The 57,671-nt window shown below is 52.1% G+C and carries 52 protein-coding genes, 2 tRNA genes and 2 pseudogenes (1 of these 56 cut by a window edge); 14 read left to right on the top strand and 42 right to left on the bottom strand.

The genetic code is table 11. From position 1 onward, the window contains the following. The 4 genes from pyrG to rlmD all read right to left on the bottom strand — a co-directional run. A protein-coding gene (gene pyrG, locus BM191_RS05220) for a glutamine hydrolyzing CTP synthase (RefSeq protein ID WP_092875838.1) crosses the window boundary here: on the bottom strand, positions 1-338 show its start. 1,300 nt of this gene lie to the left of the window's left edge; the window shows 338 of its 1,638 coding nt (coding positions 1-338); the start codon lies at positions 336-338; its stop codon lies off the left edge, out of view. 187 nt (positions 339-525) lie between these two features. Beyond that, positions 526-1,323: a nucleoside triphosphate pyrophosphohydrolase gene (gene mazG, locus BM191_RS05215; RefSeq protein ID WP_092875837.1), complete on the bottom strand. Its 798-nt coding sequence runs from the start codon at positions 1,321-1,323 to the stop codon at positions 526-528. A 183-nt stretch (positions 1,324-1,506) separates the two neighbouring features. Continuing rightward, positions 1,507-3,744: a GTP diphosphokinase gene (gene relA, locus BM191_RS05210; RefSeq protein ID WP_092875835.1), complete on the bottom strand. Its 2,238-nt coding sequence runs from the start codon at positions 3,742-3,744 to the stop codon at positions 1,507-1,509. A 33-nt stretch (positions 3,745-3,777) separates the two neighbouring features. Then, positions 3,778-5,094 (bottom strand): 23S rRNA (uracil(1939)-C(5))-methyltransferase RlmD, encoded by a 1,317-nt coding sequence (rlmD, locus tag BM191_RS05205; RefSeq protein ID WP_092876171.1) that lies wholly within the window; start codon positions 5,092-5,094, stop codon positions 3,778-3,780. Positions 5,095-5,206: 112 nt separating this feature from the next. Between rlmD and barA the strand changes: the two genes are divergently transcribed. Continuing rightward, the gene (gene barA, locus BM191_RS05200; protein ID WP_092875833.1) at positions 5,207-7,924 is read left to right on the top strand and encodes a two-component sensor histidine kinase BarA; all 2,718 of its coding nucleotides are present in this window, start codon (positions 5,207-5,209) and stop codon (positions 7,922-7,924) included. Here barA and BM191_RS05195 read toward each other — a convergent pair whose 3' ends face one another. The 10 genes from BM191_RS05195 to syd form a co-directional block, all read right to left on the bottom strand. Beyond that, positions 7,925-9,064: a glycerate kinase gene (locus BM191_RS05195; RefSeq protein WP_092875831.1), complete on the bottom strand. Its 1,140-nt coding sequence runs from the start codon at positions 9,062-9,064 to the stop codon at positions 7,925-7,927. It lies immediately after the preceding gene. A gap of 72 nt (positions 9,065-9,136) precedes the next feature. Beyond that, entirely contained in the window at positions 9,137-10,021 is an 885-nt protein-coding gene (gene garR, locus BM191_RS05190; protein ID WP_092875829.1) for a 2-hydroxy-3-oxopropionate reductase, read from the bottom strand. An 18-nt stretch (positions 10,022-10,039) separates the two neighbouring features. Then, positions 10,040-10,810, bottom strand: a complete 771-nt coding sequence (garL, locus tag BM191_RS05185) for a 2-dehydro-3-deoxyglucarate aldolase (RefSeq protein WP_092875827.1) — start codon at positions 10,808-10,810, stop codon at positions 10,040-10,042. A gap of 14 nt (positions 10,811-10,824) precedes the next feature. Next, entirely contained in the window at positions 10,825-12,165 is a 1,341-nt protein-coding gene (gene gudD, locus BM191_RS05180; protein ID WP_092875825.1) for a glucarate dehydratase, read from the bottom strand. Between the two features lie 3 nt (positions 12,166-12,168). Then, complete coding sequence (locus BM191_RS05175; RefSeq protein ID WP_092875823.1) at positions 12,169-13,530, bottom strand: enolase C-terminal domain-like protein; 1,362 nt, start codon at positions 13,528-13,530, stop codon at positions 12,169-12,171. Positions 13,531-13,539: 9 nt separating this feature from the next. Continuing rightward, a complete protein-coding gene (locus BM191_RS05170; protein ID WP_092875821.1) occupies positions 13,540-14,892 on the bottom strand; it encodes an MFS transporter in 1,353 nt (450 codons plus the stop codon). A gap of 426 nt (positions 14,893-15,318) precedes the next feature. Beyond that, a complete protein-coding gene (locus tag BM191_RS05165) occupies positions 15,319-15,765 on the bottom strand; it encodes a flavodoxin (RefSeq protein ID WP_092875819.1) in 447 nt (148 codons plus the stop codon). Positions 15,766-15,792: 27 nt separating this feature from the next. Then, positions 15,793-16,569 (bottom strand): tRNA pseudouridine(65) synthase TruC, encoded by a 777-nt coding sequence (gene truC / locus BM191_RS05160; protein WP_092875817.1) that lies wholly within the window; start codon positions 16,567-16,569, stop codon positions 15,793-15,795. Continuing rightward, positions 16,566-16,886, bottom strand: coding sequence for a YqcC family protein (locus BM191_RS05155; RefSeq protein WP_092875815.1), 321 nt, complete (start codon positions 16,884-16,886; stop codon positions 16,566-16,568). Before BM191_RS05155 ends, truC begins: the two co-directional genes overlap by 4 nt. 611 nt (positions 16,887-17,497) lie before the next feature. Beyond that, positions 17,498-18,046 (bottom strand): SecY-interacting protein, encoded by a 549-nt coding sequence (gene syd / locus BM191_RS05145; RefSeq protein ID WP_092875811.1) that lies wholly within the window; start codon positions 18,044-18,046, stop codon positions 17,498-17,500. An 82-nt stretch (positions 18,047-18,128) separates the two neighbouring features. Between syd and queF the strand changes: the two genes are divergently transcribed. The 3 genes from queF to xni all read left to right on the top strand — a co-directional run bounded on the left by queF (position 18,129) and on the right by xni (position 21,311). Continuing rightward, a complete protein-coding gene (queF, locus tag BM191_RS05140; RefSeq protein ID WP_092875809.1) occupies positions 18,129-18,974 on the top strand; it encodes an NADPH-dependent 7-cyano-7-deazaguanine reductase QueF in 846 nt (281 codons plus the stop codon). A 173-nt stretch (positions 18,975-19,147) separates the two neighbouring features. Beyond that, entirely contained in the window at positions 19,148-20,512 is a 1,365-nt protein-coding gene (gene ppnN, locus BM191_RS05135) for a nucleotide 5'-monophosphate nucleosidase PpnN (protein ID WP_092875807.1), read from the top strand. 37 nt (positions 20,513-20,549) lie between these two features. Beyond that, positions 20,550-21,311: a flap endonuclease Xni gene (gene xni / locus BM191_RS05130; protein ID WP_092875805.1), complete on the top strand. Its 762-nt coding sequence runs from the start codon at positions 20,550-20,552 to the stop codon at positions 21,309-21,311. Here xni and rlmM read toward each other — a convergent pair. From rlmM to BM191_RS05110, 4 genes are all read right to left on the bottom strand, one after another. Beyond that, positions 21,308-22,408, bottom strand: coding sequence for a 23S rRNA (cytidine(2498)-2'-O)-methyltransferase RlmM (rlmM, locus tag BM191_RS05125; protein ID WP_092875803.1), 1,101 nt, complete (start codon positions 22,406-22,408; stop codon positions 21,308-21,310). The genes xni and rlmM overlap by 4 nt on opposite strands. Next, on the bottom strand, positions 22,405-22,797 hold the full coding sequence (locus BM191_RS05120; RefSeq protein ID WP_092875801.1) for a DUF423 domain-containing protein: 393 nt from the start codon (positions 22,795-22,797) through the stop codon (positions 22,405-22,407). Before BM191_RS05120 ends, rlmM begins: the two co-directional genes overlap by 4 nt. A gap of 52 nt (positions 22,798-22,849) precedes the next feature. Then, positions 22,850-23,767, bottom strand: a complete 918-nt coding sequence (locus tag BM191_RS05115; protein WP_092875799.1) for a transcriptional regulator GcvA — start codon at positions 23,765-23,767, stop codon at positions 22,850-22,852. 327 nt (positions 23,768-24,094) lie between these two features. Further along, positions 24,095-24,319: a YgdI/YgdR family lipoprotein gene (locus BM191_RS05110; RefSeq protein ID WP_092875797.1), complete on the bottom strand. Its 225-nt coding sequence runs from the start codon at positions 24,317-24,319 to the stop codon at positions 24,095-24,097. Positions 24,320-24,535: 216 nt separating this feature from the next. Between BM191_RS05110 and csdA the strand changes: the two genes are divergently transcribed. Continuing rightward, positions 24,536-25,744, top strand: coding sequence for a cysteine desulfurase CsdA (csdA, locus tag BM191_RS05105; protein WP_092875795.1), 1,209 nt, complete (start codon positions 24,536-24,538; stop codon positions 25,742-25,744). Then, on the top strand, positions 25,744-26,187 hold the full coding sequence (gene csdE, locus BM191_RS05100) for a cysteine desulfurase sulfur acceptor subunit CsdE (RefSeq protein WP_092875793.1): 444 nt from the start codon (positions 25,744-25,746) through the stop codon (positions 26,185-26,187). Before csdA ends, csdE begins: the two co-directional genes overlap by 1 nt. A 20-nt stretch (positions 26,188-26,207) precedes the next feature. On the opposite strand, the gene tcdA is transcribed toward csdE, so the two are convergent. Further along, positions 26,208-27,008 (bottom strand): tRNA cyclic N6-threonylcarbamoyladenosine(37) synthase TcdA, encoded by an 801-nt coding sequence (gene tcdA, locus BM191_RS05095; protein WP_092875791.1) that lies wholly within the window; start codon positions 27,006-27,008, stop codon positions 26,208-26,210. 67 nt (positions 27,009-27,075) lie between these two features. Further along, positions 27,076-28,182 (bottom strand): murein transglycosylase A, encoded by a 1,107-nt coding sequence (mltA, locus tag BM191_RS05090; RefSeq protein ID WP_092875789.1) that lies wholly within the window; start codon positions 28,180-28,182, stop codon positions 27,076-27,078. A 193-nt stretch (positions 28,183-28,375) separates the two neighbouring features. On the opposite strand from mltA, the gene BM191_RS05085 reads away from it, so the two are divergent. Further along, positions 28,376-28,452: transfer RNA gene (locus BM191_RS05085), tRNA-Met, on the top strand. Between the two features lie 98 nt (positions 28,453-28,550). Then, a tRNA-Met gene (locus BM191_RS05080) sits at positions 28,551-28,627 on the top strand. A gap of 78 nt (positions 28,628-28,705) precedes the next feature. Here the strand turns inward: BM191_RS05080 and amiC are convergent. Next, entirely contained in the window at positions 28,706-29,950 is a 1,245-nt protein-coding gene (amiC, locus tag BM191_RS05075) for an N-acetylmuramoyl-L-alanine amidase AmiC (protein WP_092875787.1), read from the bottom strand. Positions 29,951-30,177: 227 nt separating this feature from the next. Between amiC and argA the strand changes: the two genes are divergently transcribed. After that, positions 30,178-31,506 carry an amino-acid N-acetyltransferase gene (gene argA, locus BM191_RS05070; RefSeq protein WP_092875785.1) on the top strand — a complete coding sequence of 443 codons (1,329 nt, stop codon included), beginning with the start codon at positions 30,178-30,180 and terminating at the stop codon, positions 31,504-31,506. A 42-nt stretch (positions 31,507-31,548) separates the two neighbouring features. Here argA and recD read toward each other — a convergent pair whose 3' ends face one another. From recD to BM191_RS05020, 10 genes are all read right to left on the bottom strand, one after another. Beyond that, positions 31,549-33,381 carry an exodeoxyribonuclease V subunit alpha gene (gene recD, locus BM191_RS05065; RefSeq protein WP_177203297.1) on the bottom strand — a complete coding sequence of 611 codons (1,833 nt, stop codon included), beginning with the start codon at positions 33,379-33,381 and terminating at the stop codon, positions 31,549-31,551. After that, on the bottom strand, positions 33,378-36,923 hold the full coding sequence (gene recB / locus BM191_RS05060) for an exodeoxyribonuclease V subunit beta (RefSeq protein WP_092875783.1): 3,546 nt from the start codon (positions 36,921-36,923) through the stop codon (positions 33,378-33,380). The genes recD and recB overlap by 4 nt, the downstream gene beginning before the upstream one ends. After that, a complete protein-coding gene (locus BM191_RS05055; RefSeq protein WP_092875780.1) occupies positions 36,920-37,270 on the bottom strand; it encodes a hypothetical protein in 351 nt (116 codons plus the stop codon). The genes recB and BM191_RS05055 overlap by 4 nt, the downstream gene beginning before the upstream one ends. A gap of 299 nt (positions 37,271-37,569) precedes the next feature. Next, entirely contained in the window at positions 37,570-40,953 is a 3,384-nt protein-coding gene (gene recC / locus BM191_RS05050; protein ID WP_092875778.1) for an exodeoxyribonuclease V subunit gamma, read from the bottom strand. 22 nt (positions 40,954-40,975) lie between these two features. Beyond that, positions 40,976-41,917: an SPFH domain-containing protein gene (locus BM191_RS05045; RefSeq protein WP_092875776.1), complete on the bottom strand. Its 942-nt coding sequence runs from the start codon at positions 41,915-41,917 to the stop codon at positions 40,976-40,978. Further along, positions 41,917-42,390, bottom strand: coding sequence for an NfeD family protein (locus tag BM191_RS05040; RefSeq protein WP_092875774.1), 474 nt, complete (start codon positions 42,388-42,390; stop codon positions 41,917-41,919). Before BM191_RS05040 ends, BM191_RS05045 begins: the two co-directional genes overlap by 1 nt. A 25-nt stretch (positions 42,391-42,415) precedes the next feature. Beyond that, positions 42,416-42,781 (bottom strand): prepilin-type N-terminal cleavage/methylation domain-containing protein, encoded by a 366-nt coding sequence (locus BM191_RS05035; protein WP_092875772.1) that lies wholly within the window; start codon positions 42,779-42,781, stop codon positions 42,416-42,418. Further along, positions 42,778-43,185 (bottom strand): DUF2509 family protein, encoded by a 408-nt coding sequence (locus tag BM191_RS05030; RefSeq protein WP_092875770.1) that lies wholly within the window; start codon positions 43,183-43,185, stop codon positions 42,778-42,780. Before BM191_RS05030 ends, BM191_RS05035 begins: the two co-directional genes overlap by 4 nt. Further along, on the bottom strand, positions 43,166-43,732 hold the full coding sequence (locus tag BM191_RS05025; RefSeq protein ID WP_092875768.1) for a prepilin peptidase-dependent protein: 567 nt from the start codon (positions 43,730-43,732) through the stop codon (positions 43,166-43,168). Before BM191_RS05025 ends, BM191_RS05030 begins: the two co-directional genes overlap by 20 nt. Further along, positions 43,723-44,193 (bottom strand): prepilin-type N-terminal cleavage/methylation domain-containing protein, encoded by a 471-nt coding sequence (locus BM191_RS05020; protein ID WP_092875766.1) that lies wholly within the window; start codon positions 44,191-44,193, stop codon positions 43,723-43,725. The genes BM191_RS05025 and BM191_RS05020 overlap by 10 nt, the downstream gene beginning before the upstream one ends. A gap of 285 nt (positions 44,194-44,478) precedes the next feature. Here BM191_RS05020 and ddpX point away from each other — a divergent pair. Next, positions 44,479-45,029, top strand: a pseudogene (gene ddpX, locus BM191_RS05015) (D-alanyl-D-alanine dipeptidase); the annotation flags it as partial. 19 nt (positions 45,030-45,048) lie between these two features. Here the strand turns inward: ddpX and BM191_RS05010 are convergent. After that, complete coding sequence (locus tag BM191_RS05010) at positions 45,049-45,495, bottom strand: YaiI/YqxD family protein (RefSeq protein WP_092875764.1); 447 nt, start codon at positions 45,493-45,495, stop codon at positions 45,049-45,051. A 280-nt stretch (positions 45,496-45,775) separates the two neighbouring features. On the opposite strand from BM191_RS05010, the gene proC reads away from it, so the two are divergent. Beyond that, entirely contained in the window at positions 45,776-46,585 is an 810-nt protein-coding gene (gene proC / locus BM191_RS05005; RefSeq protein WP_092875762.1) for a pyrroline-5-carboxylate reductase, read from the top strand. A 143-nt stretch (positions 46,586-46,728) separates the two neighbouring features. On the opposite strand, the gene lpxO is transcribed toward proC, so the two are convergent. Next, on the bottom strand, positions 46,729-47,640 hold the full coding sequence (gene lpxO, locus BM191_RS05000) for a lipid A hydroxylase LpxO (protein WP_092875760.1): 912 nt from the start codon (positions 47,638-47,640) through the stop codon (positions 46,729-46,731). Between the two features lie 201 nt (positions 47,641-47,841). Then, complete coding sequence (locus BM191_RS04995) at positions 47,842-48,147, bottom strand: PsiF family protein (RefSeq protein ID WP_092875758.1); 306 nt, start codon at positions 48,145-48,147, stop codon at positions 47,842-47,844. 154 nt (positions 48,148-48,301) lie between these two features. Here BM191_RS04995 and BM191_RS17495 point away from each other — a divergent pair, with 154 nt between their 5' ends. Both BM191_RS17495 and BM191_RS17060 read left to right on the top strand, forming a co-directional pair. Beyond that, positions 48,302-48,616 (top strand): beta-galactosidase domain 4-containing protein, encoded by a 315-nt coding sequence (locus tag BM191_RS17495; RefSeq protein ID WP_407927858.1) that lies wholly within the window; start codon positions 48,302-48,304, stop codon positions 48,614-48,616. After that, a pseudogene (locus tag BM191_RS17060) lies at positions 48,585-49,276 on the top strand (beta-galactosidase small subunit-related protein). Before BM191_RS17495 ends, BM191_RS17060 begins: the two are co-directional and overlap by 32 nt. On the opposite strand, the gene BM191_RS04980 reads toward BM191_RS17060, so the two are convergent. The 4 genes from BM191_RS04980 to aroL all read right to left on the bottom strand — a co-directional run bounded on the left by BM191_RS04980 (position 49,242) and on the right by aroL (position 51,615). Then, positions 49,242-50,441, bottom strand: coding sequence for a multidrug efflux MFS transporter (locus BM191_RS04980; protein ID WP_092875752.1), 1,200 nt, complete (start codon positions 50,439-50,441; stop codon positions 49,242-49,244). The pseudogene BM191_RS17060 and the gene BM191_RS04980 sit on opposite strands and share 35 nt — an antisense overlap. Positions 50,442-50,637: 196 nt before the next feature. Then, a complete protein-coding gene (locus BM191_RS17375) occupies positions 50,638-50,760 on the bottom strand; it encodes a hypothetical protein (RefSeq protein WP_269017620.1) in 123 nt (40 codons plus the stop codon). After that, positions 50,760-50,951, bottom strand: coding sequence for a YaiA family protein (locus BM191_RS04975; RefSeq protein WP_092875750.1), 192 nt, complete (start codon positions 50,949-50,951; stop codon positions 50,760-50,762). The genes BM191_RS17375 and BM191_RS04975 overlap by 1 nt, the downstream gene beginning before the upstream one ends. Positions 50,952-51,093: 142 nt before the next feature. Beyond that, positions 51,094-51,615 carry a shikimate kinase AroL gene (gene aroL / locus BM191_RS04970; RefSeq protein ID WP_092875748.1) on the bottom strand — a complete coding sequence of 174 codons (522 nt, stop codon included), beginning with the start codon at positions 51,613-51,615 and terminating at the stop codon, positions 51,094-51,096. A gap of 286 nt (positions 51,616-51,901) precedes the next feature. Between aroL and BM191_RS04965 the strand changes: the two genes are divergently transcribed. Continuing rightward, positions 51,902-52,588, top strand: a complete 687-nt coding sequence (locus BM191_RS04965; RefSeq protein ID WP_092875746.1) for a DUF2076 domain-containing protein — start codon at positions 51,902-51,904, stop codon at positions 52,586-52,588. A 101-nt stretch (positions 52,589-52,689) separates the two neighbouring features. On the opposite strand, the gene thyA is transcribed toward BM191_RS04965, so the two are convergent. The 4 genes from thyA to rppH all read right to left on the bottom strand — a co-directional run bounded on the left by thyA (position 52,690) and on the right by rppH (position 57,296). Continuing rightward, entirely contained in the window at positions 52,690-53,484 is a 795-nt protein-coding gene (thyA, locus tag BM191_RS04960; protein ID WP_092875744.1) for a thymidylate synthase, read from the bottom strand. Further along, positions 53,481-54,371 (bottom strand): prolipoprotein diacylglyceryl transferase, encoded by an 891-nt coding sequence (gene lgt, locus BM191_RS04955; RefSeq protein ID WP_092875742.1) that lies wholly within the window; start codon positions 54,369-54,371, stop codon positions 53,481-53,483. The genes thyA and lgt overlap by 4 nt, the downstream gene beginning before the upstream one ends. A 141-nt stretch (positions 54,372-54,512) precedes the next feature. Further along, complete coding sequence (gene ptsP / locus BM191_RS04950; protein WP_092875740.1) at positions 54,513-56,759, bottom strand: phosphoenolpyruvate--protein phosphotransferase; 2,247 nt, start codon at positions 56,757-56,759, stop codon at positions 54,513-54,515. A 12-nt stretch (positions 56,760-56,771) separates the two neighbouring features. Then, entirely contained in the window at positions 56,772-57,296 is a 525-nt protein-coding gene (rppH, locus tag BM191_RS04945; protein WP_092875738.1) for an RNA pyrophosphohydrolase, read from the bottom strand. Between the last annotated feature and the right edge of the window lie 375 nt (positions 57,297-57,671).

Raw genomic sequence — 57,671 nt, 5'->3', positions numbered from 1 at the left:
ATTGTCGCGCCAAGATAGTCGCCGCGTCGCTCTTTACGCAACACCTCTGAATAGATACGGCCGGTAGTAAAATTATTACGACGGCTCATTTTGGTACGAATAAAGCGTTCGTAGTGGCCCAGGTCCAGATCGGTTTCTGCGCCGTCATCAGTGACGAAAACTTCACCATGCTGAGTCGGACTCATGGTGCCGGGATCAACGTTGATATAGGGATCAAGCTTCATGATGGTCACATTAAGACCACGCGCTTCAAGAATAGCTGCGAGAGAGGCAGCGGCAATGCCTTTGCCCAAAGAGGAAACGACCCCGCCGGTCACAAAAATATAATTCGTTGTCATGCTGAACCTGAGAGTTTAGGTTTAAAGACGGTGGAATAACAAGGACGGGAAAGCAGTATACCCGAATCCCCTAACGGCCACAATTGATCGTTTCCACCGCAGCGCACCTCTGGTGCTCTTATCGTAAAACGTAAAACAGTTGCGCACTTATCAAATTGCTTTGCATCATTCCATAAGCTGAATCGTATCAGCTTTGTCGAATTTTTTCAGCGTTTTTCACTTGCTGCCAGGCCGCTTCCATCTCCTCCAGGCTAGCATCAGGCATTATTTTTCCCTGAGAACGGATAATCGCTTCGACCTGACGAAAACGCGCCTCAAACTTTTTGTTGGCTTTTTGCAGCGCCATTTCCGCTCTAACGCCCAGATGGCGCGACAAATTCACACTGGCAAACAGTAAATCGCCCATCTCTTCTTCCAGCTTTTGCTGATCGACGACCACCTGCCTGGCTTCGAACATCACTTCGTCGAACTCTTCATGTACCTTGTCCAGTACTGGTCCGAGGGTTTTCCAGTCAAAGCCAACGTGACTGCAACGCTTTTGAATCTTCTGCGCTCGCATCAGCGCCGGCAGCGTGTACGGAATGTCATCCAGTGCCGAATGTTGTGCTTTCTCAGCGCGTTCGGAAATTTTAATCTGCTCCCAGTTATGCAGCACCTGGCCCGCCTCATCGGCTTTGGCGTCGGCGAAAATATGCGGATGACGCCGTTCCATTTTATCGCTGATGCCATTGCAGATGTCGTCAAAATTAAACTCTCCTTCCTCCTCGGCTATCCGGGCATAAAATACCACCTGAAACAGCAAGTCGCCGAGCTCATCGCGCAGCGCCTGATAGTCTGCACGCTCAATAGCGTCCAGCACCTCATAGGTTTCTTCCAACGTATAGGGTGCGATTGAGGCGAAGGTCTGCTGGCGATCCCACGGACAACCGCGTTGCGGATCGCGCAGGGTTTTCATAATAGAGAGGAGACGTTTAACAGCTAACATAGCAACTTCCGCAGTAAGAACAGTTACGTCAGTCACGTTAACACAAATCACCGTGCGGCGTTACCTCAGTGCAAAGGAAGTAAATCAGATCGTTAAAATCTGGTGAACCTGAATGCCTTGAGTATCATTTTTGTTTTGTGGCCAGAAGCCGCCATCGCGCTGGCGACTTCCGGGCGCAAAGATTCAATGTAGTCGTTTAGCGTCGATGATATCCGGAACCTGGTTCAGGCGTGCCAGTACGCGTCCCAACGCCTGATGGTTATAAATTTCGATATCCATATCGATAGTCGCCAGCTGCTTTTTAGTATCACTCCGGCTGGATACACCCAGTACATTGACCTTTTCGTTAGCCAGAATGGTGGTGATATCACGCAGCAGTCCGCTGCGATCGTTGGCCATGACCCGCACCACCAGCGAATAACCGCTGGAGTAGTTTTCGCCCCATACGGCGTCAACGATGCGCTCCGGCGCATGAGACATCAATTCGGCTAACTGATCGCAGTCAGTGCGATGGATAGAGATCCCGCGTCCCTGAGTAATGAAGCCGACAATGTTATCGCCGGGGATCGGTTGACAACAGCGGGCGATGTGATGCATAAGGTTGCCGACCCCCTCAACCACCACCCTGCCACTTTCTTTCTTGCTGGAAGTCGATGAATGATAGCTTTTTTGCGTCAACTGGCGCAGCGCTTCACGATCTTCTTCTTCAGCGCTCGGCTTATTCAGCTTTGACTGCAAAAAGTTGGTCATCTGATTGAGGCGGACATCACCGCCACCAATCGCCGCCAGCAGCTCGTCGAGTGAATTCACGTTATAGCGCGGCAGCAGCAGTTTTTCCGCTTCACGCAGACTGATATCCAGCTGCTCCAGCTCAGCGTCGAGGATCTGCCTGCCTGCAGCGATATTCTTATCGCGATCCTGCTTGCGGAACCATGCGTGAATTTTCGAGCGTCCGCGGCTGGTCGCAATGTAGCCCAGATTAGGGTTCAGCCAGTCGCGGCTGGGATTCGGCTGCTTTTGAGTAATAACCTCTACCTGATCGCCCATCTGTAGTTGGTAGGTAAAGGGGACGATACGCCCGCCGACTTTGGCTCCGATGCAACGATGACCGATATCGCTGTGAATATGATAAGCAAAATCCAGCGGCGTTGAACCGGCAGGTAAATCCACCACATCACCCTTAGGCGTAAAGACGTAAACCCGATCGTCAAATACCTGACTACGCACTTCATCGAGCATTTCGCCGCTGTCGGCCATCTCTTCCTGCCAGGCGATCAGCTTACGCAGCCAGGCAATGCGCTCTTCATGGCCTGAAGCACCCCGCTGACTGCCACTGCTCCCCCCTTCTTTATATTTCCAGTGTGCGGCGACGCCAAGTTCAGCGTCTTCATGCATATGGCGGGTGCGTATTTGGATCTCGACGGTTTTACCGTGTGGCCCCAGCACCACGGTATGGATTGACTGATAGCCGTTAGGTTTCGGATTCGCTACGTAGTCGTCGAACTCGCTCGGAAGATGGCGATAAAGCGTATGCACAATTCCCAACGCCGCATAGCAATCTTGCAGTCGCTCGGCGACTATGCGCACCGCTCGCACGTCAAAGAGTTCATCAAACGCCAGCGTTTTTTTCTGCATTTTGCGCCAGATGCTGTAGATATGCTTTGGACGACCATAAACCTCAGCCTTAACGCCTTCGCGTTTAATTTCATCGCGCAGACTTTCAACAAAAACGTCAATGTACTGCTCGCGGTCAATGCGGCGCTCATGCAGCAGTCTGGCAATACGCTTATATTCATCGGGATGCAAATAGCGAAAGCAGTAATCTTCCAGTTCCCATTTCAACTGACCGATACCGAGTCGGTTTGCCAGCGGCGCGTAAATATTGGTGCATTCCTTCGCCGCCAGCACGCGTTCATCTTCCGGCGCATCCTTCACTTCGCGCAGATGGGCAATTCTCTCGGCAAGCTTGATGACTACGCAGCGGAAGTCTTCTACCATTGCCAGCAGCATGCGGCGCACGTTGTCCACCTGCTCAGAGCCAACCGCATCGGCATGAATAGCTTTCAGCTGGCGAATGGCATCCATATCGCGCACACCGTGAACCAGCGAGACAATTTCTTTGCCGAAGGTTTCCTCCAGCGCCTGTTCGCTAACCACCTCAGCATTGGCTAAAGGAAACAACAGCGCGGCGCGCAGCGTGTCGATGTCCATGCTGAGCATAATCAGGATTTCAACCATCTCAATGCCACGCCATAACAGCTGCGCCACATCGGCATGGCCTATGGTAGCGGCCTCACAATAGCGCCAGGTTGCGGTCAGTCGCTCACACGATTGCTCATTAGCAATTCCCAGGCTGGCGATCCATTTTTCGGGGGCAAACTCACCAGCGTTGTTCATATGTGCACTTCTTACCGCAACCATATCCTCTCCTGACAGCGCTCCCGTCCGGGGGAGCTATTTTCGCCGGAACAGCACCATTGATTCGAGATGAGTGGTATGTGGAAACATATCCAGCATCGCGACTTTTTCCAGTTGATAGCCGGAAGTCAACAGCGTCTGACTATCCCGGGCAAGCGTATTTGGATTACAGGAAACATAGACCACGTGGGACGGATGAAGTTGCGCAACGTGTGCCATAACCCCTGCGGCACCGGCACGCGCCGGGTCCAACAACACCTTATCAAAGCCTTGTGCACCCCAGGGCTGGTTTACTACCGGCAGCGCCAGATTATGGGCAAAAAAACCGGTATTACTCAGATTGTTCTGAGCAGCATTATACTCGGCCTTTTCCACTAATGCTGTAACACCTTCCACGCCAGAGACACTTTGTGCCCGTTTTGCGAGCGGCAAGGAAAAATTCCCCATGCCACAAAACAGATCCAGCACCCGATCCTCACGCTGTACATCCAGCCAGCGGATTGCCAGATCAACCATTTGCCGGTTAAGCGTAGCGTTTACCTGAATAAAATCACGCGGGCTGAAGGTTAACTTAAGGCCATCAAGTTGATACCAGGGCAAATCGCCGCTCAGCGCCTCAAGTGATTCACTGTCCGCCGCAAGCCATACAGCAACCTGATATTCTTGCGAAAATCGATCCAGTTTATCGCGATCGTCCTGCGCCAGCTTATCGAGATGGCGCAGCACCAGTAACGGTCCGTTATCCGCCAGAACCAGCTCAACGTGTCCCAGCCGGGGCGCAGCACGCAACATGTTTAAACATTGGCGCAACGGCACCAGCAGCGCATCAAGTTCGTGCATCAACACCGGGCAACTATCGATTGCCACCAAGTGATTACTGTTTGCCTTGCGAAACCCCATAATCAGGCTGCGTTTACGATTATCGAATTGTAATCCGAATCTGGCGCGACGCCGGTACTGCCAGCTGCCTCCTGCCAGGATCGTCGGTTGAGGTGGAGTGAGGCCGGTTTCCCGCCTTAGTAAATAGCTAAGCGCTTCGGTTTTACTTTGCTGCTGTAACGCCGTCGATACATGCTGCTGCTGACAGCCACCGCAGGTGGTGAAGTGGGGACAGCGTGGCGTCTGCCGCTCAGCAGAGGCCATTCTGATATGTTTAAGTTTGCCACGCGCGAACTGCTTTTTTTCATCGGTAAGCATGATTTCCACTTCCTCACCCGGAAGTGCAAGCGGAATAAAAATAGCCTTTCCCTGGTGACGGGCAATGCCCTGACCAAAGGCGTCGAGATCGTCGACGGTCACGATCAGACTATCACGGGTCGTCACGCGCCGTTTTGCGGAGTAGAATTGCGCCATCTTGCTGCTCTTTCTCTTACTGTTTTCGTACTCTGTTGCCGGTTCCGGCAACGCGTTTTGGGTCAGGTAGACCGCACCGATAAGTGATGCGGCAGTCCGCGAATGGAAAATTATGACCAAATATAGCCTGCGGGCACGAATGATGATTCTGATACTGGCACCGACATTGCTTATTGGCCTGCTACTCAGCACTTTTTTCGTCGTTCATCGCTACAACGAACTTCGCCATCAGCTGATCGATGCCGGGGCGAATATCATTGAGCCACTGGCGGTTTCCAGCGAGTACGGCATGACGTTCCACAGTAAGGAATCTGTCCGACAGCTGGTCAGTCTGCTACACCGTCGCCACTCCGATATTGTACGCGCCATTACGGTTTATGATGATAAGAACCATCTGTTCGTTACGTCAAATTATCAGCTCTCGCCTAATTTACTCCGCCTTCCTGCTAACCATGCGCTGCCGCTCAAGCTCACCTATGAGCGCCAGGGTGATTTTATAATATTACGCACGCCAATTGTTTCTGAAAGTTACTATCCGGATGAATCACCCGGCCAGGATGCAAAGCCCACCGGTAACCCATTAGGCTATGTGGCCATCGAGCTGGATCTACAATCGATTCGCCTGCAGCAATACAAAGAAGTATTCATCTCGACGCTACTGCTGCTTTTCTGTCTGTCAATCGCTATCCTTTTCGCCTATCGGTTGATGCGCGATGTGACCGGCCCCATCCGACGAATGGTCAACGCGGTAGATCGTATCCGCCGTGGTCAGCTCGACAGTCGGGTTGAAGGGCATATGCTCGGTGAGCTTGACGTACTTAAAAACGGCATTAATTCGATGGCAATGTCACTTACCGCTTATCATGAAGAGATGCAGCAAAACATCGACCAGGCAACGCTGGAGCTGCGTGAAACACTTGAGCAGATGGAAATTCAGAACGTCGAACTGGATTTGGCGAAAAAGCGGGCCCAGGAAGCCGCACGCATCAAATCGGAATTTCTCGCCAATATGTCTCATGAGCTACGCACGCCGCTCAACGGCGTAATAGGTTTCACTCGCCAGACGCTAAAGACGCCACTCAATACCACCCAGCGCGATTATTTGCACACCATCGAACGTTCAGCAAATAATCTGTTAAGCATCATCAGTGACGTGCTGGATTTTTCAAAGCTGGAAGCCGGTAAACTGATGCTGGAAAACATCCCCTTTTCGCTGCGTATCATGCTCGATGAGGTCATGATCCTGTTGGCGCAGTCCGCGCACGATAAGGGACTGGAACTGACCCTCGATATTCATCACAACGTGCCGGATAACATCATCGGCGATCCACTGCGTATGCAACAGATCATCGTCAATCTGATAGGCAACGCGATTAAATTTACTGAGCGCGGCAATATTGACGTAAGAATATCAAGGCGAAAGCAGGATAGTGAGCGCGTGGAGCTGGAAGTACAGGTTATCGACAGCGGTATCGGCATTGCGGAAAAGCAACAGTCTCAGCTGTTTCAGGCCTTTCGGCAGGCCGACGCCAGCATCTCACGCCGTCACGGTGGCACCGGTCTGGGGCTGGTTATTACCCAGCATCTGATTAAAGACATGGGCGGTGAAATTGGCTTTCACAGCCGTCTGAATCAGGGGTCAATCTTCTGGTTTCATATTAATCTGTCTTTAAATCCTAACGCGCAGGTTGATCCACAGCCGCTGGCCTGCATCAGTGGTAAAACCCTGGCCTATGTTGAAGCTAATGGCAATGCGGCTGATGCCCTTCTTGATATGCTGCGCGACACGCCGCTATCAATCAGCTACAGCACGTCACTGAGTACCCTGAAAAAAGCAGCCTACGATACGCTGCTACTCAGTCTGCCTCCTGGACGTGATTTCAGCCTGCGACAACTCTACGAATTGCTCTCCTCAGCCATGGCTCATGCCGCCAGCGTGATCCTGGCCCTGCCCTGTCCACTGCAAATCTACGCCGAAGAGTTAAAAAGCGCGGGCGCTTCCGCCTGCCTGATTAAACCGGTTACGCTCACCCGGCTTATCCCGGTTCTGATTGAAAATCATAGCCGGCAAAGCGAGGTACAACATCCCTGCGCACGTTTGCCGCTGACCGTGATGGCCGTCGACGATAATCCGGCAAATCTGAAGTTGATCGGCGCGTTACTGGAGGAGCAAGTGGAGCATATCGTGCTGTGTGAAAGTGGTCGGGAAGCGGTCCATCAGGCAAAGTTGCATAAACCAGACATCATTCTGATGGATATCCAGATGCCAGACATCGATGGGATCCGTGCCAGCGAGATGATCCGCGCACTCTCTGGCTATCAGAACACGCCGATCGTCGCGGTGACGGCCCATGCTCTCGACGGTGAACGCGAAGAGCTGATCGCCGCAGGCATGAATGATTATCTCGCCAAACCTATCGATGAACGAAAACTTCGCCAGTTACTGGCGCAATACGCGCCGGGGACATCCCCGCCAGAAGCGGAAAACTTCAGCTCACTTGACTGGCAGATGGCGTTACAGCAGGCAGCCAATAAACCTGATCTGGCGCGCGATCTCCTACAGATGCTACTGGAGTTTATACCCCAGGTGCGCCGCCAGGTTGAGGATTTCATGGCACAGGATAACCCTGGCGGGCTACGCGATATCATTCATAAACTGCACGGAAGCGCGAGTTACAGCGGCGTTCCGCGATTGAAAAGTTTATGCCAGCAGATTGAGCAAAGCTTACGTACTCAGGGTGCGATCGCCGCAGTTGAGCCTGAATTATTCGAGCTGCTTGATGAGATGGAAAACGTCGCACGCCTTGCCGAAACGCGCCTGAAACGTTAATTACAGGCTCCGACCTATCGCAACCGCCGCAGCGACGTTGCGTGCTGCCATTCGGACGTTCTGCGCGGCGTTTTTCAGCGCGTCATCCAATGTACAGATGGTATAAATAATGCTGAACACTGCATCCATTCCGTGCTGATGCACAATACCAACGTCCGTCGTCAGACTGCCGGCAATCGCGATTACCGGCTTGTTGTAACGCTTCGCTATCCGGGCAACACCAACTGGAACCTTGCCATGAATTGTTTGACTATCGATGCGCCCTTCGCCGGTGATCACCAGACTGGCATCTTTGACCAGTGCATCCAACCCCAATGCTTCCGTGACGATCTCAATGCCGCGCCGCAGTTCAGCATGGCAAAAAACGTGTAACGCTACGCCCATGCCACCCGCAGCGCCGCCACCGGGTAATGATACGACGTCCTGGTTCAGATCGCGCCGAATAATCTGCGCATAATGCCCCAACGCGGCATCAAGCTGCTTTACCAGCGCGGGCGTGGCCCCCTTCTGTGGGCCGAATACCGCCGAAGCGCCCTCCGGTCCCAATAGCAAATTGCTGACATCACAGGCTACCTCAAAACGGCAGCGGGCCACACGCGGATCGAATTCGCGCAAATCGATACGCGTCAGTTCGGATAATGCCGCACCGCCAGGGGCAATTTGCTGCTGCCGTTTATCAAGTAGCTTTGCTCCCAGCGCCTGTACCATTCCAGCACCGCCATCGTTCGTCGCGCTGCCACCGATGCCGATAATAACGTGTTCTACACCACGATCTAACGCGTGACGGATCAGTTCGCCGGTTCCATAGGACGTGGTGACCAGCGGATCGCGTTCAGCACTGGGCACTAATTCCAGGCCGCTGGCCGCCGCCATTTCGATAAAAGCACAGTTTCCATCACCAGAAAGGCCGTAAAAAGCGTCTACCGGTTTGCCCAAGGGTCCGGTGACCCGCAGCCGGATCCGCGTACCGTTCGTGGCTGCCACCATAGCCTCCACCGTTCCTTCCCCGCCATCGGCAACCGGTATTTTAATGTAGTCAGCGTCGGGGAAAATCTCACGAAACCCATTTTCAATCTCGGTAGCGACCTGTAGTGCAGATAAACTCTCTTTGTATGAATCCGGGGCGATAACGATTTTCATAAACACCTCCGGCACGTTACAACAGACGGTGAAAGCGAAGCCGGAAAGCGACATTCCGGCTCGGTCAGGGTCTTAACGCGCCACTTCAACGTTCGTCAGTTTCTCATAATAGCAAGCCAACGCGCTGTGGTCGGCCTTGCCTAACCCATCACTCCGAAGCGCCTGCATCATCTCCATGACTGCGGCGGTTAACGGCAGCTGCGCGCCTATTTCGTGTGATGTATCCAGCGCATTCATTAAGTCTTTAATATGTAAATCAATCCGGAAACCAGGCTTGAAGTTTCGATCCAACACCATTGGCGCTTTAGCGTCCAGCACCGTACTGCCGGCCAGTCCACCCCGGATTGCCTGGTAAACCAGCTCAGGACTGACGCCTGCTTTAGTAGCCAGCGTCAACGCTTCCGACATCGCAGCAATATTCAGCGCCACAATGACCTGATTGGCAAGCTTAGTCACGTTGCCCGCGCCGATTTCACCGGTATGTACCACCGAACTCGCCATTGATTTCATGATGTCGTAGCATTTATCAAATAGCGCTTTGTCACCGCCAACCATGACGGAAAGCGTGCCATCAATTGCTTTTGGTTCACCGCCGCTTACCGGCGCATCCAGCAGAGCGATATTTTTTTTTGCCAGTTCCGCGTGCATTTCACGGCTGGCCAGTGGCGCAATCGAGCTCATATCAATGACGATTGCGCCATGCCTGGCGCCGTGGATCACGCCGTTCTCCCCCAATAACGCTTCCTGTACGTTAGGCGAGTTTGGCAGCATGGTGATGATCACATCGCTCTGCCCGGCGAGCGCCTTTGGCGTTTCTGCCGTTGTAGCACCCAGCGCGTTCAGTTCGGCTTCGTTTTCCGCATGGTGATCGAGTACCACCAGTGAGTAACCTGCTTTGATCAGGTTTTTACTCATTGGTTTACCCATAATACCCAGACCAATAAAACCAATTTTCATCATATTCTCCTGATTAGACTACCTTTTAAATTTATCGCACAGCGACTGAGTTCCGTGACGAAATACACCGAGATCGCTGCCTACGGCGACGAAACCTGCCCCCCATTCCAGATAGCGTCGAGCATCCGCCTCAATCGGAGCCAGGATACCGCTCGGCTTACCAGCGGCTTTTGCCCGCTCAAACAGGTGCTGAATCACCTTCAACACGCCAGGATGAGAAGGCTGGCCGAGATAACCCAGCGCGGCAGAAAGATCGCCAGGCCCGACAAAAATGCCATCCACGCCATCAACAGAGGCGATAGCATCGATGTTATTCACCCCTTTCCGGGTTTCTATTTGCACCAGTACCGTGATGTTGTCATTCACCGTGGCGTTATAATCCGGCACAGTGCCAAACATATTGCTGCGATGAGAGACCGAAACGCCACGAATACCAGCGGGTGGATAGCGGGTAGAGGCAACCGCACGTCTTGCCTCCTCCGCCGTTTCTACGAAGGGAATAAGAAAGTTGTAGAACCCGATGTCCAGCAAACGTTTAATGATGACCGGCTCATTGCAGGGTGGCCTTACCACCGGCGCACTGGGCGATCCCTTCAACGCCATCAGCTGCGGTACGAAGGTCGTGACGTCGTTCGGTGCATGCTCACCATCTAATACCAGCCAGTCAAAGCCAGCCAGACCGAGAATCTCGGTGGTTATCGGGTTAGCCAGCGCGCACCAACTGCCGATCAGCGTTTCTCCCGCCAGCAGACGCTGGCGGAAACGATTAGGATAATTTGTACTACTCATCGCGACTCCTTAATTCAACGAACTAAGCACGGACGTTTATTATCGAAAGCCCAATTTGGGATCAGATACTGCATGGCAACGGCATCGTTCCGCGCCCCTAGCCCGTGCTGCTGATAAAGTGCGTTGGCTTGCATTAGCCGGTCCATGTCAAGCTCAATGCCTAATCCAGGCACGTCAGGCACCCGTACCATGCCACCTTCAATTTGCAGCGGGTTTTTGGTCAGGCGCTGGTTGCCCTCCTGCCAAATCCAGTGAGTATCAATAGCGGTTATATGGCCCGGTGCAGCGGCGGCGACGTGAGTGAACATTGCCAGCGATATATCAAAATGGTTATTAGAATGGGAGCCCCAGGTGAGACCCATATCATGGCACATCTGAGCCACGCGTACCGATCCCTGCAGGGTCCAGAAGTGGGGATCTGCCAACGGAATATCGACCGATTGTAACGAAAGGGTGTGCCCCAGTTGCCGCCAGTCAGTGGCGATCATATTGGTGGCTGTCGGTAGCCCTGTCGCCCGGCGAAACTCAGCCATCACCTCACGCCCCGAGTAGCCCTGTTCGGCACCACAGGGATCTTCCGCATAGGCCAGTACATTTTTGAGTTGTTTACCCAATGAGATAGCCTCGTTCAGCGACCAGGCTCCGTTGGGATCCAGTGTGATACGCGCTTCAGGGAAACGCTGTGCCAGCGCGGTCACCGCTTCGGCTTCGCTGGCACCGGCCAGCACCCCCCCCTTGAGCTTGAAATCGTTAAATCCATATTTATCCCGTGCCGCTTCAGCCAGCCGCACAATGCTTTCCGGCGTTAACGCTTCCTCATGGCGCAGACGATACCATTCGCATGCGTCGTTGTTCTGTTCCTGATAAGGCAGCGACGTTTTATGCCTATCGCCAAGATAAAACAGATAGCCAAGCATTTCGACGCGATCTCGCTGCTGGCCCTCACCCAGCAGGCTTGCAACGTTGACCTGCAGATGCTGACCCAGTAGGTCAAGCATCGCGGCCTCAATGCCGGTAACAACGTGTATGGTCGTGCGTAAATCAAAAGTCTGATTGCCGCGTCCGGCGCTGTCACGATCGCTGAATGTCTGACGCACCAGCCTCAGCAGATTTTTATACTGGCCGATATTTTTACCCAGCACCAGCGGAATGGCATCTTCCAGCGTCTGACGAATTCTTTCGCCACCCGGCACCTCACCAACGCCAGTGTGACCGGCATTGTCTTCAATAATAACGATGTTACGGGTGAAGAACGGCGCGTGAGCACCGCTGAGATTAAGAAGCATGCTGTCATGCCCGGCCACGGGGATCACCCGCATGCTTTTTATCAGAGGTGTTGCACTCGGTTGACTCATTTTTTACATTCCTTCTGTAAACGGCGCGTAGCGGCCAAAAGCCGGGCGCTTGCGATCAAACTGCCAATTAGGGAGCAGATACTGCATCGCCGCCGCATCATTGCGAGCACCTGCGGGTAGCGATGTATACAGCGCATTCGCCTGCTCGATCCGCGACCAATCAAGCTCTATGCCAAAACCGGGCGCATCGCCAATATTGATTTTGCCATTCACTATCCGCAGCGGATTTTTGGTCAGACGTTGATCGCCTTGTTGCCAGATCCAGTGAGTATCCAGAGCGGTTGGTGAGCCGGGCGCCGCTGCGCCAACGTGACTAAACATTGCCAGCGAAATATCGAAGTGATTATTTGAATGACAGCCCCATGTCAGGCCCCATTCATTGCATAGCTGCGCGACCCGCACCGCACCACTCAGGGTCCAGAAGTGGGGATCGGCCAGTGGAATGTCGATTGCGTTAAGCTGCATCGCATGCCCCAACTCACGCCAGTTGGTGGCTATCATATTGGTTGCCACTGGCAGACCGGTAGCACGGCGAAATTCAGCCATCACCTCCCGCCCGGAGTAGCCCTGCTCAGCACCACAGGGATCTTCCGCGTAGGCCAGTACGTCGCCCAGGCCTTTACAAAGTGCAATCGCCTCCTCAAGATGCCATGCACCATTTGGATCGACCGTGATACGCGCTTCCGGAAAACGTTTTTTCAGTGCGCAGACCGTGTCAATCTCCTGTTCTCCCGGTAGCACGCCGCCTTTAAGCTTAAAATCTTTGAAACCATAAAGGTCCTGTGCCGCCTCCGCCAGCCGCACGATGGCAATGGTGTCCAATGCCTGCTGATGCCGCAGATGATACCAATCGTGACCGCCGGTCATACCTTGCTGATAGGGCAAGTCTGTTTTTTGCCGATCGCCAATGTAAAACAGATAGCCAAGCACCGTGATTTCATCGCGCTGCTTGCCCGGCCCCAGTAGTTCTGCAACAGGCACGCCCAGATACTGACCCAGCAGATCCAGCAAGGCGGCCTCCAGTGCGGCAACCGCATTAACCTTCAGTTCAAAGGTCCAGGCCCCCTTGCCAAATGACGAAAAATCCGCGGCCTGATTGCCCAGATGAACCTGCTGAACAATTCGATTCAGGCGTGCGACCTGCTGACCAACGACCTGGCCGATGCTGTCGTTTAATGTATGGAGAATGGTTTCGCCACCCGGAGCCTCTCCAACGCCGGTATGCCCGGCGCTGTCCGTCAGTACGACGATATTGCGGGTAAAGCAGGCTCCGTGGGCGCCAGCAATATTGAGTAGCATGCTATCGTAGCCGGCAACCGGGATAACGCGCATTTCGGTAATGACCGGCGTACTTTGCGTCGTCATGATCACTCCTTAACTTAGGTGTTTCAGTTCAATACGTCGGATATCTTTCACTATCACCAGGAAGCTGATCACTGCGACCAGTGCATGGATACCCACGTAAACCAATGCGCCGTCGTAAGACCCGGTTGTGGCGATGATATAACCAATCGCAATGGGCGTCACGATGCCGGAGAAGTTGCCAAACATATTGAACAAGCCGCCGCTCAAACCGCTGATCTCTTTTGGCGCTGTATCCGCCATCACCGCCCAACCCAATGCACCAATGCCCTTACCGAAAAAAGCCGTTGCCATAAAGAACACCACCATCCATTCGGTATTGACGTAATTACAAACCACCATCGATACCGATAGCAGCATTCCTACAACAATTGGCGTTTTACGGGCTATATTCAGCGAGCCGGTCCGACGCATCAGATAATCGGAAATGACACCGCCCAGCACGCCACCGAGAAAACCACAAATCGCCGGAACAGAGGCAACAAACCCGGCTTTGAGGATCGACATGCCGCGTGCCTGTACCAGATAAACCGGAAACCAGGTGATAAAAAAATAGGTCATCGCATTAATGCAATACTGTCCGAGATAGATACCGAGCATCATGCGTGAGGAGAGGAGCTGTTTGATCTGGTACCACTTTTCACCAGCGCTGACTTTGCGCCCGACCTTTTTCACATCCATATTGATCAGCGCGCCACCCTGCTCCATATATTCCAGTTCAGCGCTATTGACGCCGGGGTGATCATGCGGATCATGGATGACCCTCTGCCAGATCAGGCTGAGAATAATCCCCAACGCGCCCATGAACCAGAATACATGCGCCCAACCGACGCTGGCCGTGAGCCAGCCCATAATGGGCGCAAAAATCACCGTGGCGAAGTACTGCGCAGAATTAAAGATAGCTACCGCCGTGCCACGCTCCTGCGCCGGAAACCAGGCAGCAACGATACGACTGTTACCGGGAAATGACGGTGCTTCCGCCAGGCCAACGCAAAAGCGCAGGAAAAAAAGCGCAGCGATAATGCCAAATCCGCTTAACAGATCGACAAATCCCTGTAGCAAGGTAAACAATGACCAGATAAAAATGCTCCAGAAGTAGACTTTTTTCGAACCAAAGCGATCAAGAAGCCATCCACCGGGTATCTGTCCAATAACGTAAGCCCAGGAGAACGCTGAGAAGATATAGCCCATACCTACCGGGTCCAGGCCTATCTCTTTCGCCATAGATGAACCAGCGATCGATAACGTTGCCCGATCGCCATAGTTAAAAGAGGTCACGATAAACAGCATCACCACAATCCAGTAGCGGGCATGGGTTTTTTTTTGCCCCCCAACGGGGACCCGACTCTCACTGAATGTATTCATGATGCACTCCTGAAATATAGCGGTTAGCTACTTTCACTCTGAACTGCATATAGACCGCGTTGGGTATCAGAATGATGTTAACTATAACAAAGAGATAACTCGTTAATTATTGGCCGTTAATCAGGTCGTGTTTGCGCATCGCTCAAGGTTTGTGCCAGCACTGCCTGTTCGTACACCGATCAAGTATAAAAATGCGTGCAGCAGTTAACATTGGACAAACGCACAGGTAACACAACTGATAATCAATAATGTTCAGGTATTTGCACAATGTACTGGGGGCGAAGTCACGGATTGAGCGCAAATCAGCCGGTGTAATATCCTGAGACGGTGCGAAGATGTGTTGACGAATGATAATTTCTGGCGGTATGGCACCGGGGCAGTCTGGCCACATCGGGACGTGCAGCCGTGAAAAGCCCCGTGAAGGACTTAAAGAAGGGCACTCCAGCGTTCAACCCAGGGTTGCGAAATCACTTCCGGCTCCGGATATTCTGAGGCATCAATTGTCAAAACCTCTTCAAGCCGTTTTGCACCCTGCTCCTGCAACAGCATATCGAACTGCTTGCCGGCACCGCAAAAACAATCGTAACTACTGTCACCCAGCGCTATAATCCCGTAGCGCAACTGCGGCAGATGTCCCAGCTTATCTTTAATCCCCTGAAACAGCGGCACAATACTGTCAGGTAGATCTCCCTGACCAGTCGTCGAGGTGACGATAAGCACAATCTTATCCAGATATCTATGCCAGTCAGAAAGTCCGGGAGCTTCAAACAGCGTTGCCTGGTGTCCCGCCTCCTGTAGTTGTGTTTGCGCCTCTTCAGCAACCAGCAGCGCATTGCCGTAAACGGTTCCCACAAAAATGCCAATTTCGGCCATCGTTACTTCTCCTGTTTTAGCAACAACTTAATTTGATCCACTATCCTGATGGTGAGTATTAAAGGCAACCCTGTTGTTTGCAGGGAAAAAATGCTGCCAGCTGAAACGTTGCAGAACCGCCTGCCAGCAAGGATCCAGTGCAGCCTCAAGCGTCAGCATGTCACCGGTCTTCGGATGCCGGAGCCTCAGCTTACTGGCGTGGAGCATCAAACGGTTCATCGCCAGATACTCGGCTGCCGCACGATTCTGTCGCAGATCGCCATGTTTGCTGTCGCCAATAATCGGATGACGCAAATGTGCAAGATGACGACGCAGCTGATGTTTACGACCCGTCTGCGGCCTCAATTCTACCAGGCTATAGCGCGCTGTAGGGTAACGTCCGACAGCAATCGCCGCCTCAGCCTGCGCCAAGGCTCGCCAGTCGGTGACAGCCGCCTGCGCAGACTTTTCAGTCTGGCTGTATTTATCGGCGATTTTGTCGCGCTCTTCAACCAGCGAATAATCCAGTCTATCCTCCCCGTGCAACCATCCGCGCGCGACAGCATGGTAGGTTTTTTCAATCTGGTGTGCGGCGAACTGCTCCGCCAGCAAACGTGCTGTTTCACTGGAAAGCCCCATCAGCAAAACGCCAGAGGTGGGTCTGTCAATACGATGGACTGTAAAAACATGTTGACCAATCTGGTCACGTACCGTCTGCATCACGAAACGTGTTTCATTTGTATCAAGCCAGCTGCGATGCACCAGCCAGCCAGCAGGCTTGTTAACCGCCACTAACCACTCATCCTGATAAATCACATCAATCATTGCCGGTCACCAAACCGGGCATCCAGTTGGTTGAGCAGATGAAGCAGTCGGTCCCGATGCGGGATATCCATCTCCAGAGCCATTTCGTAGTATGGGGCAATAGCAAAATTAGTCGGCAACGCACTCTGGCTGTCAAGCAGCGCATGCATCCGCGGTAGCAAAATCCATTGCAACCATTGCAACGGCGTGAGGGTATCGACACAAAAAGGTTCGCTGCTAGCCAGCGCTTGTTGCCCGGGCGCTTGTTGCTGCCAGAGATCCTCAGCGCGCAGCAGGTTTTCAATTTCGTGCAGCTGCTGGCGAATTTGCTGACACATAAACCTTTCTCCCACAGAGTAAAATAATGGGAATCAGGATATCATTTCCTGCCAGTTACGGCGTAAAATCCCCAACGCAGGCACAAAAAAAGGGAGCACTGTAAAAACAGTGCTCCCGGTTCGTTTAGCAGCATTCCAGCTACGTTAATGCTCCCTGCTCATCCTTGAAAACTTTTCCAAATCATCCTGAAAACAGCATCTTGCCGTGATCCATAGGCATCCATAACCCACCTGCGTTCCTGCAGGCTCACATTCTCCGTCCTGGAGGTGTCCCTTAACTCGTCCTGAGCAATCCTCACTTCACTCCTGAAGCCTATCCTTGTAACATCATCCTGATAATTATTCCCTGAACCAAAACAACTCTTCCTGATGCTATTTTTGGTCCCGACTTCCTTGCCGTTATAGTCATTCTGACCTATCCCCTTAATTAAACAACCCATCAATATCCGTCTAAAGATGATTAAAAAATCAAAATTTACGCATCCACAACCCAACCTTATGATTTACAGAGTTTTCACAAAAAACCACACAAAAATTATACCTTCTTACCTGCGTATATCTCACAGCAATTGCAGGATATATCTCACAAGAAAAGCAGTACTTATCTCAAATTATGCTATAACTGGTTGTAATCTTGAAAGAAAATCAGGTAATGAATCAACCAATTTACGCCGCTCCTTCGTACCCAGTTGTTCAGAGATCACCTCTCCGGTCAAATTACATACCGATATAACATCCAGGTCAGTAATGGTCGTCGCTATAAATAGCGTCGGCGTCTGCTTCAGACGACGCTTCATCAATAAATGTCCAATCAAATTTTCCTGCGTACGACTAAAGTCATCCAGGCTCCAGACCTGCGACAATTGCAATTCGAGATCGCCAATACGCGCGCTCATTTCGCCGGCAAACTGGGTGGTATAGAAGGCATTGACAGAAGGTTGTATTTCAATATCCAGCGCTCTTGCCACCGCTGTCAGGTCAGCAAGTGGTTGAAAAGGCTGTGGCTGCCAGAAAACTTGTTCGCCGCTGGTGGCGATAACACAAGGCGAAGGAATACCGTAAAGTTCAGCACTAAGCGGGTCGTGTCCCAATGTATCCTGCCAGTGCTGACACCAGCTTGTGGTAAAATTTTTTAGGGCCTGAGCCGTATCTTCATACATTAATTTTTCTCACTCTCCGCAGCCTGCGTTACACTAGGTGGCTGTATCTGTTTGTATTAGCGCGGACTATCAGGGTAGCATTATGTCTTCTTATCAACAGCATCAGGCGCTACAAAGCCTGAGGTTAGGTAAACCAACGGCCTACCTGGATCGTTACGATCCTGCCTTACTTCAGGCTGTACCACGGGCGATGAACCGCGATCCACTGGGGCTTCGGGCAGACTCACTCCCGTTTCATGGCGCTGATATCTGGACGCTTTATGAGCTTTCCTGGCTTAATAAGCGCGGTCTGCCACTGGTTGCCGTCGGGGAAGTGACGCTGGATGCAAGCAGCCTGAATCTTATTGAATCAAAAAGCTTTAAGCTCTACCTGAACAGCTTCAATCAGACGAAATTTAGCAGCATGGACGAGGTGCGCGTCACTCTCGAACGAGATCTCCGGGCCTGCGCCGGCGGAGATGTCAGCGTCACGCTGTTCAGGGTACAAGAGATTGAAGGTCAGCCGCTGGGACATTTTAGCGGACAGTGCATCGATGAACAGGATATCGCTATTGATGATTACCGATTCAATGCTGACTATTTGCAAAATGCTGTCGGTCAGAAAATCGTCGAGGAGCAACTTGTCAGCCATCTGCTAAAGTCTAACTGCCTGATCACCAATCAGCCTGATTGGGGTTCGGTGCAAATCTACTATCGCGGTCCACAAATCGATCGCGAGGCGCTGCTACGCTATCTGGTCTCTTTCCGTCATCACAATGAATTTCACGAACAGTGTGTTGAACGCATTTTCAGCGATATACAGCGTTTCTGCCAACCAGAGCTGCTGAGCGTTTATGCCCGCTATACTCGTCGCGGCGGGCTGGATATCAATCCGTGGCGTAGCAACGTTAGTTTTCAGCCCACCCATACAAGACTGGCGCGCCAGTAATCTGTGGGTTAACCACTGCTATTTGTCCGTCCACGTTATTGTTAAACGACCGTTGTCAGGGCTTACTCTGAAAGGCGATGATCCTGGCTACGCTATCAGGGATTTTTTCCGCCGCATCCTGATGAATAAAGCGACGGGTCACTGCTCCCCCTGGCGGGTGCGAAGGAGTTATTTTGATTACACAAATCAGTCCACTCGGCTCAATGGACCTGCTTTCACAGCTTGAAGTCGATGTGTTGAAACGCACGGCCAGCAGCGACCTTTATCAGCTGTTTCGTAACTGTTCACTCGCCGTGCTTAATTCAGGCAGTCAAACAGACAACAGCCAGGAACTGCTCTCCCGCTTCCAGGACTTTGATATAAACGTGCTACGTCGCGAGCGCGGAGTAAAACTGGAACTCATAAATCCACCGGAGGAAGCCTTTGTTGATGGACGCCTGATCCGCTCATTGCAGGCCAACCTGTTTGCGGTGCTGCGCGACATTCTGTTTGTTAGCGGCCAGCTCGACATCGCATGTCGCTCTCAGGATCAGAGGATTGAAAGCTCGGTTCAAATAACCAATCAGGTGTTCTCTATTCTTCGCAACGCTCGTGCACTGCACGTCGGCGAAGAACCTAATACCGTAGTGTGTTGGGGGGGGCATTCGATTAATGCCGTGGAATATCAGTATTGCCGCAATGTGGGCGCACAGCTTGGCCTGCGTGAGCTAAATATCTGCACCGGCTGCGGACCTGGTGTCATGGAGGCACCGATGAAAGGCGCTGCCGTGGGCCATGCGCAGCAGCGTTATAAAGAAGCGCGCTTCATTGGCCTGACAGAGCCATCAATTATTGCTGCTGAACCGCCAAATCCGCTGGTTAATGAGCTCATCATCATGCCAGATATCGAAAAGCGGCTGGAAGCCTTCGTCCGCATTGCCCATGGCATCATTATCTTCCCCGGCGGAGTGGGAACTGCCGAAGAGCTGCTCTATCTGCTAGGGATCCTGATGAATCCTCACAACCACGATCAGGTTCTGCCGCTGATACTGACCGGCCCTAAAGAAAGCGCCGACTATTTCAACGTACTGGATGAATTCATTGTAAACACCGTCGGTAAGGAAGCGCGCCGTCACTATCAAATTATTATTGACGATCCGGCGGCGGTAGCCAGCCAGATGAAAAAAGCGATGCCTGATGTAAAAGAGCACCGACGGGATACCGGCGATGCTTACAGTTTCAATTGGGCGTTGCGCGTCGAGCCTGATCTTCAGGTTCCCTTTAACCCGAGTCATGGCAACATGGCAGAACTGAATCTTTATCCTAACCAGCCCGCAGAAAAGCTGGCCGCTACGCTACGCAAAGCGTTCTCCGGCATCGTAGCAGGGAACGTTAAAGACTTTGCAATTAAAGAGATTGAGAAAAAGGGGCCGTTTAAACTTCATGGCGATCCGGCAATGATGCATCGTATGGACGATCTGCTACAGGGCTTTGTCGCCCAGCATCGTATGAAATTACCGGGAACCGCCTATATCCCCTGCTACGAAATTATCCGCTAAAGGTCTGAAGAGCGGCCACTGGCCGCTCTGTTTAACGATGACACATCATCTACTGATTATTGATGCGCTTAATTTGATTCGTCGTATTCATGCAGTGCAGGGGTCTCCCTGTCGTAATGCGTGTCTCGGTGCGCTTACTCAACTGATTCATCACAGCCAACCCAGCCACGCGGTAGCTGTGTTTGATGATGAACAGCGCCATCAAAGCTGGCGGCAACGGCTACTGCCTGACTATAAAGCGGGTCGTCGCAGCATGCCTGAGGATTTACAGGCAGAAATGCCGACGCTGCGTCAGGCGTTTGAGCAGGCGGGCGTTGCTTGCTGGGCTTCGCCAGGTAGTGAGGCCGACGACCTGGCGGCGACCCTGGCAAGACGCATCGCCGCCAGCGGACACCGTGCGACAATCGTCTCTACCGATAAAGGCTATTGTCAGCTGCTGGCACCACAAATTGAGATCCGCGACTATTTTCAGAAACGCTGGCTGGATTTGCCGTTTGTCGAGCAGCACTTTGGCGTCGCGCCGCAGCAGCTAACTGACTATTGGGCACTGGCGGGTGTAGCCAGCAGCAAGATCCCCGGCGTTGCCGGCATCGGGCCTAAAACTGCCGCCGCCTTGTTACATCAATACAGCTCTCTGGATACGTTGTATAAATCGCTGCCGCAGTTGCAGGAAAAATGGCGGCACAAGCTGGAAGGTACGCACGATTTAGCGCTAACCTGCCGTCAGGTTGCAACCTTACAAAGCGACCTCATGCTTCACGGAAATCTGAAAGCGCTGCGTTTGGCTAAAACAGCTTAGCGCTCGTCGCGCCGTCCCCCCGCTGCACTCCAGATTCGCCGGACGTGTACCGTCACCTCTTCGCGGTCGTGATAGAGATGGCGCGCCTGGATCTGCGCATTAATGCCGTTTTCGCTCAGTAGCTCTGCCAGCATCGACAGGTTATGCGATACTTCTTCATAGCGCTTTTTCATCGGCAATTTAAGGTTGAATATTGCCTCTCGGCACCAGCCATTGACCAGCCACGTCCCCATCAGGCGAGCAACGCGCACAGGCTTTTCAACCATGTCGCACACCAGCCAGTAAACGTTGTGGCGGGTTGGCCGGTATTTAAAACCATCTTCACGATGATGCATCACCTGCCCGCTATCCATCAGGCATGGTGCCATTGGTCCGTTATCAACGGCGTGCACCATCATGCCACGTTGAACCAGCTGATAAGTCCAACCACCCGGGCAAGCGCCCAGGTCGACGGCATACATGCCACTCGCCAGCCTCTCATCCCACTCATCCGCCGGTATAAAAACGTGAAACGCCTCTTCCAGTTTCAGAGTGGAACGGCTGGGCGCATCGGAAGGGAAGCGCAGGCGCGGGATACCCATAAAAAATGGTGAATTATTATTGCGGAGAGAATAACCGACGTAGCAGTGCCCCGGCGCGATAAAAAATACATGAACAAGTGGCTGCTTTGCATTTTCGTGATTAAGTAATATTCCCGCCTGACGCAGCCCGATCCGCAAGGGTACGGTAAACTTACGGCAAAACTTTAACAGCTCTTTACTTTCGTTGGTATCGGCCACTTCCACGCGCAAATCACCGGCCCTTTTTACTGCACCCAGTAAAGCGGCCACGATTGGCGATACGCGATCTTCCTGGGGGAGATCTCGAATAAGGTCGCCAACCGCAACCATCTGCCGGGTAAAGATCAGTCTGGGAAAAGGCAACTCCCGCACAAGCTTGTCACCATCATCAGGCTGATAGCCTTCAAACAAAATATAGCCGGCATTCTCTTTCACCCTGGGAAAGCCAAAAATGCCCAGCGCTGCCGCTTTTTCCGCAATCTCGGCAGCGCACTCTTTTTCGAAACCCTGCCGGCAATAAAGCAACACTTTATTCATGGCCGATCTGCTCTTTTTTTCAGGCGTAACGCACCGACGAACACCAGTGCCCAACCAATAAGAAAGCAGATACCGCCAATTGGGGTGAAGTAGACCCACAAATGTAAATGGGAAAGTGCCAGGCAATAAAGACTGCCGCTAAATAAAACCGTGCCTAATGCCAGAAATACGCTGCTCCAGTAAAACCAGATATTGGCCCGACGCAGCATCGCCGCCGCCAGCCCCATTATTGCCAGGGTATGAAAAGCCTGATACTCCAGCCCGGTTCTTAGCCAGGCCATCTCGTCCTGGCCGAGGATGTTACTCAGCACATGGGCGCCAAATGCGCCGAGTGCTACAAAAACAAAGCCGCTGATTGCGGCGAAGATCAGCATTGCACGGCTGCTCATCTTAGGTTCCTCTGATGGTTAACGCGCCAAAACCTGACACGTAGTAAAACAGTTAATGGTCGTAGCGAAAACGAAATTTTTCTTGCTCACTGGCAGCCCGGGACAGGATCCACTGACGAAAGGCGGCTATTTTACCGAGTTCTGCCTGACTGTCATGGCAAACAAGATAAAAAGCGTTTTTACTAACCAGTACATCATTAAATGGGCACACCAATCGACCCGCCTCAATTTCAGTTTGCGCCATTACGTTATTCGCCAGCGCAACCCCCTGACCATGAATGGCCGCCTGTAATACCATTGCGCTATGGCTGAATATTGGACCTTGCTGCACATTGATGTGCGACAATCCTAGCTGGCGAATATAGGATTGCCAGTCGCGACGTGAAGCATCATGCAATAGCGTATGATGATCCAAATCGGCGGGCGTTTTCAACGGCCGCTCGCTAGCCAGCAGCTGTGGCGAACAGACGGGCAGCAAATATTCGACATACAATTTTTCTACCCGCAGCCCTGGCCAGTTACCACGACCGTAAAAAATGGCCACATCAACGTCGTCGGCCAGTTTTTCCTCATCCCGGTCTACCGCCTGTATACGCACGTCGATACCCGGATAAGCAGAGTTAAAGCTGGAAAGACGCGGAACTAACCATTGAATAGCGAAGCTGGGAAGCAAACTGACCGTCAGCGCACCTTTCGCACTACGCGCCTGAAGCTTGCGGGTCGCTTCATTGATGGCTGAAAAAATTTCTTTTATATCAAGATAATAACCCTGACCCTCTTCTGTCAGAAGCAAAGAGCGATTACGACGTCGGAACAATTTTAGCCCCAGAAAATCCTCAAGCGATTTTATCTGATGACTGACAGCAGCCTGAGTTACAAACAGTTCGTCAGCGGCTTTGGTGAAGCTTAAATGCCTGGCCGCTGCATCAAAAACTCGCAGGGCATTCAATGGCGGCAAACGTTTAGACATAATCCAGGACCATCTGAAATGACATAAATAGTCACAGCTGTATATAAGGGGTTACATATTAGATTTTTTTATCCGAGGCATTATAAATTGTCCGTTGTTGAACTACCAGCAAATACCTATATTTGCCGCACTTCCTCGGGCTGGAACGAAAAGCAAGTTAAGACGCGGAGTTTTAGCAGGCTTTTGGCTTGTGGTCGTGATGTTGTGTTTGCAATTTGATCTGACCTTTTTCAGATCTGACTAAATTCCTGTAGATTAACCCTGTCTGTCCATAGTAATTTTAATAGCACCGCCAATGCGGTGCTTTTTTTTCTTCAACAAATCTGATTACTGACCCAGTTCAACCATCTCTTTAATGTCAGAACGGTTGATTTGCTGTTTAACGCCGTTTGCATCTTTATACTTGATAAGCCCCGTCTCATCATCCAGGGCCGGTTTACCGCTCGCAACAATGGTGCGTCCGTCGTTGGTGTGCATGACATAATTGCTAGAACAAGCAGCAAGCGTCAGTACCACGCCACTGGTGGCCAGAAGAGCAGCTAATTTTTTCAATTCTTCATCTCCTTGCAGATAGTAATGCAATTAACGTCCCCTACCGCTACCAAAAGTATCAGCAAAAACACCTGACAAAGCGGCGGTAATTTACGGGTAATAGTTCAAACCTTGCATGATTTAGCTTAACTCGCTTTGCTGGCTTTGCCAGCCAATCAGGTTAAAATCATCCTGGTCCTAATATTGCTTTCAGCAGCATCAGATCAAAGAGGCACCATGCACAACTTCTACCCCGCTAATTTCCGAGCACAATTCCCTGCTTTGCAGGATGCGGGAGTCTATCTGGATAGTGCTGCAACGACTTTAAAGCCACAGTGTCTAATTGATGCCACCAGCACCTTTTATTCCCTTAGCGCCGGGACGGTTCACCGAAGTCATTACGCATCAGCACAAGAGTTAACCGCTCGGTATGAGCAGGCCAGAACGCAGGTTGCCCGCTGGATTAATGCCACCGACCCGCACAGTATCGTTTGGACGCGTGGTGCAACTGAGGCAATCAATCTGGTAGCGCAAAGCTGGCTAGAGCCTCTGCTGCATGCCGGCGATGAAATCGTCGTTTCCGAAGCGGAACATCATGCTAATTTCGTTCCCTGGCTAATGCTGGCACAACGTCACAACGCCAGGCTGATAAAACTGCCGCTGGGAAGCGACAAGCTACCGGATCTTTCGCTCCTGCCACAGTTGCTCAATGGCAAAACACGTTTGCTGGCACTTGGACAAATGTCTAACGTCACCGGCGGACGCCCGTCACTAAAACTCGCTATCGAACTGGCCCATCAGGTGGGTGCTAAAGTGATGATTGACGGTGCACAGGGCATTGTTCACGCGCGCACCGACGTACAGGCGTTGGATATTGATTTTTACGCGTTCTCAGGTCATAAGTTCTATGGGCCGACTGGCCTCGGCGTACTTTACGCAAAGCCGGAGTTACTGGAAGTGATGTCTCCCTGGCACGGAGGCGGCAAGATGCTAACCCAGGTCGACTTTAAGGGTTTTACCATCAAGCCACCGCCCTGGCGTTTTGAAGCAGGAACACCAAATGTCGCAGGCGTCATCGGCCTGAGTGCTACGCTTGACTGGCTAGCGAACATAGATATGGAGGCTGCCGAACGCTGGAGCTGTGAGCTGGCGGATACCGCTGAAGAACAGCTAGCTGTGCTACCTGGCTTTCGCAGCTTTCGCGCCAGCAATGCCAGCCTTCTGTCGTTCGAACTCGCCGGCTTGCACCACCACGACGTGGTGACGCTGCTGGCAGAAAGTGGCGTTGCGCTGCGCGCCGGGCAGCACTGCGCCCAACCACTGATGCAGGCACTCGGCGTATCCGGAACGCTGCGCGCTTCGTTCGCACCTTATAATACCCTGCAGGACGTGGAGGCGCTGGTACGCGCCCTGCGTTTGGCGATCGATCTGCTGGAGGAAAGCTAATGAATCAAGCCGTGCTGGCTCCACATCCCTTTGGCTCGCTCATTACAGCCGGGGAATTACTACGAAAATTCAGTACGTTTCAGCATTGGGAAGATCGCTATCGCCAGCTAATAATGCTGGGTAAGCAGTTGCCAACCCTCGACGAAAATCTTAAGCGACCTGATATCGAGCTAAGTGGCTGCGAAAATCGCGTCTGGCTGGGCTGGCAGCATCTCGAAGGTAACAGGCTACATTTTTACGGCGACAGCGAAGGACGCATTGTAAGAGGGTTACTGGCTGTGCTGTTAACCGCCGTTGAGTGCCAGTCGGCGCATGCGCTGCGTCGTGACGATCCGCTGGCACTGTTCGACAGGCTTGGATTGCGCCAGCAACTCAGCGCCTCACGCAGCGCAGGGCTAGAGGCACTGGCTGCGGCAGTCAGGTGCGCAGCGGAAAGCACATGAGATGACAAATCTGAGGCTGCTTAAACTCTGACGGCCTTAGCCTGTAGCTTTTTTAATACATGCGATACCGCAACGAAACCAAAGGTTGCGGTAACCATTACCGCTGCGCCAAAACCAGACTCACAATCCATTCGCTTTGGTCCTTCGGCCGTCGCCCGCGAGGCGCAGACGCTGCCGTCCACTTGCGGATAAAGCAGCGCTTCAGTGGAAAATACGCAGTCGATCCCCAGCTTACCCCTACTATTTTTAACAACGCCAAAATCTTGCTTCAGCCGTTCGCGCAGTTTAGCTGCCAGCGGATCCTGGATAGTTTTACCGAGGTCTGCTATCTGGATCTGAGTGGGATCTCTTTGCCCTCCCGCGCCGCCGATAGTAATCAACGGAATTTTGTTACGACGGCACCAGGCAATTAGCGCCGCTTTGGGGCGTACGCTGTCGATGGCATCAATGACATAATCAAATCCGGCTGCCATCATCTGTGCAGTATTATCCGGCGTGATAAAATCATCCACACAGGTAACGCGGCACTCGGGATTGATCGCCAGAATACGTTCAGCCATTACACCGGACTTGGATTGGCCGATATTTCCTTTCAGGGCATGGATCTGGCGGTTAGTGTTCGTTATACAGACATCATCCATATCAATCAGCGTAATCGCACCGATCGCGGTTCGCGCCAGCGCTTCTGCGACCCAGCTTCCTACACCGCCAATACCCACTACGCAGATATGCGCACCGGCAAATATGCGGAGTGCCGATCGGCCATACAGCCGGGCAGTGCCGCCAAAGCGTTGCTGCCAGGCGTCGGAGAGAAATGTCATGACTACCTCTAAAACTCAACATCATGCGGGCCAGGCTAGCCCGCAGCCGGATAAAACGTGATGAATATTAATCAGTGATTTGAGTATACTGGCCGGTTCCTGGCGCAGCGCGCAGTATCCACACCCGTCCGTAGTGATTATACCAGCCGGCAAGATGGGCCGCCTGCTGACCTACCCCCTGATAAATATCAAAATGCTGCCCTTTAATCGCTCCGCCTGTGTCCAGCGATACCATCACACGCATCTCATATTTTCCGTTGAATTTACCTTTATCATTCAGCAGAGGAACCTCAGCCAGCAGTACCGACCCCGGAGGGATCAGCGCTGGATCAGACGCCACAGAAGCTTTAGCCACCAGCGGCACTGCGCTAGCTCCGCGCACCGGTGTGAAAGGCTCTGGCTTAAAGAACACGAACGATGCATTCTGCTCAAGTAATTCCTGCACCTGAACCGGCGAATGGCTCTCTGCCCAATCGCGGATCGCCTGCATGGACATATCCTCGCGGCTCACCTCGCCGCGATCGATAAGTATCTTACCGATGCTTCGGTAAGGGTAACCATTTTGACCACCGTAGGCGAAAAAGGTCAGCGGTCGGCCATCGCCAAAATCCACGTAGCCGCTGCCCTGCACACCCATAATAAAATTGTCCATCAGTGAGTTGCTGTACGCAATGACATATTTATCGCTCAGCGCGCCGTTATAGATTTGCGCTCGACTCGGCAAACGGCGACCTTTCTTGGGGGGCATCCGGTAGATCGGATACTGGAAAGCCCCCTGGCGCGTATGGCGTGCCTGCACCACTGGCGTGTAATAGCCGGTAAATTGGACATTACCATAATGATCGGCACCTTCCATCTGGAAAACATCAAGACCATAGCGACTTAACTGACGCGTATCGCCACCCGCCCTCAGCCAGCTTTTAATCGAGTTATAGGTAGCCTGCTGGCGATCATACATGGCCGGATCAGCGTACTGAATCTCGAGCAGTTGATCGGAAAAGTCTTTTGCGTTTACCGGCGCGCCCGTTACATTAGGCTGGTTAACCAAGGCCAAAGGCTGTTCCAGCTTTCCATCAATATACTGCTGTCCCCTGTCGGTCGGCTTTGAAGAACAGGCAGCCAGCAACGCTGCCAGCACACCGATCAGACATAATTTAATTGCAGTCCCTTTCATTAGCACAGGATCCCCTTACGGATTTTCAACAAACGATATCAAAGGCGTCGGCATAAAGAAATGTAGCAGCTTCATAACGCAGTCATGCTTGCGAGTCAGTACAGATAATTGTTTAACAAAACGGCAATTGAGCACCCAATTCCAAAAAAGGGTTGCATACAATTAATTGCAGAGTATAGTGCGCATCCACAGACGCGGGGTGGAGCAGCCTGGTAGCTCGTCGGGCTCATAACCCGAAGGTCGTCGGTTCAAATCCGGCCCCCGCAACCAATTAAGGCTGAATCAGCTTTTTTGGTACAGAAGTTAACAAGCCCCAAACGCTGAGATGGCGTATTGCTCTGGGGTTTGACAGTAAGATGTAAGACGGACGCGGGGTGGAGCAGCCTGGTAGCTCGTCGGGCTCATAACCCGAAGGTCGTCGGTTCAAATCCGGCCCCCGCAACCAATAAAATCAACACCCATCAGGGTGTTTTTTTTGCCTTTAATTTGCCCACGTTTACCAAGCTCCATCAGTAGCCCCCAGCTATTTATACTTTGCCAGCACCGCGCCATTAGCAAAATAAGCTTTGATACCCGCGAGGATCGCTTGAGCAACCTGCTGCTGGTAACGCGGTGTGCGTAGTTTGCGCTCTTCTCCAACATTACTGATGAATGCCGTTTCAACCAGAATCGACGGAATATCCGGCGCTTTCAACACCGCGAATCCAGCCTGATCAATAGTGCGTTTATGTAACTGATTAATTTTCCCCATACGAGACAGCACCTCTTTACCAAATATCAGACTGTCGCTAATCGTCTGGCGCTGTACCATATCGAACATGGTATGATCGAGATAGCGATCGCCACTCATACTGACGCCGCCGATCAAATCCGACTCGTTTTGTGTTTGTGCCAGAAAACGTGCCGCCGCGCTGGTTGCCCCGTGCGTCGAGAGCGCAAATACTGACGAACCGCGAGCCGCCCGGCTGGTAAAAGCATCAGCATGAATCGAAACGAACAAATCGGCACGCACACGACGAGCTTTAGCCACCCGCACTTTTAGGGGGATGAATACATCTTCATGACGTGTCATATGGGCACGCATATTCGGCTGTTTGTCGATCAGCGTCTTGAGATAGCGTCCCATCTTCAGCACGATATCTTTCTCGCGCGTTTTCATCTTACCCAGAGCGCCCGGATCTTCGCCGCCGTGTCCGGGATCAATCATAATCACAATAGGTCGATCTCTTCCTGCTTTGCCAGGTAAGGGTGCCTCTGTCGGCTGGTTTTTTTCCAGCTTACCGTTGTTGTAGTCTTCCAGTAATGCCAACAAAGGATCGTCGGATATCGCTTTTACCGGATAAAGATCCAGCACCAGGCGATCTTTTATGCCGGCCACCGGTGCCAGGGTAAACAGTCGCGGCGAGACATTTTGTTTAAGCTCCAGTACCAGCCTGATTGTACGGGGATCAAACTGCCCTACCCGGGCGCTTTTGATATACGGATCGTCGCGACGCACCAGTTCGCCTACGCCTTTCATCACCCGGTTAAGTTGAATATTTTCAATATCCACCACCACTCTGTCGGGATTAGTCAGCGTAAACTGCTTATACTTCAGAGGTGTGCTGGACTCGATGGTCAAACGCGAATAGGTAGTAGAAGGCCAGATGCGCACTGCCATCACGTGGCTGCTGGCGGCTAGGCCAAGCTTACTGACGCTAAGTAACCACAGTGCGCCAGCTCCTTGTAATAAGCGACGACGGCTCACATTGAAATCAGGATGCGACATGCAACTCCGCTTTGCCGTGTTGTATAAAAATATAGCGATAGTAGTTTCGGGCAAAACTTTACCCAATCCGCCAACCGGTGTCACCCCAAAAACGCGATAAAATGCAATAGATTAGAGGTATTTTACTATCCTGACATCTTTATTCGTTGGGATTCTTCTTGCGCATAAACGCTAAAAGAATAAAAATACATTTTTTACGAATAAAAATGCATTAATGAGGGTTAACTGTGAAGGAACGTAGCACTGAGCTGGTCGATGGCTTCCGCCACACCGTCCCTTACGTAAATGCCCATCGGGGCAAAACGTTTGTCATTATGCTGGGCGGCGAAGCTATTGAACATGAAAATTTTGCCAATATCGTTAATGATATCGGTTTAATTCACAGCCTTGGCATCCGGCTGGTACTCGTTTACGGTGCACGACCACAAATAGATGCTAACCTCGCCGGGCATGGTATGGAGCCGGTTTATCATAAACATATCCGCGTTACCGATGCCCAATCGCTGGAGCTGGTGAAGCAGGCAGCAGGGCGACTACAGCTGGACATCACCGCCAGGCTTTCAATGAGCCTGAGTAACTCCCCGCTTCAGGGTGCCCATATTGATGTAGTGAGCGGCAACTTCATTATTGCCCAACCTCTTGGCGTCGACGACGGCGTCGACTACTGCCATAGCGGGCGCATTCGCCGTATCGATAAAGAGGCTATTCATCGCCAGCTTGATGGCGGTGCAATCGTATTGCTCGGCCCGGTAGCGGTTTCGGTGACCGGTGAAAGCTTTAACCTGACTTCTGAGGAGATCGCAACCCAGCTGGCGATTAAGCTTAAAGCTGAAAAGATGATCGGCTTCTGCACAGGCCAGGGCGTCATCGATGACGACGGTAACATCGTTTCGGAGTTATTTCCTGACGAGGCGCAGACTTATCTGGATCATCGTGAAAGCAGCGGCGACTATCTTTCAGGCACCGTACGCTTCCTGCGCGGTGCGATCAACGCCTGTCGTAGCGGCGTTCGTCGCAGCCATCTTATTAGCTATCAGGAGGATGGCGCGCTGGTGCAAGAGCTGTTCTCACGCGATGGTATTGGCACGCAAATTGTTATGGAAAGCGCCGAACGTATCCGCCGGGCAACCATCCATGATATCGGCGGTATTCTGGCGTTAATTCGCCCGCTGGAAGAGCAGGGAATTCTGGTGCGCCGCTCACGCGAGCAGCTGGAGATGGAAATTGACAAATTCACCATCGTTGAGCGCGACAATTTGACCATCGGCTGTGCGGCGCTTTACCCCTTTCCTGAAGAAAAGATCGGAGAGATGGCGTGCGTTGCTGTTCATCCAGACTACCGCAGCTCTTCACGCGGAGAAGCGCTGCTGGATCGCATCGCGTTGCAGGCAAAGCAGATGGGCCTTAAGAAACTATTCGTATTGACTACCCGTAGTATCCACTGGTTCCAGGAGCGCGGCTTCACGCCTGTGGATGTCGATCATCTGCCTGAAACCAAGAAGAAGCTTTATAATTTTCAGCGTAAATCAAAAGTGCTAATGGCAGATCTTGAATAGCACTCAGTGGGCAGCCCAGCTGCAGCTCATCGACTGGCGATATTATGTGGTTAGACGCGCAATTAACCCGCTGCGGCGTTCAGTTTGAGAACGAATGCCCGCTCGCAATATTTTTGCGTCGGCGTAGAGAGACAAACGTTCGCGCGCGCGCGTAATGGCCGTGTAAACCAGCTCACGGGTCAGCACCGGCAGAACCTGACCGGGAAGCACCAGCGCAGTATGTACAAATTCAGACCCTTGTGATTTATGAACCGTCATTGCCCAGGCGGTTTCATGCTGCGGCAAGCGACTGGGCTGAACCGCTTTCACGCCACCGTCAGGCAGCATAAAAAACACTTTCATTCGCTGCTGATCGTCAAGCATCGCAATGCCGATGTCACCATTATACAAGCCCAGCGCACTGTCATTACGTGCGATCATTATCGGTCGACCGATAAACCAGCGGTTTTCTCCTGATGGCCGCAGAATAAGACCCGCTCGCTGCAAAGCCTGAGCAATGCGCTCGTTCAGTCCCTGGATACCAAATGGCCCATCGCGCAGCGCGCAAAGAATTTGATAATGGCTGAATTGCCGTAATACTGCCTCCGGCCCGGCACCTGCCTTTAATGCGTTCAGATAACCCCTGAAACCATCTACCGCGTCATTCAGCATTCTTTGATAGTCTTTCTGACTGACCAGCGGTTGTAAGCTAATATCCGTAAATCCACGCTGCCATATATCTTCCACCTGCCGAACGTCACCGCTGTTTACTGCCAGCGCCAGTTGACCAATACCTGAGTGACTGGCAAAGCGGTAGCTTTTACGAAGCAAGCAAATACTGTCACGGATGGCAACCGCACCGACGACATCACTGTAGCCAGGCTCACAACCGGTAAGCTGCTGCAGCTCCTGCGCACGCTGCGGGCTATATCCCTGAGCAGCACAGCTGCATATATCCCCTAACACTGCGCCAGCTTCCACCGAAGCGAGCTGGTCGCGATCGCCAAGAAAGATCACTCTGGCCCATGCGGGAAGCGCTGCAATTAACTCTGCCATCATGGATAAATCCACCATTGAGGCCTCATCCACTACTAACACGTCCAGATGCAGTGGATTATCGACGTTGTGGCTCAGGCGCTGACTGTCAGGTTTGGCTCCCAGTAGACGATGTAGAGTGATAGCCTCCTGAGGGAAACGCGCTTTTTCCGCTGTGCTTAACTGCAATCCTGCGAGAGCATTACCCAGCGATTGTGTCAGACGTGCTGCTGATTTACCTGTCGGTGCTGCCAGTTGAATACGTAGCGGCACAGATGAGAGCTGGATAAGCGCCGCCAGCAACTTAGCCACAGTGGTGGTTTTACCGGTTCCCGGACCGCCGGAAATAATCGACACCCGCCGGGTTAGCGCTACCGCTGCCGCAATCTTTTGCCAGTTATCCGGTTGTTGACCAAAGTGGCTATCAAGCACCTGCCGCGTCCGCTCAGCAGAAAATGGCTCCGTCACCAGCGACGAGGTGAGAAACGCCGCGACCTGTCCTTCAGCCTGCCATAACCGATTAAGATAGAGCCGCTGCTGGCTTAGTACCAGCGGGGTTGGCGATCCGCCCTTACCGATCGCTTCCTGATGTTGAAGCAGGGCTAACCAGTTTTGTGGAGCGCCAGCCGCCTGCCAGATGGCCTTCGCCAGTTCAGGTTCGTGTCCGGCAAACAGGTGCTGTGCCGTCATCCGTGCTAACGGCAGGCAGACGTGGCCGGCCCCTGCCTCTGCACTGACCCAGGCTGCAGCCAGCATCAGGTGCGGATCGTCATTGGCAATCAGCCGCGCAAAATGCAAATCCAACGGCCGTAGCAATCCCTGCTCGCAGGCTCTTTGGAGTAAGAGAGTCATACCCGTCATAGCCTGTCCTCTTCACTCGGTAAAAAGCAGGCATCCAGCCCTGCCAGTAGCGCCGCGTCAGGTCTGGTACTGAATACGCCGTTGCCGTTATTTTCTCCGTCAATACCGCGTAAAAACAGATAGATAACGCCGCCAAAATGGCGTTGATAGTCATAATCCTTAATTCGTTGGCGCAGGTAGCGGTGTAGTGCCAGGCTGTAGAGCTGATATTGCAAATCGTAACGATGACTACACATTGCCGCCTCCATCGCCTGACGGGTATAGGCCGAGGCATCCTCGCCCAACCAGTTTGATTTATAGTCCAGCAGGTAATATTTCCCCTGCCAGCAAAAAACCAAATCGATGAACCCCTTCAGCATTCCACGCACCTGGTGAAATTGCAGCGGTGGCGCCTGCTTCGAGAGGGGATCGAAACGACGGATCAGCGCATCCAACGTTTCAGCATTTAACAAACGGTCAATCGGTAAATAAAAAGCCATTTCTGCCCGCTTACTGGCATTGCTAAGCTGGTTCAGACTCAGGCCGTTGTCCAGCAGCGGCGCCTGTAGAACCGCTTCCAGCCATTGCTGGATCACTATCAGCCAGTGGGCTTCATATCCCGCCGTCTGTAACGCCACGGCCAGCCAGTCGGCATCGACCGACCGGGTAAAGTCGAGTTGTTCAAACAGTGCATGTAAAAAAGTGCCGGGCGCGGCGCCGCGTGGAAAACTGTGAGGCGTCAGTGTTGGTTGTCCCACGGCTGTTCCCCCCTCACCCGCTGCATCCATGTCGAGACGGGGTAGCAGCTCCAGCGTATGCACTTGCCCATACTGCAACAAACCGGTGTAACTGGTAACCCGCCAGCGATCGAACAGGGCCCTTCCAACCGAGGGGCTGACGAGTCTGCTGGTTTCAACTTCGTCGGGTAGCCATGCCGCGACATTCATCTCCGCCGTAGTACAGAGCGCAATCCCCTGCTGACAGAAGGCATCCAGGGTACGACGAAGCTGGTTTGCATCCAGCGCTTCACCACGTTGAAGTAGCCAACCAAGCGCGCTTTTATGCAGATCGCTGACGCCCTCTTTTTTACGGTTACTTTTAATCAACGGTGCAATGCCAATGCTACAGTGCCACTTCGCACGGGTAAGCGCGACGTACAGCAGACGCAAGTCTTCAGCCAGCCTCTCCTGCTCCGCCAGCTCAATACTTTGAGCGTCATCGCCCAAATCCAGTAGCGCTTCAAAACTCTGACGATCGTGATAAAGCCCCAGGCTGGCTTCCCTGAAGCCTGCGATGAATGGCAGCCACACCAGAGGGTATTCAAGCCCCTTAGATTTATGGATAGTGACAATTTGTACCAGATGACTATCGCTTTCCAGCCTCAGCTGCTGACTGGCAGCATTGCTGTCAGGCTCAGTAATTGATTGTGCAAGCCAGCGTATTAGCGCGTGCTCACCGTCGAGCGTCGCCGAGGCTTCCTGCAACAATTCACTCAGATGCATCACGTCCGTTAAACGACGCTCTCCCGCTTCGGAAACGAGCAGGTTTTCTGCAATTGACCGCCGCATCATCAGATCGCGCAACATTGGCAAAACGCCGCGACTGAGCCATAACTCGCGATAATCACTGAATTCCTCAACCAGGGCATCCCATAATTGCTCGTTTTGCGACAGGGTATCCAGAGTTAAGGCATCAAGACCAAACAACGAGGTCGCCAGCGCGTTGCGTAGCGTGCGTTCCTGTTCAGGTGACAGCACCGCCTGCAGTAGCCAGAGAATTTCGCGCGCCTCCGGCGTGGCAAAAACGCTCTCGCGGTTAGACAAATATACCGAGCGTATATTGAGCGCTGCCAGCGCATCACGTATCAGCGTCGCTTCGTTACGACTACGAACCAGTACGGTAATATCTGAGGCTTGCAGCGCACGCATGGCACCGGCTTTACCGAGCATTGCCGCGCCCTGTTGCCCGGCCTGCAGCCAGCGGCAGATATCCGCTGCACACTGCTGCGCCATATAATCCTGATACTCACGCGTACTCACGCCATCACCTGGCTGTAGAAAAATACGTAGCGCGGGCACTTCGCTACCCGCCAACGTAAATTGCAACGTTTGATTTGGCGGCGCTGCTTTGACCGGTATAAATGGAATTTCAGCGAACAAAAAAGGCTGCGGCAGATCTCCGAATAAGTGATTAATGCCGTCAATCATTGACGGCGATGAGCGCCAGTTAGTATCAAGGGTATAATGAGTATCTACTTCGGCACGCGCTTTCATATAGGTGAAAATATCTGCACCGCGAAACGCATAAATCGCCTGTTTGGGATCGCCAATCAATAGCAGCGCGTTTTCTGGCCTGCGACCATAAAGTCGATGAAAAATACGATACTGCTGGGGATCGGTATCCTGAAATTCATCGATCAGCGCTACCGGGAAACGTTGACGTATCGCCTGCGCCAGACTTTCGCCCGAGGGCCGTTTCAGTGCTTCGTCCAGCCGACTCAGCAGATCGTCAAAACCTAGCTGGGCGTGCTGTCGTTTTTCCTCTCGGATGGCAAAGCGGACCTCTTCCAACGCCAGGGCAATCACCAGATCGCGCAGCGAACGCGGTTCAGCAAGGAAATGATCAATCGAGGTGAACAGCGTGTGGCGGGGCACTTCTCCCTTTTTTGTTTTTTCTTCAAGCACGCGCTGACCAAAGCGCTCCAGCTCTTTGACCACGTCGTAGCTGTCAGTTTGCGAAGCAGCCCACAAATCAATTTTATTCAACCACTCGGGCAGATAACGGCTGCTGTAGCTGCGCTTATCGACACCTGAGTCAGTGAGCAATGTCTGCACCTCGCCTGACTGTGCGAGCCACTGCGCCTTCATCTCGTTAATCCGGGCAATGATCCGATCGTGGCGTCCGGTTATGGTTTCAGCGTTATCAGGCGCATTTTTGAAACGCGGGGCTTCCCCCCCCAGCCAGGGTGAGAGCGTGGTAAGTAGTTGCTCCGGGCCACGCCAAAGTTTTGTCATGGCTCTGGCGACCGGCAGAGGAAGCGAATAGCAATGTCGCCGCCAGAAATCGGCGGTCGCTTGTCGGCGTAGCTGCTGCTCATCCTCCAGAAGGGTTTGCTCGAACGGCATACCTGACTCAAACGCATTGAGGTTAAGCATCCGCTGACAAAAACCGTGAATGGTAAAAATGGCCGCTTCATCCATCTGGCGCTCAGCCGCCAGCAGCCACTCCGCCGCACCGGCAAGGGAGGGGATCTCATCGAGCAGCGACGCCAGCACATTATCATTGCTAGAGCCACGCACGCAGGCAAGCCGCAATTGATGAATATTTTCCCGGATCCGCCCGCGTAGTTCAGCCGTGGCAGCTTCCGTAAAAGTTACTACCAGGATCTCACTCACCGTCAGCTGGCGATGATAAGCCGCCTCGCCCCCCAGCCCCAATAGCAAACGCAAGTAAAGGACGCCGATAGTAAAGGTTTTTCCAGTTCCAGCCGAGGCTTCTATCAGCCGTTCACCATACAGCGGTAACTCAAAAGGGTCCAATAGTTGCGGTTGACGCTCGCTCATGTCGTATCACCTTTTATTGATGAGGAGTGTTGCAGCGCCGGAAACGTCTGCCAGATGTTACCGTAAGCCGGGATCGCCTTTGTCAACGGTGACAAATTGTTGCCACTCATATGCGCGCGTTGCGTGAATTCTTCAGGAGCAACAATAGCCTGGTAGATGTAGCCTGCAACGTACAGCGGCGTCAGACCGGCGATCGGCCCAATAAGGCTTTTTCGCATAGCAACAGGATAATTTTCGCTATCGAATTTTTTAATTAAGGGATGAGTCTCTTCGTCCTGCGCCCGGGCGGATTGCCTGTAAGTTACCATTATTTTCGTTCGATACTGGCTAAAACCTGGCTTGCTCATTTCTCGCTACCTGTTGTTCTCCGCTGGCAAATAAAAAGCGTCAAAACGTAGTATCAGATAAGGAGTTATTTGCTGCTACTTCGCACTAAAAACTGCCCCTACTGAAGATAGATTGTCTGCGCCCGGCCTCATAGGTCCCTCAATGCCCAGAAAGGCATTACTTCGCGATACGGCCGAATACATCCCGTCAGGGCGACTTCTGCTCATTTCAATAACGAAAAGCATGCTCACTGCGGGATAAAAACTAACGGTATTTATGTTGCGTATCCGGCAGCCCGACCAGCTCTTTCGCTGGATAATTAGTCCTCAATTGGGTCAATGCGCGCTTCAAAAAGCGGTAGCAACCAGATCTCTGCCTGGCGGAAAATCTCCTGCAAATGCGCTTCGTCAAGCGTTCGCATTAAACGCTGCAGATAGACGTCACTCCCTTCACCGACCGTCTGAAAACCATCCTGCCAGCTTTGCATAAACCGAGTGCGCGCCCGGCTGAGGCTGGCTTCATCCTGGCTAAGCGTGCCGGTCTGCTTATCAAAAAGGCTCTCCAGCCAGGCCCCTGCTGAACGAACCAACAGCAATGGCTTCTGCATTCCTTGCAGGTAACCTTCCATATAATATTCAAGCAGCTGCCTGGCGCGCGAGGCTTCAAGAGCCGCGAAATGCCACTGGCTGTCTTTACGACCAAACATGCGGCTTTCACCTTCTCCACCGCCAGCGCAGAACACCAGATGCTCCAGCCATAACACTAATTCATCGGTAATATTCAGCACGCCAGGGCGCCAGCGCAGCAGCCCGTCAGTCTGGATCTCAGTCAGCCAGCCGCTAAGCTGTGTCTGGCCAAGCACCAGCGCGATCTCCTGCTGAAAAACGGGCTGACGCTGGCTACGTATCCGCTCAGCCAGTTGCTGCATTTCCTCACGCTGTTCAAGCCAGATTATCTCGCCAAAGGCTCCGCAGGGAAGCTGACCGGCAGCCCGATAGTGTGATAAAAGTCGTTCGGCGTCACCCTCCTCGACCAGAGTATTGAGTAAGTCGACGTTAAGCTTATAGCGACTCAGACTGTCGAGCGCAAAGGGTTCGGCATCGGGAAGGCTGGTTTCTTCCATAAAGAAGCTAACGCCCAGCCGCTGGTTAAAGAATGCACGCACCGGATGACGCCAGAAGCGCAGAAAATTATCAAATGTTACCGTCTCTGGTTTCAACGCCGGCAGTGACCGCATAAAGCTGGAATGAGCTTTCCCGCTACCTTTAGCGGCAGGAAGCCATTCACTGGCATAGCTGGGCCAGGGATTATCCGGCATGAAGTTATCTTTGGCGAAAGGCGTGCGCCCATGCAGAAAATGCAGATGTGCCATCAGTTTACGAGCACTTGCGTCCGGCTCGAGCTGGCTATCACCGACCAGTACAAAACTTTGCGCAATGTATTCCACCAGCTCACTTACCAGTACCGAAGGAAATCGTTCGCTATTATCCTGAATCGCCCGGCCGATATAGCTAACATATAGCCGCTGGCGAGCAGAAAGCAGCGCCTCTAGAAATAAATAGCGGTCGTCATCGCGCCGACTTCGATCGCCACGTCTGCTCTGCAGGCTCATTAAGTCAAAGCCTAATGCCGGCAAGGTTCGGGGATAAACGCCGTCGTTCATTCCCAGCAGGCAGACAACCTTAAAGGGTATTGAGCGCATCGGCATCAGAGTGCAAAAGTTGATTGGCCCGGCAAGAAATCGCTGGCTTATCCGCTCTTTGTCGAGCCGGCTATTAAGATCGTCGCGCAGCAATGCGATCGCGACTTTTTGCGGAAATCGAGCCTGCAAACCATTGTCGATTACCTGCTGCCACTGGGATTCAATCAGAGTAAGCGCGGCTTCGCTATCGGCATCCACAGTAAAAAAATCATCCAACAGCATACGACATAAAGGGAGCCATTCACTGAGTGAGCGCACCATTTTAAGTCTGGCTCGCCAGCGGCGAAGCTTTTCCAGCAGGCTTGCCAGATTGCCCGCCAGTTCAGCTATCAGGCCGCTGGATTCATCATAGGGCAATATCCCCTGCCATTGACCGCTCTCACTATGCATTGCATAGCCTAGCAGCATGCGCGTCAAGCCAAACTGCCAGCTATGCTGACCGCCAGGCGGCAGGTGGAGGTCGGCTACGCTATCATCATCCAGCCCCCAGCGAATCCCGGACTCGTCTATCCACCGACGTAGTCGACGGCGGTCTGCTTCTTCAATGGAAAAGCGCGCCGCCAGTGCCGGAACCTCCAGCAGTGCGAAAACGTCTTCACTGTAAAAGCGGCTTTCTGGCAGGCTCAGCAATGCAAGGAAGGCCGGAATTATCGGATGCGCCTGGCGTGCCCGGCGGTCTGAGATCGCAAAAGGTAAATAGCGCTCGCCAGGCGCGTTACCAAACGCCGCCTGAATAAAGGGCGCGTAGCTGTCAATATCCGCCACCATCACAATAATATCCCGCGGCGCGAGTGATGGATCTTCGTCCAGCAGATGTAACAGGTAATCCTGCAAAACCTCAACCTCACGCTGAGGGCTATGGCACAGATGCAGTGAAAATGATTCGTCATCCGGCTGAATAACACGCTTTGCCTCGCTGTTTAGCAATGAAGCGGTATCCATACCAATAACTGCCTTATCCTCGAGCTCAAGGAGATCACGCTGCAAATGCGTTAACAGGCTGTCGGCATTGATTTCAACGAAGGCAGATACTTCATTAGGCTCCAGTCCGGCTAGCAGATAAAGATTATCGCGCCCGAGCTTACCCCAGGAAGCCAGCAGAGGATTACTCAGATTTTGTTCGCCGTCAGTGTTAAAAAGCGCGCTAGCCGCTTCTGGTTGACGAAACTGCGGTATACGTTGCTGACTAAGATAGTGGTGGCGATCGCGCTGCTGTAGACGGGCCAGGAAAGCGTAATTCTGAATATCTCCCCAGTAATGACGACAGGGGTTAGTAAACATAAGATGTACATCGATATGATTGCCTAACGCCTTCAGCGCCTGAAGATAGACTGGGGGCAAAGCGGAAATTCCGCAGATAAATACCCGGTCCGGCAAGCCGTTGGGGCGCGATGCATCGGGCGCAAGGCGCTCAATAAAGCGCTGGTATAAATTGGCACGATGCCATCCCGATTGCGCCAGCTCTGCGGTATAGGCAACCAGCCTGCGCCACAAAGTGGCTTGCCACTGCTGAGTCAGATCATCACTCAGATCAGCAACCTGCTCTCCCTTTTCCCAGGCATTCAGCCAGTCCGGCCGGTACACCAGATACTGGTCGAATAAATCAGCAACGCGGCTGGCCAGCTGAAACAGTTTACGGCAGTTAATGTCTTCGGTCAGATAATAATGCAGTTGGCGAAAGGCCGGTAATGCCAGCATCTCCGGTAAAATAGCCATTAATTTCCAGCTCATGCTGGATTTATTAAATGCGCTTTCCTTAGGGATATCCGGTAACACGCGTATAAACATGTCCCAGATAAAAGTTGCAGGCAGAGGAAAGGTAATGTTTGCCGCAATATTCAGCTCCTGCGCCAACGACATCTGCAGCCACTGCGCCATACCCGGGCTCTGCACAAGTACCACTTCGTCGGCCAGCACGTCAGGCAGCGGTTGAGCGGCCATAATTCGGGCCGTCAGGGTTTTGAGCAAATCCAGCTGGTTGGAATGATAAACGGTGAACATGCCTTTTCCCGTATCGACTTGGTTATTTTTGCGCTGGCTGCTGCACAGCTAGGTCAGATCCGACACCAAGAGCAACGCCGGCGTTGACCAGGCCACCAACAGACTTCGCCAGGTCGGCTGGCATCGCAATGATCTTACTGTTATTGCTGGATGATAGCGCCGAAAGTGCATCTACGTAGCGGGTAGCTAGCTGATAATTTAAAGCCTCCTGTCCACCAGACATGCTAACGCTGTCAGCAAGCAGCTGATTGGCATGTTTGGTGCCTTCCGCAAGAGAGATGGCCGCTGCAGCCTGGCGAATAGCCGCTTCCTGATCCGCTTCGGCCTTTAGAATAGTCGATTGCTTCACACCTTCAGCTTCAAGGATCGCCGCACGTTTTTTACCTGCCGCGCGCGTTTCAATCGCTTTTCTCTCTCGCTCTGCTGCGGCCTGTTGCTCCATCGCGACTTGCATCGAAGAGGACGGATTGATGTCCTGAATCTCTATCGAACGAACGATCAACCCCCAGTCAGTCATTTGATCGGCCATCGCCATCAGCAGTTCACCTTTAATAACATCGCGTGAAGAGAGGCTTTCATCCAAATCCATTTTGCCGATAGTGGCACGTAGCGAGGTCATCCCAAGGTTGACCGTTGCTAACTCAAAATTTTCCACACCATAGGCCGCTTTTTGCGGATCGGCTATTTTCACAAAGCAAATTGCATTAACACTGACTACCGCGTTATCGCGAGTAATCACTTCCTGAGTCGGGATGTCAAACATCTGATCTTTGGTTGAAAGCTTATAAGCAACGTTATCGATATAGGGAATGAGTATATTCAGCCCCGCGCTTAAAGTGACACGATACTTTCCTAAACGTTCAACGATCCATTGCTGTCCCTGCGGTACGATACGCACACACTTAAACAGCGTAACCAGCACTACGATTAATAAAATGACGATAGCAAATAATCCGGCCTGCATTACACACCCCCACCCTGTTGATGTAATGATTGTACGCGCTCTACGCGCACCAAATGTTGTTCGAGCTGTTCTGTTACCACCACCCGGGCATCAGCCAGTAGAGATTCATCAGAAATGCAGCGCCATTCACTGGCACCCATGACGGGTTTTTGTAATAACAGTAATCCCTGTTGAGTTGATGAGCACCCACGTGCCAGCACGCCAATTTGACCAGGTAATGAATCCTCTACGGTCTCAGAAATATGGTGCCTCCTGTTGTAGCGTGCCCATAACCAACTACATAGCAGCATGGCAATAATCCACAGCGTCAACTGCCATTCAATGCTCATGTCTGGCCAGATTAAAGCAACAAATGCAGGCACCAGAGCCGCAATGGCCATCCACAGGCCAAAAAAGGTCGTGGTCATTAGCTCAATGAGCAAAAATAGCCCGCTGACAATAATCCATGCCCACCAGACAATGCTTACCTCCATTTACCCCTCCGACATGCTTCTGCTTTTAACCCGAGTATATCGAGGGCAGGTCGGGCAGAGAAGCCTCCTTGGTATTTACTTTGCGCGCTGTTAGTTTGTCGCAAACCAGCTGATTGAGGTGAGTTTTTTTTTGCTGCCCGGGAAGCGAAGCCTCAATTAACTGACAACCTTGCGGTCCTGGGTGAAGTTGCAGATGAATATTGTACTCGCCAGCGGGCAACCCCTGTACCCCCTGACGCAGCGACTGCCAGCGCTCCCGCTGCTGCCATTGTCCCACGAATCCCTGACTGATCGCCTGCTGCCCATGTAGTAATGCGCAAAGGATGATATTCATTAATAGTAGCGCTAGCAGCATCTCCGGCAGGCTGAAACCATGCTGAGAATGACTCACGGCTGACAATCCTGCTCCAGGGGACAATAATCGATCCAGCCCCGCGAATGCGCGCGGAGCTCTCCCTGACGCAGCTCAACCCAACGCCAGACGCTGAGCGAACCCGTGCCACTGTCTCCCCGCATTACCCCTTCCTCACCTTCATCTTCCATTCGCAGGCAAGCGCGCCAGGAGAAGCGAGGATAGAACTGGCAATGCCAGCCGGCCGCTACCAGCCACGGACGGCGGAGCCCCCATGCCAGTGCCGAGCTGGCCGCCACCTGTTGACGTATAAAGCGCTGCTCGCCGGCAACGTTGAACCAACCGGAGGAAAGCTGTTGCAGATTACTTTGCATTACCAGTACCGCCGCCAGTGCCAGTATCATCACCATACCAAGGGCACTGCTACCCATTTGTCGTAACATCGCTATTCTCCCTGGCTACCCACCGTTCAACTCGGACGTCAAGCGCGGGCCATCGCAATGAGTGCATTCTGAAGCTGAACCTGAGTACTTCGCCTGTTGCTGCCAAATTAAACGCGGATATCCGCACATTGTGCGGATCGTTCATTTTTTCCCAGCCGCTGCCGTTACAGTCATTAACCCCGCGCTGCGTCTCCAGGTTTCCGTCTCGCAGTCGGTAGCCGTAATAGTCACTGTTGGGCGATGAAGGAGGTTCCCATCTGCCGTTGCTGTTTTCATCCCAACGTATCAGCAAGCATTGCGGTGTGTTGAGGAGCACTCCGGAGCCAACGCACCTACCATGACAATATCCCGCGCGACGAATAGCCTTTTCCAATGAAAAGGCGAGGTAGTAGCCTTCATCGTGCAGCTGTGCCAGCATGGCTTGTCGCAAATTATTGGTCGTCATTGACGATAAAAATCGCCCGGCAATCGGAAATAAAATAGCCAGCAGCAGCAAGGCAACCAGCATTTCAATCAGTGTAAAGCCGCGCTGATTTATCAGTCGCACGTTTTATCACCGACAGCACAGATCCGGATTCTCCCCCTGGAAGCCACGACTACACGTAGCGAACCGGCGGTGTTTTGCAGTACGAAGCTTCCTGGACGTGCCACGTCACGACGGCCATAAAAACCGACGCCCTCGGTTACCGTCAACAGGTGAACGCCTCTCCAGGGCGCGCAAAAACGCAAAATTTCGCTTGCATGGCTGGCTCTACTGCCTTGCAGGCACCAACTGGCTCCCTGGCACGTCCGTGTACACCGTTTAATGAGCCAGTCGCTATTTTGCCAGCTTGCGGTTGAGCGCAGGCGGAGCAGAAACTGCCGCAATTGACTGGCACTGTCCTGGAGATGCCACTGCTGCTGCCAACCTTGCCATCCTTGTACGGTGCCAGTCGCAATCAGGCTGGTTATCAGCATCACTATCATCATCTCCGGTAGGGTAAATCCGCCACAGCGTAATTTTTTCATGGCGTTATCATGACTGACTTACGGTGAAAAACCAGTCGCTGATAAAATTTTTACGCGCGCGAATCGAAAGAAAATGCGCTGTATTATGAGTTGCAAAAACAGGCGCGATCGGGGCCGAAAAATCGCCCGGATATTCGTCTTAACTAAAGCCGTAAAGAGAAATAAGGGTTAACGTAAGGATGAATGACTGAGCCGTTAAAAATGCCACGCTGTTGAGCATGGCTGATTTACTCGCATCAGCGGCCAAATAAGGTAAAAATCCGCAAATGAACACAGGAAAAACGCATGCCACTTCAAACTCAACTGGCCGATACCAGTCAACGCGTATCCGACGCCCGTATCAACTTGAAATATGCCAGCGACGATAATATTACTGGCAAGCCGATTTACCGCCATCCACGCGCCATGCTGCATGCAGACGCCGTAGAAAAACGCTTTCGGGACGCATAAATCGCCCGTCTCGCCGGCTTCACCCTGCTGATCTATGACGCTTATCGTCCAATGCAGGCACAAGCCCACCTCTGGCGCTTTTGCCCTGATCCAGGGTTTGTCGTTCCGGTTAACGTTGGTTCCAACCACAGCCGCGGTACAGTCGTTAATTTAACCTTGTTCGATGAGTCGGGCGCAATACTGGATATGGGGTCTGGTTATGATGATATGCGTGATATTTCGCATTCATATCACATCGATGTCCCGGTTCAGACTCAACGGAATCGTTTGTTGCTGAATGCGATTATGTTTGGTGCTGGCTTTGTGCGTATAGCTTACGAGTGGTGGCACTTTGAACTCGAAACGCCCGCAGCTATCCCCTGCTCGACGACCGTTTCGAGTGCTATCCCCTGACGTCCTGTAACATCAGCGTCGCTGACGAAGCCAATCGCCAAGCCCTGATGCAAACAGTTGTCGATCTCGCTGGCTCAGCGAGGCAGGGCCACCAGTCTGGATGCCACTGGCTCGCAGGGTGTCCATAAAATCACGCATCGTCAGGCGCTCCCTGATGGTGGCTTCGCTGTAGCGCTCACCTCGCGGGTTGAGCGCAACCGCACCTTTTTCAATAACTTCAGCGGCAAGCGGAATATCGGCGGTTATCACCAGATCACCTGACGCAACCCGGCGAACGATTTCATTATCTGCCACGTCAAAACCGGAGGCTACGCGCAGCGTCCGTAAAAAGCGCGACGCAGGCACCGTCAGCGGCTGATTGGCGACAAAGGTTACAACAACCTGCTCACGATCGGCTGCGCGATACAACACTTCTTTAATTACCTTAGGGCAGGCATCAGCATCAACCCAGATAAACATAGCATTTCCTTTAGTGCGTGCTGGTGAATCATCATGAAGTTTTTGTCGGGCTTTTGCAGAATGGCAAATTTAATCTGCCAATCTTAACCTCTGAAACTTTTTCCGATTGAAAATGAAGGCCGAGCCAAAGCATACCGGCATAATCCCGCCTTAGCCAGGCACCTGTGCGATAAGCCCATCCATGACGAAACGTTCTGCTACCAAGCTCAGCCAACACTGGCATCCAACACAGAATGACGTAAGCTGTCAGAGGATATTGCGAATCACAGAGAGCACCCTAATGGAAAAGAAAATCGGTTTTATTGGCTGCGGCAACATGTCAAAGGCGATCATTGCCGGCCTGGTAAACAGCGGATGCTTTGAGTCCAAAAATATTTTGGTGTTTGACCGTAAGGCGGCGACTAACCAGGAGATGCAGGAAAAGTTCGGCATCACACCGGGTAACAGCGCAAACCAGGTGGCAGCAGAGGCTGATATTCTGATAGGCGCGGTGAAACCTAATGTGATGCTGTCAGTAATCAGCGATCTGGCTTCCAGTATCAAGCCCGACGCGCTGTTTATTTCGATTGCAGCGGGAGTCACGATTGCGAGCCTGGCTTCTGTGCTGGGCGATGGGCAAAAAATAGTGCGGGCTATGCCGAATACACCCTCGCTGGTAGGTGAAGGTATGACCTCGATAACACCGAATGCACAGGTCAGCAAGGCTGAAATACAGCTGGTGCAGGAAATTTTCAACAGTTTTGGCAAAGCCGCCGTAGTACCAGAATATCAGATTCACGCCGTTGTAGCGGCCAGTGGTTCAGCGCCAGCTTACGTTTTTATTCTGATTGAAGCGATGGCCGACGCGGCCGTGCTTGGGGGCCTGCCACGTGCGCAAGCCTACCATTTCGCGGCACAGGCGGTGAAAGGTGCCGCTGAGATGGTACTGGAAAGCGGTAAACATCCGGCAGCACTTAAAGATATGGTCTGCTCTCCGGGCGGCACCACTATTGAGGCGGTGAGAAAGCTTGAAGATAAAGGCTTTCGCTCAGCGGTGATAGAGTCTATGCAGCATTGTATGGCGAGATCTGAAACCATGAGCCGTGATTAATACATGACGGCTGACCTTGAGGCGTAGCGTATTGAGCCTGATGGTGCGCTTATCGCTACGCCTCATCACGCTTTCAGCTACCCGCCTGTTTTTCTCTTTGCTATGAAGCCTGGCCATGACAGCTGTCTGCGCATAAAAAGGCCTTAAAGGAAAACGCTGGGAATGATAATTGAAGCAAAAATTGCTGTAATAATCGCGTGCTTTATCCAGTAATAAAGTGTCCGGTTGCGTTTTTTTAGCGTCTGTCCGGCATCGCGCGCAACATTAACATATTTGAATATGCGGTTAATCGCACCGGTGCGATCGTCCTCATTATTTGGCGAGCTGGCTGCGGCTAATAACGTTGCACCAATCCAATGGTTGACCGTCTGCGCCCAATGCCATTTCATTGGCCGCTCAAGATCACACATCAGAATTAGTCGCGACGCCCCGGTATCATTTTCTACCCAGTGTACAAAAGTCTCATCAAAGATGACGGCCTGACCATCACGCCAGCTGTAGCGCTGGCGATCAACCTCAATAAAGCAGCGATCATCGTTAGGTGTTTTCAGACCAAGATGCAAGCGAACCGAACCGGCATAGGGGTCCCGGTGCTTGCCGAGATGGCTTCCAGGTGGCAGCTCAGCAAACATTGCCGCCTTAATGAACGGCATCTGGCTGACCAGTTTGCTGGTGACTGGACACAGCTCCCGGGCGGAAGGATGCGTTTCGCCATACCATTTTAAATAGAAGCGCTTCCAGCCGCGCTTAAAAAACGTGTTAAAACCCGCATCGTCATTTTTGCTGGAGGCTTTAATATGATCCTGCAAATTTAATGCTTCTTCGCGTATCACTTGCCAGTTAGCAACCAGATCTTTTATCTGTGGGAATTCAGACTGGTCAAAATAAGGTTGTTTGCGTGGAAGACGGGAAAACGCCGTCATAAACATATTAATGGGTGCAAGAAAAGTTGAATGATCAAAGAGCTGGCGTGAGAGTTTCTGTTTTTCAATGCCGTGGGAATGCGCATAAATCACACTGATTATAAATATACCGATAATGATGGCAGCTACCATTAAACAAAATCCTTTATTTTGCACAGATTAATGATGCACGTTATTTGGCGATAGATGATCGATTAATGCATAAAGTGTAGTAGGAATTCACGCAGATAGATGAGGTGATTCGAACCAGTGGTGACTCAATAAGCTGAATAATATGCGAACAACATTAATCCATTAAAAATGTGGCCTGCACGAGGTGGCAGGCCATGAAAATTAACTTTTCTTAAGGCAGCTACTCATAAAGCTTTTACGCGCATCACCTTTAAGCGCTTTTTGTCCCGCTTCATTATTGCAGCTTTTCATCTTCATTTGCTGAGGCGTCATGCCAGCCATATTGCTGTCCTTTTTCAGGCAGCTGCTCATAAAGCTTTTACGGGCATCGCCTTTAAGAGATTGCGTTGACGCCATAGAATTACACTGCGTCATTTTTTTCTGCTGGGCGGATTTCTCGGCCGCACCAGCACTGCCGGCTACCATCATCGCGCACAGTGCGGTCATTGCCAGTATCTTCATTTTCATCACATGTTTTCCTGTCATTGAGATAAGCCCCATACAATTTCAGGACAGAATTGCTATTTTAGCAAGCCAACCGAATGAAAAATGGTGGAAGCGTTGTTATTGGCGACCGCTACCCCGTTCCAACGCTTAGTAATGGAGGGAAAACTGAGAATGGCTGCCATGCAGTAAATATCTGTTAAGACACAGCGACAACGACCGCCTGTGCTGGCAGATCGAGCATAACGGCATCCCACTCTCAAGCGGTAAAGCCGCTCAGGACATCGCGCCACGGCAAAGCGCTACCGTACGGCTGACGAAGCTACCAGAATTAAGCGATAAGCTGTGGTCGCAGGTCAGAATTATCCAACCAGAAGCGACGGCCTGGCCTGATGCTGGATTCATGCGCCGATCGATAGTGATATTGGAACCAGTGAAGCGTCCCATATCGATTCTGATGCCTGTGGGAGCGTTGGAAAGCGGCGGGATATAACGATCTTCGAAGTCAGCTGCTGCATTTCCACAGCGAAAAAATCAGCAGCGGCATAATGATTAACAGCACCCAGGCCAGGCAGTCTGCGGGCAAAACGCGTTTTCTTAGTCGTCAGCGCTGGTTTATTGATAGCCAGGGCGCTCTTACCGTTGAGGTTGACGTAGTTCGGTCCGGCAACCAGCCGCCACCGGCGCGTTCAGGAATGCGCTGCCAGCTAAGTATGGTTCCGCAGTCGGTCACTTGGCTGGGGGCCGGGCCGGAAGAAAACTATCTTGACCGCAAACTGGCTGCAGGTTTTTCACACTGACAACGTTCACTGGACTCGATGTATACGCCTAATGTGTTCCCGAGCGAAAATGGCCTGCGCTGTGATGTCCCGCTGCTCAGCCTTGGTGCAAAGCGTATTGAGGGTAATTTTCACTTTTCTGTTAGCCGTTTTAGCCTTGAGCAGCTGCGGGGAAGCAGTCATGTCACTTGCTCACTGAAGAGCCGGGGTGCTGGCTCCATCTCGATGGTTATCATAGGGGGATTGGCGGCAACGACTCATGGAGTCCGTCAGTTCATGAAGACTACTGCTTAACGCGCCGCGTAATCATTATCGTTTTACTATCAGGCAGCAGCAGGACTAGATTGGCTGGCGCTTACGGTAGCGCCAGCTAACCGTCAGTTGAATAAGGTTTATCAAGACCACCACTGCCGTCGCGAGAAATACCCAACGAAAGCCCCCCACGGCGGACACGGCTGAACCAATGAGCGGTCCAGCGACGTTACCGAGGTACATGAACGACTGGTTATAGCCAAACAGGCGACCGGTGACCTGATCATTGGAAAAACGCAGCAGCAGTGCCTGCACCGCTGGCATCATCGCGCCATCGGCGAAGCCCAGTAAAAAGCGCAAAGTGCCCAGCTGCCAGGTATTGTTAACCTGTGACATGGCGACAAACAGCACCACCGTCAATACCATCGCCGCAATAAGTATGCGCTGAGCACCAATTCTGTCGCCGACTTTCCCCAGCCCGGAAGCTGAAAGCAGTGCAGCAATGCCGGGTATGGCGGCAATCATGCCGCTGATAAAAGCAATATTTTCTACCCCGGGTGCCAGCTGGCGCACAAACAGCGTCAGTATCGGGCTGACAGAACCGTTACATAGCTGAATAACCAGAGTGCTGAAAAATAAGCTGAACATCAACATCGGGTTATTTAAGGAACGCAATACCGCACGCCCACTAAGCTTTTCACCTTTTTTAGCCGGAAGAAAATTGCTTTCTTTAATCAAAAATAGCGTTACGAAAAAGGTCACCAGCAGCAGCCCCGCCGTCAGCAGGAACACGGCTCGCAACCCTATCCAGTCTGCCACTAAGCCGCCCATCAGCGGTCCCATTATCACGCCGCATATCTGGCCTGTCGATACGGTACTTAACGCCCATGTACTACGCTCGCGTGGTACCTGGGCGGCAACCAGCGCCATCGCGTTAGGAATGTAGCCGGAGGTAAGTCCCATTAAAGCCCGCAGAGCAAACAACTGCCAGACGTTATTGACGAAAGCCTGTAGAAAAATGACTAATCCCATTCCTGATGCGGCGCGTAGCAACATCAATTTGCGCCCTTTACTGTCAGCCAGGCTTCCCCAAAGCGGTGAAACAATCGCTGAGATAATAAAGGTTACGCTGAAAATCAACCCTGACCACAAAGGTAGCGCCTGCTGATCGGTTACACCAAGCTGTTCAACATAGAGCGGTAAAAAGGGGATGATCTGACTGATAGACAAACCGGTAAAGAAACAGCCAAACCAGATGGAAATAAGATTAACTTTCCAGGATTCCATAGTAAGTGTGAGCAATAAGCTTCTGAAAAACTAGCAGGTGATCAAATCATACATTGAATAGCAATCATATGATTCGCAAAAGAAGGGTTCAGCTAAATCTCATTTCCATGTGACTTAATCATGCAAAACCCAGCATATGACGGCTAATTTTAAGATCGGACAGGCCCCAAATGGCGGATGCCGCGCCATAAACGACTCAGCGTTTCCTCAATGGCAGCATCTGCGCATCAATGCGCAGAAAAGCACCGGGAAGAATAAAACTCAGCCGTTCAGGCATACGAATAATGGACAATTTTACGGCATCCCAGCCAAATAACATCAACTCTTCTCGGCGGATTCGTAACGCACTTTGGCGTCCTCTGCCTCCCGCTCAGTTTCATGTTCACTAATTAAAGAGTCAGGTTTAGGGTGATCCGCTCGCAGCTCATACCAGGTTACCGTATTACCTGTCTGGCCCTTTTCAACGGTCATTACGCGCGCTTTGCGGGGGTAAGGGGGTTTGGCTGGCATATGTCTCTCCTGTAAATGGTGTTCATCTTCTTACAGCATGAAAGTAGTGATACTCAAAGGGTGCCAAACCTGAGTATAGACAATGACAGTCATGTTACGCTGAGGTGGGATTATCCTGACGGCGTGCTGCCGTCATCTTTCATCACCCACGCGCAGGTGACAACACATTCAATATTTGTTGTACAACCTGTTCTGGTGGATGGCTGGCATTAACCATATGATGCGCTGTTTGCTGGTACAGTGCGGCGCGCTCGACTAAGATCTGCTCAATCTCTTCGACGATAGAACGCCCGGTGAGGGTTGGACGCTGTGCATCATGCGGGAACGCCTGTAGTCGCGCGGCCAGTGTCCCCACTTCAGCATTAAGATAAACCACCGTTCCCTGCTGGCGCATGAAATCGCGATTTTGCTCCGACAGCACCATACCACCGCCGGTGGCGATGACCGTAGCAGGGGCACTTACCGCTCTCAGCGACTCGCTCTCACGCTGACGAAAGCCTTCCCATCCCGCAGCCGCGACGATCTCCGCGACGCTACGCTGCGTTACCTGCTGTAAATGATGGTCGGTATCAACAAAAGCATACCCCAGCGCCTGTGCCAGAGCCTGCCCTACCGTCGTCTTACCGCTACCGCGAGCACCGGTAAGATAAATGGATAAAGACATGATCGTGACTTCCTGAATTGCGATACGATGACGCAGTCACTGTCATCATTAAAGCGTCGCATGATACCGCTATTTATTACGCATCACCACCAGTAACGAAAATTTTACAAAATTTCTCAAGAAGATAAAAAAATCAATAAAAACAGAGCATAGAAAACGTTCAGCTAAGTTTACAACGTTAAAATAACATTCAAACGTTTACGTAACATTTACTTACGTGCCGACAATTTACTTTCTTCACGGCATACTGAAAATAAGATGATCAATGCCTGACCCGGAGGTTTATATGCAGAGCAATGAACAGCAGTTAATTGAAAGCCTTTTTACCCGCCTTAAACAAACGGCATCGCAGTCCGCACCGCGTGATGCCGCAGCAGAGCAGCTTATCCAACAGCAGGCGCAACAAGTCCCGGCGGCACCTTACTACATGGCTCAGGCGCTTATTATTCAGGAAGCCGCAATGAAGCAGCTCAACGGGCGCATTGCTGAGCTTGAAACGCAACTGAACCAGGCACGAGCACGGCCGCAGCAAAGTAGCGGCGGCTTTCTGTCCAGCCTGTTTGGCGGAGGTAATCGCCAGAGCACCTCATCTGCGCCACCTGCATGGTCAGGCCAGCAGCAGCCTGCTTATAATGCGCCACAACAGGCGGCACCGCGCGGAACGGGCTTTTTAGGTGGTGCGTTACAAACCGCCGCGGGCGTCGCTGGCGGGATGGTAGTAGCGAATATGCTTACCGACATGTTCCATAGCTCCCAACCGGAGGAGATCGTCAATATCATTAACGATCCTCCCTTGCCCCAGCAGGATTTCAACGCTGCGGATACCAGCTTCCTTGACCAGGGCCAGGGCGCAGACTGGCAGAATGCCGGTTATGATCCGGGTAACTTCAACGGGTTTACTAATGATACCGATAACGGTTTAGATAATGGATTCGATAACAGCAGCGATTTCGATGATAACAACTTCATCTGATCACCGTTAGTTCGCGTGACAAAACCCAGCGATTCAACGCTAAAATAGTAAACCCCGGTGCTAGTGGCCGGGGTTTTTATTATACGTTTAACCTGCTGGGTTCACACCGCAACCGGCGCTTTAATGGCCGGGTGAGGATCGTAGCCTTCAATCTCAAAGTCATCAAATTGATAATTGAACAGCGACGTCGGTTTACGCTTTATGCGTAGCTGTGGCAGTGCTCGTGGCTGACGGCTAAGCTGCAAGCGTGTTTGTTCCAGATGGTTGCTGTAAAGATGGGTATCACCACCGGTCCAGACGAAATCACCGACCTCAAGATCACACTGCTGCGCAACCATATGCACCAGCAGCGCATAGCTGGCAATATTAAATGGCAAGCCGAGGAAAATATCGCATGAGCGCTGATAGAGCTGGCATGAAAGCTTTCTGTTGGCAACATAAAACTGGAAGAATGCGTGGCAAGGTGCCAGCGCCATTTGATCCAATTCACCCACGTTCCACGCTGAAACAATAATGCGCCGGGAATCAGGGTCGCTGCGCAACTGCTCAATAACGTTGCTAAGCTGGTCGATGTGTCGCCCATCGGGGGCTCCCCAGCTGCGCCACTGTTTACCGTAAACCGGCCCCAGATCACCTTTTTCATCCGCCCACTCATCCCAGATGGAAACCTTGTTATCCTTGAGATAGCCGATGTTGGTATCGCCGCTCAGAAACCATAGCAGCTCGTGGATAATCGAACGCAGATGGCATTTTTTAGTCGTCACCAGCGGAAAACCATCGCGTAAGTTAAAACGCATCTGGTAACCGAATACCGAGAGGGTACCCGTACCGGTGCGATCGCTTTTTGCCGTTCCCTGCTCCAGCACATGCTGCATGAGTGTCAAATACTGTTTCATTTTTGTTCGCCGAGTGGCGCTCCCGGACGACGACGATAGGCCCAGACTAAAATGATCAGTCCGGCAAAAATCATCGGCAGAGAGAGGATTTGGCCCATGGAAATGTAGTTATCGATAAACAGGCCGAGCTGCTGGTCCGGTTGGCGGAAAAACTCAACGATAAAGCGGAAGCAACCGTAAAAGAATAAAAACAGACCGGAAACGCTGCCGACCGGACGCGGCTTACGAATAAATAAATTAAGGATAATAAACAGTACCACACCTTCCAGCGCCAGCTCGTAGAGCTGCGAAGGATGACGCGGCAACACGCCGTAAGTATCAGTGGCCATCAGTGCACGATACTGCGCATTATTGGCCGCCAGCACCAGGTCTTCGCTGCGCGAACCGGGAAACAGCATTGCCCACGGCAATTTAGGATCGACCCGGCCCCAAAGTTCACCATTGATAAAGTTGCCCAGTCGTCCGGCACCGAGGCCAAAAGGAATGAGCGGCGCAATAAAATCAGCCACCTGAAAAAACGTACGTTTAGTCCGACGGGCAAACCACAGCATTACGCAGATAACGCCGATTAGCCCACCGTGGAAAGACATGCCGCCATCCCAGACTTTGAAGAGGTAAAGTGGATTTTGGAAGAATAGTGGCAGATTATAAAACAGCACGTAGCCAATGCGTCCACCTAGAAATACGCCGAGGAACCCCGCATAGAGCAGATTTTCCACTTCTTCCTTTTTCCAGCCGCTACCGGGTTTGTTGGCACGGCGTCCGGCTAGCCACATAGCAAAAACAAACCCTACCAGGTACATCAAGCCGTACCAGTGAAGCGAAACAGGGCCGATAGAAAAAATTATCGGATCGAACTTTGGAAAGGCCAGATAACCGTTATTCATCTTTCACCATTATCGACGTCAGCCCAATTAACAGGCTACAACAGAGGTTGCCCGGCGATTGCCACCGGGTAAAGTAAACCGCCAAATGATAGCACAGGCGTCAGATTGCAAATGTAAACTTTGTAACCTGACGTAGCAGCATCAACGCCCGCCGCGAACCAGACCACCCAGCCCTTTATTTTCCATAAAAGCCGTTACCAGCTGACGAACTTCAGCAGTAAACTGAGCTTGTAATCCGCTTTGCGCCAGCTTTTCCGCTTCAAGAGCATCAATATGGCGCAGCAAGTATTTTACCCGTGGAACGTTGCGTCCATTCATACTCAGGTGGTGGTATCCCATTCCGACGAGCAGGACAACACTCATCGGATCGCCCGCCATTTCGCCACATAAGCAAAGTTCGATGTCGGCGCGTTTTGCCTCGTCAGCAATCATGTGCAAGGCACGCAGCAGCGAGGGGTGCAGGCTGTCATAGAGATTGGCTACGCGAGTGTTATTACGATCGACCGCCAGCAAATACTGCGTCAGATCGTTGGTGCCAACCGAGACGAAGTCGACGCGTTGGCGCAAATGTTGCAACATGAAAAGCATTGAGGGAACTTCAATCATCACGCCAATACGGGGCTTCGGGATGGCATAGCCGAGCATTTCCTCGACTTCCTGCCCTGCCCTGTCAATCAGACGGCGTGCCTCATCGATCTCATCAATGCTGGTAATCATCGGCAGTAAAATACTGAGATTATTGGTGGCGACATTCGCGTGAAGCATGGCACGCACCTGAATCAGAAAAATTTCCGGTTGATCGAGCGTCAGACGAATACCACGCCAGCCGAGGCAGGGATTTTCTTCACTGATAGGCATATAAGGCAGCTGCTTGTCCGCACCCACGTCAAGAGTGCGAAGTGTTACCGGCTTATCCAGAAACATCTGTAGCATGCCCTGATACTGCGCGACCTGCTCCTCTTCCGAAGGAAAGCCACTGTTAAGCATGAAGGGAATTTCAGTACGATACAGGCCGATGCCATCGACCCAGTTGCCGATCGACTGCTCGTGTTCGGCGCTAAGGCCAGCATTGAGCATAACCTTCACTGACTCACCGCTTTTCAGCTTGCCGGGCAGCTCAACCACACCTTCAGCCATTTTACTCAGCTCGTTTTCCTGGCTGATTAAACGCTGATACTCGTGGAGTAGCACCGGTTCCGGGTCAATCAATACCTCGCCCCGGTAACCATCAACAATCAGCACGCGACCTTTGAGCTGAGCAGGCTGAATATCAGCGCCCATCACCGTTGGTATCCCCATCGCCCTTACCAGGATAGCCGCGTGAGAATTAGATGCCCCATCGCGCACCACAACCCCGGCCAGACGCTCGTGCGGCAGCTCAGCGAGAGTGGTCGCTGTCAGCTCATCGGCTACCAGAATAAATCTTTCCGGCCAGCCATGAGCGTCCGGCATCAAATCGTTGAGATGAAAGAGCAGGCGTTGCCCCAGTACCCGAAGATCCCCTGCGCGTTCGCGCAAGTAACTATCCTGCAAGCTGGCAAACTGTGCGGCGAATTTCTCAATAACTTTCTTCACCGCCCATTCAGCCACCGACCCCTGGTCAACCTCGCCGAAGAGATCGTTTTTAAGTCGGGCATCACTCAGCAGGTGAGAGTAAAGGTCAAAAATGGCGGCGCTTTCCTGCTGTACGCTCGCGCTGAATCTTTTACTGAAACGCCTGAATTCGCTGGTGGCTTCAGCAATTGCCAGAGAAAGCCGCTCGCGCTCGCGCTGAACATCCAGCGTAGAAGCGGCCAATACGCTCTCCAGCGAAGGCTGAATGCTATCTACCCATCCCTCAGCAACAGCCACGCCGGGGGCTGCCGCCAGCGCTTTAATACGCGTTTGCCGATACTGACCAAACAGCGAAGCAAGCTGGGACTGTGAAAGAATGGCAGCCATTTGGGTCGCCAGCGTGACCAGAAATGACTCTTCGCTTTCATCAAACTGGCGATGCTCACGCTGCTGCACCACCAGCACCCCTATCAGCTGGCGACGGCTAATAATGGGTACCCCGAGAAACGAACGAAACTGCTCTTCTTTTACCGAAGGAATAAATTTAAAGCTGGGATGTTTTTGCACGTCCGCGAGATTTATGGGTTCTGCCAGGCGTCCAACCAAACCGACGACACCTTCGTCAAACGCGAGAGCAACAGTGCGCCCCTTGGGCTTTTTCAGCCCCCTGGTCGCCATCAGGTAATAGCAGCGACGTTCGTGATCCGCCAGATAGACGGAACAAACCTCAGTGTCCATGGCGAAGCAGATTTCATTCACTAAAATCTCCAGCGCCTCATTCAAGCGCGACACTGCTGCCACTTTTTCAACAATTTCGCGCAACTGAGTGAGCATGATGTGCTTGGCTTATCCCCTCTTGCGTCGATTTATGGACTGTCTCGGTGGCTGGCTATTCTGCAAAGGCATAACGGCACCGGCAAACTCTTTCATCACCCGACGATAAACATCGCGCTTGAATGACACCACCTGGCGAACCGGATACCAGAAGCTGACCCAGCGCCAGCCGTCAAACTCCGGCGTACTACTGCTCTGCATATTGATCTCTGCATCATTGCACATCAACTGAAGAAGAAACCACTTCTGCTTTTGGCCAATACAGACCGGCTTTGTATCCCAACGCACCAAACGTTTTGGCAGTTTGTATCGTAACCAGTTACGGGTAGACGCCAGCACCCGCACATCCTTGCGGTGCAAACCCACTTCCTCAAACAGCTCCCGGTACATAGCCTGCTCGGCACTTTCACCAGGATTAATGCCTCCCTGAGGAAATTGCCAGGAGTGCTGACCATAGCGTCTGGCCCATAACACTTGTCCCTGCCGATTACAGATAACAATACCAACATTCGGGCGGTAGCCATCACCATCGATCACAGGACTACCTCAAACTAAGATCTGGATACACTGATTGTTTCACACTCCTAAGGGACGGTAAACTACTGCTTGCAGCAGTGTGATTCAGCTGACTTTTGGATAACTCATATTTAAACCTAACTTATAAACAATCGTCTCAGCATAAAAGCACGGTTATACACTTTTTCTGTGTATATCTTTGTGAAGAACTCACTTAAGTCATGGGAAAACTTTCATATTTCGCGGAAAGCCACTGACCTTATTAAGTTTTATCGCATTGAATTTATTGAATAAATAAAATATAAAGCTTAAATTATTACTTTGCAAAAACGTCGTAAATGTTAAGCCTTAGCGCAACTGGTGAAGGATCGAACGCTGGCTTTTTTATCCACAGAG

Source organism: Izhakiella capsodis (genome assembly GCF_900115045.1).
Taxonomy (GTDB): Bacteria; Pseudomonadota; Gammaproteobacteria; order Enterobacterales; family Enterobacteriaceae; genus Izhakiella; species Izhakiella capsodis.
The sequence above is the reverse complement of the archived record's forward strand: the minus strand, read 5'-3'. Positions and strand labels throughout refer to the sequence as shown.

Excerpts from the sequence above, each read along its gene's own strand:
- mazG (WP_092875837.1), bottom strand. The coding sequence starts at position 1,323 with ATGTTAGCTGTTAAACGTCTCCTCTCTATTATGAAAACCCTGCGCGAT.
- relA (WP_092875835.1), bottom strand. The coding sequence starts at position 3,744 with ATGGTTGCGGTAAGAAGTGCACATATGAACAACGCTGGTGAGTTTGCC.
- rlmD (WP_092876171.1), bottom strand. The coding sequence starts at position 5,094 with ATGGCGCAATTCTACTCCGCAAAACGGCGCGTGACGACCCGTGATAGT.
- barA (WP_092875833.1), top strand. The coding sequence starts at position 5,207 with ATGACCAAATATAGCCTGCGGGCACGAATGATGATTCTGATACTGGCA.
- BM191_RS05195 (WP_092875831.1), bottom strand. The coding sequence starts at position 9,064 with ATGAAAATCGTTATCGCCCCGGATTCATACAAAGAGAGTTTATCTGCA.
- garR (WP_092875829.1), bottom strand. The coding sequence starts at position 10,021 with ATGAAAATTGGTTTTATTGGTCTGGGTATTATGGGTAAACCAATGAGT.
- garL (WP_092875827.1), bottom strand. The coding sequence starts at position 10,810 with ATGAGTAGTACAAATTATCCTAATCGTTTCCGCCAGCGTCTGCTGGCG.
- gudD (WP_092875825.1), bottom strand. The coding sequence starts at position 12,165 with ATGAGTCAACCGAGTGCAACACCTCTGATAAAAAGCATGCGGGTGATC.
- BM191_RS05175 (WP_092875823.1), bottom strand. The coding sequence starts at position 13,530 with ATGACGACGCAAAGTACGCCGGTCATTACCGAAATGCGCGTTATCCCG.
- BM191_RS05170 (WP_092875821.1), bottom strand. The coding sequence starts at position 14,892 with ATGAATACATTCAGTGAGAGTCGGGTCCCCGTTGGGGGGCAAAAAAAA.
- BM191_RS05165 (WP_092875819.1), bottom strand. The coding sequence starts at position 15,765 with ATGGCCGAAATTGGCATTTTTGTGGGAACCGTTTACGGCAATGCGCTG.
- truC (WP_092875817.1), bottom strand. The coding sequence starts at position 16,569 with ATGATTGATGTGATTTATCAGGATGAGTGGTTAGTGGCGGTTAACAAG.
- BM191_RS05155 (WP_092875815.1), bottom strand. The coding sequence starts at position 16,886 with ATGTGTCAGCAAATTCGCCAGCAGCTGCACGAAATTGAAAACCTGCTG.
- syd (WP_092875811.1), bottom strand. The coding sequence starts at position 18,046 with ATGTATGAAGATACGGCTCAGGCCCTAAAAAATTTTACCACAAGCTGG.
- queF (WP_092875809.1), top strand. The coding sequence starts at position 18,129 with ATGTCTTCTTATCAACAGCATCAGGCGCTACAAAGCCTGAGGTTAGGT.
- xni (WP_092875805.1), top strand. The coding sequence starts at position 20,550 with ATGACACATCATCTACTGATTATTGATGCGCTTAATTTGATTCGTCGT.
- rlmM (WP_092875803.1), bottom strand. The coding sequence starts at position 22,408 with ATGAATAAAGTGTTGCTTTATTGCCGGCAGGGTTTCGAAAAAGAGTGC.
- BM191_RS05120 (WP_092875801.1), bottom strand. The coding sequence starts at position 22,797 with ATGAGCAGCCGTGCAATGCTGATCTTCGCCGCAATCAGCGGCTTTGTT.
- BM191_RS05115 (WP_092875799.1), bottom strand. The coding sequence starts at position 23,767 with ATGTCTAAACGTTTGCCGCCATTGAATGCCCTGCGAGTTTTTGATGCA.
- csdA (WP_092875795.1), top strand. The coding sequence starts at position 24,536 with ATGCACAACTTCTACCCCGCTAATTTCCGAGCACAATTCCCTGCTTTG.
- csdE (WP_092875793.1), top strand. The coding sequence starts at position 25,744 with ATGAATCAAGCCGTGCTGGCTCCACATCCCTTTGGCTCGCTCATTACA.
- tcdA (WP_092875791.1), bottom strand. The coding sequence starts at position 27,008 with ATGACATTTCTCTCCGACGCCTGGCAGCAACGCTTTGGCGGCACTGCC.
- mltA (WP_092875789.1), bottom strand. The coding sequence starts at position 28,182 with ATGAAAGGGACTGCAATTAAATTATGTCTGATCGGTGTGCTGGCAGCG.
- amiC (WP_092875787.1), bottom strand. The coding sequence starts at position 29,950 with ATGTCGCATCCTGATTTCAATGTGAGCCGTCGTCGCTTATTACAAGGA.
- recD (WP_177203297.1), bottom strand. The coding sequence starts at position 33,381 with ATGACGGGTATGACTCTCTTACTCCAAAGAGCCTGCGAGCAGGGATTG.
- recB (WP_092875783.1), bottom strand. The coding sequence starts at position 36,923 with ATGAGCGAGCGTCAACCGCAACTATTGGACCCTTTTGAGTTACCGCTG.
- BM191_RS05055 (WP_092875780.1), bottom strand. The coding sequence starts at position 37,270 with ATGAGCAAGCCAGGTTTTAGCCAGTATCGAACGAAAATAATGGTAACT.
- recC (WP_092875778.1), bottom strand. The coding sequence starts at position 40,953 with ATGTTCACCGTTTATCATTCCAACCAGCTGGATTTGCTCAAAACCCTG.
- BM191_RS05045 (WP_092875776.1), bottom strand. The coding sequence starts at position 41,917 with ATGCAGGCCGGATTATTTGCTATCGTCATTTTATTAATCGTAGTGCTG.
- BM191_RS05040 (WP_092875774.1), bottom strand. The coding sequence starts at position 42,390 with ATGGAGGTAAGCATTGTCTGGTGGGCATGGATTATTGTCAGCGGGCTA.
- BM191_RS05030 (WP_092875770.1), bottom strand. The coding sequence starts at position 43,185 with ATGTTACGACAAATGGGTAGCAGTGCCCTTGGTATGGTGATGATACTG.
- BM191_RS05020 (WP_092875766.1), bottom strand. The coding sequence starts at position 44,193 with ATGAAAAAATTACGCTGTGGCGGATTTACCCTACCGGAGATGATGATA.
- BM191_RS05010 (WP_092875764.1), bottom strand. The coding sequence starts at position 45,495 with ATGTTTATCTGGGTTGATGCTGATGCCTGCCCTAAGGTAATTAAAGAA.
- proC (WP_092875762.1), top strand. The coding sequence starts at position 45,776 with ATGGAAAAGAAAATCGGTTTTATTGGCTGCGGCAACATGTCAAAGGCG.
- lpxO (WP_092875760.1), bottom strand. The coding sequence starts at position 47,640 with ATGGTAGCTGCCATCATTATCGGTATATTTATAATCAGTGTGATTTAT.
- BM191_RS04995 (WP_092875758.1), bottom strand. The coding sequence starts at position 48,147 with ATGAAAATGAAGATACTGGCAATGACCGCACTGTGCGCGATGATGGTA.
- BM191_RS04980 (WP_092875752.1), bottom strand. The coding sequence starts at position 50,441 with ATGGAATCCTGGAAAGTTAATCTTATTTCCATCTGGTTTGGCTGTTTC.
- BM191_RS17375 (WP_269017620.1), bottom strand. The coding sequence starts at position 50,760 with ATGTTATTTGGCTGGGATGCCGTAAAATTGTCCATTATTCGTATGCCT.
- BM191_RS04975 (WP_092875750.1), bottom strand. The coding sequence starts at position 50,951 with ATGCCAGCCAAACCCCCTTACCCCCGCAAAGCGCGCGTAATGACCGTT.
- aroL (WP_092875748.1), bottom strand. The coding sequence starts at position 51,615 with ATGTCTTTATCCATTTATCTTACCGGTGCTCGCGGTAGCGGTAAGACG.
- BM191_RS04965 (WP_092875746.1), top strand. The coding sequence starts at position 51,902 with ATGCAGAGCAATGAACAGCAGTTAATTGAAAGCCTTTTTACCCGCCTT.
- thyA (WP_092875744.1), bottom strand. The coding sequence starts at position 53,484 with ATGAAACAGTATTTGACACTCATGCAGCATGTGCTGGAGCAGGGAACG.
- lgt (WP_092875742.1), bottom strand. The coding sequence starts at position 54,371 with ATGAATAACGGTTATCTGGCCTTTCCAAAGTTCGATCCGATAATTTTT.
- ptsP (WP_092875740.1), bottom strand. The coding sequence starts at position 56,759 with ATGCTCACTCAGTTGCGCGAAATTGTTGAAAAAGTGGCAGCAGTGTCG.